Source organism: Sphingomonas sp. CFBP 8760 (assembly GCF_014841615.1).
In the GTDB taxonomy this organism is placed as follows: domain Bacteria; phylum Pseudomonadota; class Alphaproteobacteria; order Sphingomonadales; family Sphingomonadaceae; genus Sphingomonas.
The window spans coordinates 1-50,088 of record NZ_JACYUG010000022.1 but is presented as its reverse complement, the minus strand read 5'-3'; the positions used below and the strand labels follow the sequence as shown (position 1 = coordinate 50,088).

The window sequence follows — 50,088 nt, the reverse complement described above, 5'->3', positions numbered from 1 at the left end:
CCCAGCGAGCGCAGGCCGGCGCCGACGTCGTTCAGCGTCTCGGCGATGTCGAGCAGGTCCTTGGTTGAACGCGCCAGCCGGTCGAGCCGGGTCACCACCACCACGTCGTCCGCCCGGATCTGGTCGAGCAGCCGCGCCAGCTCTGGCCGGTCCCGGTGGGCGCCGGAACCCTTCTCCTCGAAGATGCGACGACAGCCGGCTTCGGTCAGCAGGCCGCGCTGCAGCCGCAGATCCTGGTCATCGGTCGATACGCGGGCATAGCCGGTCAGCATGTCGCGAATATGCATCGAAACGACGGACTTTAGCAACCGACTTGTGCGACGTGGGGAAGCGCGGAAATACGTTGCTTTGGCGGGTGTCGCGAAACTTAGAATATTTGCAACCTGAGTGATCGTGGCGTGGTCAGAAATCGAAAGCCACGGCAGCGACAACGCTTTCGCCGTGATGACCCTGACCGCTGCGGCATCAGTAACGGGCAGCGAGCCACACTAGCAAGCTGGTGGCTGGGCTAGCGTAAGCGTCGGCCTTAGCTGCTATACGTAGCGTCCTCCGATCGTATTCATGACCATTGCGATGGCTGTGCCTTATTATTCTGAAAGTTAGGTCTAAGAGCCAAACCGATAATTAATGACACGCCATATCATTGGCTTACCTTTCCGCTACCGATTGGAAGACCACGGTAGGATGGGGCCACCCGACCCATGCTGCTAATATCACATAGTAGGCCGGGCTAGCCCATTCCTCATCGGTGCAGTCGCTTGCATAGCGCAGCCTTCTTCTGTCATGCTAAAGACGATCAGTTTCAGTCCAGCCCATGTGATCCTCGTGGTCTTCGCAACCCCCGGTGAATCATAAGCTACTGAAGTCGCTCAACTTAATTTCATTGATGATATGTATTAGTTTAACGTCCAAAATAACTAATATTCTATAATAATTTGAGGTAAACTAGCTTGGTACAAACTCAGGCTTTTCTAAAGTCCAACACAACTCTAAGGATTCTGTTGAATTTTTGTACCACGACGCAATTTCTTTAGTCGTCATACCTCTAATTTCTATAAAAGAAGGAGATTTATTGCTAGATATAGCTTGAATAGTAATACTATATCTGGCAGTATCCATTGGATATATTGGTAAATCTGGCTGTTTAAATCCTGGAACGTATGGCTTGGGCAGCTTTATATCCAACATGGAAGAAAGTATTTTTCTAGCAATTGGGCATAAATCAGATGTTGTCCATCTGGTTATATTAGTTCCAGAATTTGTTTCTCTTAACCAGTGGCTAGACTCATTGCTATCCGATCTTATCTGGCCAATATCAACTTTGATTTGTATTTCTTGACTAAGTTTCAAATCATAATAGGAAGCTGACCACCCGCCCCATCCATTCAGGGAAGCAGCAGCAGCGGCAAAGCTTGCGATGTGAGCAATGGACATGTGTTCATGTAGAACACGCGGAGTGAGGGTATGCAATACGTCCATAGTGCGGACTATTGACAATATTAATGGATATTGGGGTTAGGCCTCATGGATCATAACCAGAAGATGACGGTGGCCACAAGGACGATGGTGGAGAAGAAGACTGTCGGGCATCGGTCGTAACGAGACGACAGCCTATTCTTCACCCGTGCAGTCGCGTTCATGACGCAGGCCACGCCTGTCATGCTTGCGGCGAGCGGTTTCGGTCCAGCTCATGTGGTTTGCTGAGGTCGTTGCAACCCACAGGAATCACAAGCAGCTGAAATCGTTCAACCTAATTATCGGCTGGGCCCTAAAGCACCATGCCTGAGGCCCCATAACAATAACGCAAATATACATCTACTATTAATAAGCAATACGTACTATACTTTTTATATTGATCAATCGCCGTATTTTTGATATAAAATGGAGCGGCTAACAGTATATATTTACTAACGTAACGTTATACAAGCATGAGTGCGATCATGCAAATGAGATAGTATTACTAATTAGCACATGCAAATAGCTTTATTAAGACCGCCATAGGTGCACCGATATGATGCAACTATGGCGGCATTTGCATTCTAGATCAGAACCTTGTTAGTGCTGAAATCTGAAAACGACGGCCGATCTGGTCAATGTAGTTTCCGTTGAACAGAGCAAGGTCGCCGGCGTAATTTTTGTCGGTCAGGTTGTTCACTACGAACTGTAACGTCGTCTTATCCGTCACATCGGCTCCCAGCACGAAGTCGAACACGCTACGCCGTGAATAAACGATGTCGTTCGAGACCTCGACGGTAGCAGGCTGTCCAGACGAGAAAATCCGGGTGCGGTCCGACCAGTTCCAAGTCACCTGCGTATAGAGCCCCCCCTTTTCATAGCGGCCCGCAAGCTGGCTGCGCCACTGCGGCCGGTCGAACGTTCCGGCAGTCTCCTGTGCATCGGAGAAGTCGCCAGCGGCGGAGGTGGTGTAACGGATCAGGTGGTACAGATTCCCGCGCAGCGTGAACTGACCAAGGTCAGAAGGTAGCGCGAACGAATACCGCCCGGACATATTGATTGCCCGGACCTGCGTCGATGCCAGATTGATGAAGCCTGACGCATAGCCGTTCTGAATTTGGAAATCAGTACCACGAGAAAAGAAGTTGCAGGTATTGACCCCAGTTTGCGCGCTGGTGTCACCGAAAGTGGGGCTGTCGTAGCAGAACTGTGCTGCCGTCGCGAGCGACGCCGTCGAGATGATGTTCGACAGGTTCAGGCTGATATAGTCGGCGTTGAATGTCAGACCAGGAATGAAGCGTGGCGTCAGCACGCCGCCAACGGTCCAGCTTTCACCCCTTTCCGGCTGGAGGGTAGGAGCGCCTGAGAAGCTCCCTTGTAGCCCCTGGCCCAGTGGCACGAATTGGGCGAGGAACTGTGTCGCGACATCTGCCGTCGTTACCGTCTGACTACCAAATTGCACCCCCCGGCGGATCACGTCCTGCACGCAGTTCGCACGTCGGTTGGCAGCTTGCAGGCCGAGATCGATATTAGCCGGCGAGCAATATTCGGTCGGTGTCGTGAATGAGGGCTGTCCGCCTAAGAAGAGTTCAACGACCGACGGGTTGCGGACCGAGCGGGTGTAGTTGCCGCGGAACGAGATGTCGCGGATCGGTGCCCAGTTCCCTGCCAAACTGTAGATGGTGTTTGCTTCGCCCCGCGCGCGCGGGTTGATCACAGCGCCAGCCAAGTTGCGGAAGGTTGCCGCCTCACCGTTCTGTCGCGAAATTCGGATCGCCGGGCGGAATTCAAGTCTGCCGAGAAATGGCAGGAAATCGGGTCCGGTGATCGGCACCGACGCCTCGCCGCCAACTTCATACGTCTCGGTGAAACCAGAGGTATTTGCCGAAGGCGCGGAACGGCCGCGGCCAAGCTGGTTGAGCAGATCGGTGGTGAAGGTCAACTTGTCCTTGCGATACTCGGCATTGCCGGAAATCGACAGGTCGCCAGCCGGCAGCGCAAACAGCGCGCCGCTGAAGAAGGCCTGTAAAAAGGTCTGCTCGGCAACGTTCTTGAAGACGTTGTCCTGCCGGACATAGGCCTTGGCTGCGTTCGACATCTGATTGTAGCCGAACGGGTTAAGCGGTTGGCAGCCGTTGATCATATCGGCCGTGATACGAGGCTGGACGATCACCTCTGTCGGCAGGCCATCTGCTCCAGGCTGCCGGGTCAGGTTCGCAGAGGTGCCAAGCGGGGTAAACCCAATATACTGTCCCGGAAATAGTCGGGCGCGGCAAACGATGTTGCCGTTTGCTACGCCACGGAGAGCTTGCCCTTCATCGACCGCGTCGAGCGCCAACTGATATTCGATGTCGTTGATCTGCGACGTGCGAACAAAGGACGTCGATCGCCCATAGGTGCCAGAAAATTCTGCCGTCCACGGCTTGTTGAACAGATTAAATTTGGAACGCGCGCCGCCCAGCAACCTGAACGTCTCGTCGGTGGAGGTGAAGGGGTTGTTGCCGAAGATATCCTGGTTCTGGCGGGTCAGGGTGAAGTAGCCGTTCCGTGTTGCCGTGTTGATCCCGGCGGCATTGAGGGCAGCGCGATCGCCGGCATCGAGGTATGGATTATTGACGTTGAGAACGAGCGCAGCGTTCTCCGCCGTGGTCGTGATGAAATTCTGGCTGGGGCTATTGCGCAACGATACGTTACGGGTCCGGGTGAAGAAATTCTCGGTGAAGACCGTCACGTTATCCGTGACGTCAAACTTGCCGATCAGGTTCGTTACGTAGCGATCCTGCTGGGTGCGCAAGACGGTGTTCTCGATCGATCGCGAGAAGCCGCCGTTCGACCCTGGCGACTGCGAAAACGAGCCCTGAGACGTAGGCGTGAGGCCCGATGCCGCGGTATAGGCGCGCACCTGTCCGTCAGCCGTAAATTCCAGCGGCACCGCTACGAAGGGTAGCACCTGATTCAACGGCACTTGCACCGTTTGACCGTTGGCACCGGATCGCACGGTCACGAGCGTGGTATCCGTGTTCGCGATGCGCGGCACGTTCGGAATGAATGTGCCGATAAACGCATTGACGTTAACGTTGGGATTTGCGGCGAAAAACTCGCGTGCCGTAGGTCGATTGGCCTGAAGGACGTTGATTGCCAGATTGTTGATCTGTGCCTGCGTCGCCCCCGCGGGAGCAGTAACGCCGAAGCCAGTCAGAACCGAGGCGGCGAAAGCCGATTGTGCCGCCGCATTGGCACCGACAAGGGTCGTCGGTGCGAATGTCGTGAACGGCAGTCCTGCAGCAGTTGTGGCACGGCCGTTCAGGCCGTTGCTCGATAGGCCCAACCCTGACAGCGTCGAACCTGGCGTTCCTTGGACAAGCTGTACGCCGGTCGTGAAGTTGGAGACGGCCGGCTGCCCGATGCCATTGTTAAGTAGAATGAAGCCATTGGCATCCGGGGTATAGCTTGTACGCGTTGGTGCCGACAGCGTGTTCAGGATCGTGCCGTTGAAACTTAGGGACTGATTGATGAACCCAAAGCCATAGTCCTGGCTAGGAATAAGATCGTCGGTGGTGCGTAGGAAGGCGCCGTTGTTGCTGCCTTGCACATTGACGATCGTACCATTTGGCGAAAACGAAGGGTTGCGCAGACCCCCGCTCGCAAAATTGGTAATCGCGGCGGGACGAAGCAGGCGGAAGTCTCGAGCATCTGCCTGTAAGCCGTCAACATGGGTGTATTCTGCTGACAGCGTCAGGTTGCCGCGGCCACCAGCGAAGTTTTTGCCCCACAGGAGGTTGACCTGCTGCTGACCAGCGTCACCCTGATCACTAATGCCAGCCAAGCCACGCACCTCGGCACCTTCGTAATCGCTCACCAGAATGTAATTGACGACGCCGGCAATCGCGTCCGAGCCGTAAGCAGCCGCGCCACCGACGGTGACGACGTCAACACGTTGAATCAGTGATGCAGGGATAACATTGACGTCGACTTGGCTACCGGTGGCATTGCCTTCGACAAATAGCGAGGCGGAATTTCCTGATACGAAGCGACGGCCATTGACCAGTGTGAGGGTCCGTTGGGTGCCAAGATCGAGCAAGTCGACGAAGTTACGACCAAGGCTGGCATTCTGACCACCGTTATTGCCGTTGAAGCTGGCGCCCGGTCCAACCAAAGGGTTGTCATTCAGGATTTCGATAGCATTGGTGAAGCCGCGTGCACGAATTTGCACTGAGTCAATCGAGACACCAGGCAAGACCCCGTCGGTTTCCGGGCGGCGAATGCGCGAGCCGGTTACCAAAATCGTGCCATCATCGGCATTCGATCCGTCGGAACTAACCGCGGCATTGTTCTGCGCGATAGTAGCCTCCTGCGACGCCGGTTCGTTCGTCACTGGAGGATTGCTGGCCGTTGGTGCTGCCTGACCGAACGCTGGAGCACACAGGACCATCGTGCTCGCAAGCGCCGTCGCATTAGCCCAGCGTAAAATTCGCATTTTTGTTCAACCCCTGTTCAGCGCAATGCCTTTGCGTCTGAGGGTATGCTGCATGAACGAAAAGTTATTATCAACCAGTGTCATAGAAACTTTTGCATCGCGATGCATGAAAGCCACATCTCCGTCGCCTGTTCGAACCCAAACCCCAGTACCTTGAAACATACGACCTGTTGCGTGTTGGGCCAGCCAGTGAGTCACTCCAGTAATACACTTAGAGCTGAGATACGTTTCCGCGTTAGGCGTTCGCGGGGCGTCGCAAGAAGTGGATTTAATCGCCTCCTAATTAGCATTCTTTCACGCTTGTTCCGTTCGATGGGCCTTGACCCGGTAGCTAAGACGGGCTTGCTTTGTTGTGATATTGGTGTGCGAGGATTAGACGATGCGCTGCTTTTTATCCCGCTGCGGCATCGCCGCACTGTTGGCGGGTACCATGCTGGCCCCCGCCACAGCGCAGCGGCGCGCGATTGTACCGGCCCCCGCCCCCGCAGCGATCACGGTTCCGCCCATCGGCTTCACAGAGCGGACACTGGCTAACGGACTGAAGGTGATCGCCATTCGCGACACCTCGACGCCTAACGTCACTACACAGGTCTGGTACGACGTTGGCTCCAAGCATGATCCGCAGGGACGTTCGGGCTTTGCGCATCTGTTTGAGCACATCCTGTCGCGCAAGACTGTGAATATGCCCTACAACGCGATCAACAAGCTGACCGAGGATGTCGGCGGATCGCGCAACGCCTCCACCTGGTTCGACCGCACCAACTATTATGAGATCGTCCCTGCCCAGTATCTGGAGACGATGCTGTGGACCCATGCCGAGCGGATGGCACGCCCGATGGTCGACGAGCAGGTGTTCGAAACCGAGCGCAACGTCGTGAAGGAGGAGTTCCGCCAGCGTGTGCTTGCCCCGCCTTATGGCCGGCTGCGGCTGGTGCTGGACGAGAACAGCTACGATACACTGCCAATGCGCCGATCCGGAATCGGTAGCCTGGAACAGCTTGATGCCGCGACGCTGGCTGATGCCCGCGCATTCCATGAGGCATTCTACGGACCCGATACCGCGACGTTGATCGTGTCGGGCAATTTTGATCCGGCGCGACTGGATGGGCTGGTCGACCGTTATTTTGGCGCGATCCCCCGACGTGGCAATCCGATCCCGCTGAAGGTCACGGCAACGGAGGCGCCCCGCACCACGCCGCGCATCGTCACCGCCTATGCGCCCAACGTGCCGCTGGCGATGGTCGCCTCGTCGTGGCGCATCCCCGGCGCTGCCCATTCCGATCTTGCCGCACTCGAGGTGCTCGATGCGGTGCTGTCGAACGGTGAGAATTCGCGGCTATACCGGGCGCTGGTCCGCGGCCGTCAGATCGCGGCATCGGTCGGCGTCCAGTTACAGGATGTCGAGGACGGTGGCTTCTTCGCGCCTAGCGTGACGCTGGCGAGCAGCCACACCGTTGCCGAAGCGGAACCTGCGCTCGCTGCGGAGATCGCGCGGATGCGTGACGAGCCGGTGACCGCCGCCGAACTGGCCGAAGCGAAGAACGAGATTCTTGCCGCGGCCCTGCGCGAGCGCGAGACGTTCGATGGCCGCGCCTTCGCGATCGGCGAGGCATTGGTCCGCACTGGCGATCCGCGAGCACTCGATCGTCGACTGGCGCTGGTCGGCAAGGTCACGGCGGCCGACGTGCAGCGAGTGGCTCGCCTGTATCTGAAACCGGAAGCACGGATCGACATCCGCTACCTCGACGAGAAGCAGCGGCCGGCGGGCGCGGCCAACGGCTGGACGAACCCGACACCGATGCCGACCTGGGCGTCCGTGCCCCCGGCAGCGCGCCCGCCGCTCGCGCTTGCACCGGAAGCCAGCCGACAGGCCCCGCCCCCGCCAGGCAGGGCATTGCCTGTCACGCCCCCCGCGATCGTTGAGAGCACACTGGCCAATAGCATGGGCATGGTTGCTGCGCGCACCGGATCGGTGCCGGTCGCGACGATGGCAATCGTCTTCAGGGGTGGCGCGGCGACCGATCCGCGTGACCGTGCCGGTCTGGCCGCCCTGCTGGCAGACATCGCGACGCAGGGAACCAGAAACCGTACCGCCGAACAGATCGCCGCGCAGGTGGAGGCGCTGGGTGCTAGGCTCGATGCACAGGCGGGCGCCGACGGCACCGTGGTGAGCATCACCGGTCCCGTCGCCACGTTGGCTGAGGCAGGTGCCGTGCTGGCAGACGTGGTGCGCAACGCGACCTTCCCCGCTGACGAGGTCGAGCGGCGCCGTGACCAGACATTGGACGGGCTTTCGGTTGCCCTGAAGAATCCGGGGGCGCTGGCTGCCATGGCGATACAGCCGGTCAGCTATGGCGCCGCTCCTTATGGCGCGGTGGCAACGTCGGTCAGCGTCGCCGCTATCACGCGTGACGAACTTGCGGCGGCTCACGCCCGCTGGTGGCGGCCGGATCTGGCGACACTGGTGGTGACCGGTGGGATCGATCCTGCCGTCGCTCGCCAGTTGGGCGATAAGCTGTTTGGCGACTGGCGCGTCACTGGCGCTGCCCCTGCCCTTCCCACCAGCCGCGCTGGCCAGCCTACCAGGCCCCGCCTGGTGGTGATCGACATGCCCGGTGCAGGGCAGGCTGCGGTGACAGCAGCAGTACGTGGCGTCGATCGTGCCGATCCGCATTGGTTCGACCTGCAGGTTGCCAATGCCGTGCTGGGTGCAGGCTCTAACGGCCGGCTGTTTCAGGAAGTCCGGGTCAAGCGTGCGCTATCTTACGGGGCATATAGCAGCGTGACGGCGCGCGCCGACGACGGTCTGCTCACCGCAACCACGCAAACCAAGAACGAAAGCGCGCCTGAGGTGGTGCAGATCTTTCTTGCCGAATTCGACCGTCTTGGTCGCGAGCCGCTCGATGCCGGCACAGTGGACAAGCGCAAGACGTTTCTGGCGGGTGGACTCAGCCGTTCGGCTGAAACCAGTCGTGGTCTTGGTTTGACGATTGCCAGCCTGATCCAACAGGGTCTGCCTGCTGGCGAGGCAGCCAGTCTTACCACCCGGATCAATGCGGTGACCCCAACAGGCGCGACCGCTGCGGCAAAGGGGACCGTGGCGGGCGCAAACGCCAACATCGTCGTGGTTGGTGACGCCAGACTGTTCATTGACCGCCTCCGCGCGATCCGGCCGGACCTAGAGCTTATCCAGGCCAACGCCATCGACCTGGGCAACCCAACTTTGCATACAACAAGCAGGAGTTCCGCTAGCTCATAGCGCCCATCCCCTTGTCGTAAAAGCGGTGACACTCGTGACATTCGTAACGTTCGAAAGTCAGGATATTTGCGACGCCATTGCAGCGGCAATTTGCTCGCGTGTACCCCGCAAACAAACGGCCACCGATGTCAATCGACGTTCATGTCCTATAGTTTAGTAGTTATACCTAAGCGAAGTCGACGATCAGCGGGGATGGGAGACCCATACGCACCCTGAGCTTTAGTTAGATTTTCCCCCGCCGCATATACTGCGATGTTAGAACCGATTCTCTTGGTGATTTTACCATCGACCGTGACTGTTGCCGGCACCCGTATCATCGTCAGTTCCGTCGACGGTAGGAAGCTGCTTTGATAACTGGCGCTCGTGAGATGCGCCAAGGCGGCGGCTGACCAATCGCCGACTGTGTAATCAACGCTCAAATTAGCCCGATGCCGGGGTGTGGCCCTTTCGGGAAAGAGCGCATAAAAGGTAACGTCACGATTTGCGGGGATGTTGTCATCGATCTTGGCCAAGCTGTAGTCTAGTAGCCAATTCAAGTTTCGTGATAATTTTCCTGATGCCGCCAATTCTACTCCGTAGCTTTCAAAAGATCCGACATTGGCAAATCTCGTGACGGCAATCGGCGCTGGTGTCAGCACCACTGTGACATCGACAGAACCACCCGGCGACGCGACAAGGTTTTCTGTACGAGTATAAAAAAGGGTGGCGTCAAAGTGAATGTCTGAGCCAAACCCATGTGAGTAACTCGTCTCTGCACTCCAGACGATGACTGGAGCCAGGCGTGGATCCCCGGTAAGATACACCGGGATCGGAACGTCGGGAGCCGGGACCATTACGCGAACGCCAAGGCTGATCAGTGATGGCAGCTGCAATCCACGTCCACCATTGATACGCAGTCTGTCATTATCACTGACCTGAGCGGTTACCGCGGCATTGAAGCTGATTGGTGTGATCGAGCGCTGATAGGCGGAGACCGGATCGATCTGCGGTGCTGCCGGCGTCCCGCTTTGATCCAGCCACAGGTGATCGAGCCGCAGGGCGCCGGTAATTGCAACGCGCTCGGTCGGATGCAGGTCGATCATACCACTGAGAGCTGCGACCTGATAACCGATGCGATCGGAAAACAGGCTGCCGGACCTCAAGTGGTTGTCGCGATACTCAGCGCCAAGCCGCAGGGTATTTGCCGCGCCAAGGCCGATAAGACCCGATCCCGACATGACGGTAATACGGTTGTTTGTGCGAAGATCGGCAACGCTGCTGTAGGGATCGGTTGCAGGCGTCGTGATGCCATAGTCCGCCTGCAGCCAGTTGGTGTAGATCCGACCGGTCAGGCTGCCCCAGTCGGTATCGCGGTTTACCAGCAGTCCAGCGGTCTGGTTGCGGAACCGTTGTTCGGTCAGGATCTGGCTGGGCAGGAACTCGAGTTGCCGATTGCCGGTCAGGCCGCCATCGAGCGTGATCGAGGTGGACGCGTCGGCCTGGATGGCCAGCGATGCTCTCACCTGATCGGCATAGACGTGCCGGGTCCGTGGCGGTTGGTAAAACGCACCGGGAATGGCGCGCTCGTCTTCGCGCTGATGCCCTCCGCTGATCTTCAGACCGATCGTCGAGCTGACCGGGACGGTGACCGATCCACCGACCCGGGCATAGCCGTGAGTACCGATTTCCGCCGTCCCGCTGACATGTCGCTCCGCGTCGGCGCCAGTAGTGATGATGTTGACGACGCCACTGGCGGCGTTGAAGCCGAACAGGGCGCTGGCGGGCCCACGAACCAGCTCGATCTGCTGGATCTCGTCGAGCTGGACGCCAAGCAGGTTCCAGTTCGTCATGCCGTAATGGTCGAGATAGACCTGTCGGCCATCAACAAGGACAAGCAGGCGGGCACTATAGGTCTGGACGCCACCGCGGACGGTCACATCGCTTTGTCCCGCTGTCCAGCGATTGACGTCGATCCCCGTATAAGCCTTCAAGAGGTCTGGCACGCTACGCGCGGGAGACCGGGCTATCTCGTCGTGGGTTATGATCGTGATGGCGGCGGGGGCTTCCGATGCACGCTGTGGCTTTCCGGTCACGCTAGTCGTGATCGGTTCGCCAAAGGCATCACTCAAGGTCGCATAGTCGACGATCTGTGCATCGAGATGGCCGGCTGGCATCATGGTGCCGGCCGCAGTGGCAGCCATAAGGCTGAAGAAGCGGCGCATGGGTCAGACCCCTTTCACGAGCATGAGGAAGGCCGATCCGAACCGGATACCGCTTCGATGCGCGGCCGCCTTGTTCACGATGATTTGGGTCTTGCTGGCTTCACTGATTCCCACGATGCATTTTCCAGCTATGACGCAGCCAGCGTCGGCAGTGATGGTCAGAATGGACTGCGCACTGGCGACTGCGGCGACCTCGTCCTGATGCGCGCGCAGGCCTGTCGTGACGAAAGCCGCCTTCGTGCCGGCGAGCTGGCCCAGGTTGGACACCGCCACCCGACGCGTGCGGAGCGTGGCACGGCCCAGCGTGAAACCGCCGGTTAACATGCGCTCCATGTCGTTAGCCTCCGCTTCCGATGCCGCGTTGCCGGGCTGATAAACGATCCCGATCGGGACGAGTCCTACAGGCGTCGGTTGAACGAATGAGATGACCCGCGCGGCGACTGGTACATTCAGAACGGCTGACGGCGCGGTAGCTGCTGGCCAGAGCATGCTGATGGCGAGAACGGGGCCCGCAAGGATAGACAGGTAATTCACATGTATCCCAATCATTTAGGCCGGTTGATAGCCATGGGATATGTGCGAATAGTTAATGAGGGGCGCTGGATTGAGGTGTTGTTTTCTAAAGCTCTTCGCCTTAAGCGCGATCCAATTTTGAGTTTCGGAAGCAGGTGCGTGTGACCTGTGATCCACATGTCACTGATGTACGAAGCGCTTGTGTTGTTACCGAAGTGATTACGTAAAGCTGCAGGTCTGCCGTCCACCGCCTTCTGCCGTTTCGTATCACAAAACTAGCGACATGCTAGACGTCCAGAGGTTAGGATTCTTGCGACAGAAGTATCGATGCCCGCTTAAGCGTATAATATAAAGGAGTGGTTTTGATTATTGACAAAATATATTAGCGATTGACGCTGTGCTGTTTGCTCAATCGGCGCACAACTGACACAAGCTTGGCCATTGCTGGATCGCGGATCGGCTCGGCGACGCGGATTTCGCGGCTACGTCCATCGATCGTGAGGCCGACCGTGTACGTGCGTGCATCCGGTTTCGCGGTGTCGTTCGCCGGCGTGCAGTCGAAAAAATCAGCTTGATCAGCGAGGCTTGTGAGTTCCTGACGCTCCGGGCTGTCAAGATCGCCAAAGGACACTGATTGCTCCTTCGCCAGCCCCGGGAAATGGGCAAGGCCGCCCTCGATCCGTACCCGGGCCTCGCCCGTTACCGTCTCGTTGCAAGCTTTGCCCATCTGCATCAGATCACTCCAACTGTGCTCCAGGCCTCGGTAACCGCGGTCGCCTCAGCGCTGCCTGAGCCGTACAAACGCCCCGCGACATCAATCGTGACGCGGGCGAAGCCGGCGAAGTCCGTATTGGCCCTCGTATTGGGGTCTAGCAGCGCGTTGTACCAGATTTGGCCGGCGCGGTCCCATGCGTTTCCGCCGATTGTGATTGCGGCAAAATGAAAGGCGCGATTGGGAATGCCGGAGTTGATGTGAACGCCGCCATTGTCCTGGTTGGTGCGGACGAAGTCGTCCATGTGTCCCGGCTGTGGATCCTTGCCAAGCACCGGATCATCATAAGCGGTGCCCGGCGCCTTCATCGAGCGGAGGGCAACGCCGTTGACCCTTGCCGTCAGGAGGCCGGCACCGATCAGCCAGTCGGCCTGGTCGGCGGTCTGTCCCAGCAGCTTCTGCTTCACGAGGCTGCCAAACACATCGGAAATGCTTTCGTTGAGCGCGCCCGACTGGTTGAAATAGGCGAGGCCCGCCTCCTTCTCGGTGACGCCGTGGGTCAACTCGTGGCCGATCACGTCGAGTGAGATCGTGAAGCGGTTGAACAGCTCGCCGTCGCCGTCACCGAACACCATCTGGGTCCCGTCCCAGAACGCATTGTCGTAATCCTGGTCGTAGTGAACCGTGGCATCAAGCGGGAGCCCAGCATCGTCGATCGAATTACGTTGATAGGCCTCCCAAAACAGCGCGAACGTCGCCCCGAGACCGTCATAAGCCTCGTCGACGGCGATATCGCCGCTGGGGCCATCGCCTTCGCGCCGCACCACCGTCGCCCCCGGTGCCTCAGGTTCGCCGCCTGCGTCGCGGATGGTCCTGAGTGGGCTCGGGGTCAGGATGTTACCCGCCGCGGCACGCCGCCGCGCGATCGCGCCGGTGACGGGGCCGGCGGTGCTGGCGCGGACGATGCGGATGGTTGGATCGATCAGCAGACTGCGAACCGCCATCGCCCGCATCTCGGGCGAGCCGTTTTCCGCGATCTGCGACAGGATGTAGGGCGGCAGGATGCAGTGAAGCGAGTGGCGATGGGTGGAGTTGCACATAGTCGTATCTCCTCAGGGGTTGGTTCAGCTGCGGGCGCGGCGAAGCACGAAGGGGACGAGCGCGACCCACATGATGGTGATGAAGGCGAGGAACTGGCTGGTCTGTTCAGGTCCGCCTGGGAGGTAGCCAAAGCCACCTAGCGAGGCTGTGTAGAGCTCGAACGAGATGACCGAGACGGCGATCGCCACCACATCTGCATCTCCCCCTCTCTCTTCCTGCGTCCCGAACCAGCGCAGCGCGACGATGAACAGGGTGATGATCCCGATCAGGATCAGCCGAATGACGATGTCGCCGGCAGCGATCCCGGTCGCCAGCGGGTACAGCGTCACCGCCTCGACGGGGAACAGCTTCACGAGACTGGCATAGTAAGGCTCAGGCGCCGGGTCAGGTCGCCGCCCTCCCCTGACCATGGGTGCTGAACGGCTACGCAGTCGCAGCGTGCCCCGCAAAGCGGGCCGCGCAGTTGCGTCACCCTGATCATCCATTGCCGCGATCGCGCGTTGCACGGCCCCGGCATAATGTGACACTGCGGCGTCGCCGGGGGTCAGCGCCATGCCAATGGCGGTCGCCTGTTCGCAGCGGTCCAGGACCGTCGCGAAAACCGGCAGGTCGCCTCCTTCCCCGCTGTGCAGCCCGGCGAAACCGTCGCGGGCGCTGCCGAGTGCGGTACGTAGCCCGAAGAAGGTGTCGAAGAAGCGCGGCAGATAGCGCGGGTTGGCGGTAAATTCCTGAAGCTGGTCGGTGAGAGCGTCGGCCGCATCCACGGCCTGGGTGAAGGTCGTCATCGGGTCCTCTTCAGGCAGGAGTGGCGAGCGAGGCGATCAGGCCCAGCGCTCGGGTGATACGGTCGATGTTGAGGCGAGCTGCGGCGCGGCGCTGCTGCGACGTCAGGCGACCGGCGAGTGCATCGCGCAGCCCTCCTTGAGCCTTAGCGGCAAGGTCGAGCGCGTCGGCGACCTGCGCGGCGCGTGCCGGTCCTTCCTTCGCGGCCTCGCGGGCGGCAAACACGCGGGTGGCCAACTGCTCGCGCTGATCGGCTGAGAGGCTCGCGCGGTTGCGGATGTAGGTGCGAAACAGGGCATTGCCGTAGAGGTCGTCGGCATTGCGCGCAGCCCCCCTGCCCCACGTCGTCACCTGAACCGACAGCGAGCCCAGCGCGCGATCGACGACGGCGCCGCGTTCGATGACCAGCGTTCGGACATCCTTGGTTTGCCCTGCCTCGCGGGCGAGGTCGCTGGCGAAGGCGATGAGCGCGATGAGGCTCTGGGCCTGTTCGCTGGCGACGGCCGCGTTGACGTTGGGCAGGTCGGTGCCGGCGACGAAGTTGCTGAAGCGCGCAAGCCGGTCGGCCTGGTCCGCGAAGGCCGTGATCTCGACTGAGACATCGGTTTTGGGTGCATCAAGGATAGCAGCCAGCGCATTGGCATAGTCGCTGATCGCGGCGAGGAGTGCGATGCGCGGCTCGAGTACGGCGCGCGGGCTGCTGCCAATATCGATCTCGAAGGCCGTGTAGCCAGCCGCCGGGGCTCCACCCGCAAGGCAGAGCGGTGCTGCCGGCGCGGTCGGTGCAATTGGCACCTGGATGCGCAACGGCGTCGCCGGCAAGCAGCTGGGGTCGCTTGCAACGAGCGCTGCTGCTGCCTCGCGGCGACGCTGTTCGATGGCATCGAAGTAACTGGCGGTCGCCGTCACGGCTGCGCGGCTTCGAGCTTGCATTGCCCCTGCCGCCTCCAGCCGGACCACGTTCGTGGCGCAGCCGGCAAGGAACACCGGGACAGTCATCAACATTAGAAGGGCATTGGCACTGCGGCGCATGGCGGTCTCCTTCAGACGTAGGGCATCATGCCCTTAAACTGCGATCTTCCCTCCCCTTTCTTCGCCTGGAAATGCGTCGTAGCCGCAGGCGGCCCTGCGGCCGGTTGCGGGGCCGCAGGGTGGTGACGATATTGACGATACTGGTGATAAGCGCCGCGATACCTACGAGCATCGGGCCATCGATCATGTCGGTCATGTTCCGACTCCCATGTTGATCCGATAGCCCATGTTCCATATATGTTCTTTGTAGGACAGCGCTATTTTTGCACGTCAGACAAGGATGTCTTCGGGCCCGAAAATGAGCCGTCGGACCACCTCGCCAGTCGCAGCTTCTTCGTTCGAAAATCCATCAAACTGGCGCAGTTCGCCGAAATTGAGATCGGTGAGGCCTTCTATACCCGCCACGGATCGCTGGTACGTCTTGAACGCCCCGAACAGCAACGATTGCTCAGTCAGGTCGACGTCATGGTCGATGAGGTAAGCAGAAGCGGAAGGTCGGCCGTCATCATGAACGAAGGCGACCACTTTCCAATAAGCGAGCGGGATCGCGACGCCGCGATAGACCGGGTCGTTCTGCCGGAAGACGGGGCCGGTGAACACGGTTGCTCGCTCACCGACGCGGCGCGTGTTGCTGAGGATATAGTCCTCGAGGCTGAGCCAGGTACGTTGGTTGAACGCGGAAAGCTGCGGCGCGCAATTGGTGAAGTGGAAGGTGTCGCGGTTGGCGACGCCAGCGGTTGGACCCCAGTTCGGATCCTCCCGGCGGACGAGGTGGCCACGGTCGAAGTCATTGTTAGCGTAGAGTTCGTCACCGGCCTGGGCCGTCTCCGGGATGCGGCCGTCGAACGCCCACGGATCACCGCCACGGGAGACCGAGACGCTCGCACTGCCATCGATGTTGACGCCGGTGAACAGCGCCAGGCGACGGCTCTTCGACATGACGATCGAAAAATGCTCGTAGTCGAGCCGTGCGTCGCTGTTACCCGGAACGGGTAGGACATCGGCTGCAATCGCAGAGGTGTCGGGCAACGGCACGACAAACGCGCCAAGGTGTTCGGCTCGGTATCCCTGCCGTCCTGCGAACGACGATGGCGGGGAGGTCCGGACGCTGGCTGTATCAAGCGCGAGCGAGCTTTCGCTCGTCGACGTGATTGGACGTAGATCATCGAGGCGGGGCCGATAGGACATGTCGATCATCATTGGTTCTCTCCGATGGCTTCACGTCGTGTCCGTTCGAGGCTTAGTTGTTCGACCGCGACCGCGCACTGATGTGTTTGGGTCAGTTTCATAGGAGCAAAAAGCGGCAGGCGTATTTCATCTCCAATTTGCGGCGGTACGGCCAGGCTGATGGCAGTGACGGCGGTTACCCCCTCGACCAATATGTCGTTATGCTCAGCTCACGTGATGCGCGATCCGGCAACGCTAGTTAGCCGACCGGTAGCTCTCGGCCAGATAAGTCATTCTGCCATTTGACGCCGATATCGAAGGAAGAGCCTCCCTGAATGGGAGGTAACAGACCCATTCAGTATTGCAACATGGCGGCAGCCGCATAAGCATCATCTGGCGGCTGCTGATCTGCTGCCATGGAGGTCAGGTGATGGTTCGCAAATTACTCTTCGGTGCAGCGTTTCTCGCTTCTGCAGCTGCGTCCATGGTGCCATCGGTCGCCAGCGCGCAACGTTATGGCGATCGCTATGAGCGCTCCTACCAGGGCGACGACCGGCGGTATGAACAGCGTCCCCGCTACGTTTCCCGCCGCGATGACCGACGCTACGATGATCGCCGCGGTTATGATGATCGTCGCGGATATGACGACCGTCGCAGTTACGGGGGTCAGGGCTATGACCGTCGTCCGCAGCGGTGCAGCCAGGGCACGACGGGCGCAATCATCGGCGCGCTTGCCGGCGGGCTGCTTGGTCGGACGATCGACAGCCGCGGTGACCGTGCACTGGGCACCATCCTTGGCGGTGGGGCTGGTGCCCTTGCCGGCAATGCCATCGAGAAATCCAACAATCCGGGCTATTGCCGCTAAGCCTGCAATTACTGCCGATCGTTGTTGAGCCCAGGTGCCTTCGGGCGCTTGGGTTCGCGGTTACATGCAGCAGGCTTGCCGACTTATAGCGGGGGGATGTCCTCATAGCGGCCACCCCCTGTCGCTAAAGCGGTGACATTCGTGACGTTCGAAAGTCAGGATATCTGCGATACGGCTAGTTCGGTAGTCTGTTCTCGCGCCTGATCCGTGGTCGGCGCCCTGCACAGCAAAGTCCCCTGCCGTACTGGTCAGGCCCCCCATTCAGGTCCGTCCTCATCCGGATAGAAAGCGTCGGGATCATGGCAGTTCGGGGTTCGCGGTGACGGCGCCAGACCACGTGATGCCATTGGGTGATCGGTGGGGGTCGGCAGCGTAGGATGGGCACCGTCAAACCGGACCCGGATGAACGCCGCGCCGCCGTTGATGCCCCGGAAGATCGCCACGGCGTCATCACCACGGCCCATTCTCGCGCGGACGTACGGCGCACGTTCGGCGCTGAGGTAGCCGATCTGGACGCCGCGCGGGCTGACGACCGCGATCACATTGCTGTCATGCTGGTTCCGGGGTTCCGGTATCAGCGCCACCGGCTCGCCGGGAAGCGTCATCATCGCCTCGGACCGACGGTTGCTGCCGTCTGCATTCGGGAAGTCGATGCCGACGACGGCCAGGGTCAGTTCCGGTATCATCCGCGGTGACGCTGGGCCCAGGTGACCGGCGTCAGTCTGGGCTGGGCACACGAGCAGGTGTCCCGCAGCCAGCCAAGCTCGACTGTTTCAGCTGCCGTGGCGATCTCGGTCCACCATGTCCGCTGGTCAGCATGCCAGCGATACCCCCTCGCCTTCAGCGCATCCTTCGCCTCGAACGGGGCATTGGTGGCCTCGATCCTGACGCTTGGCTGCTCTGCCTGGCGGATGAGCCTGGCTAGAGCGGTCTCGCCGTCCGACAGGACACGGCCAAGGAGATTGATCGTCGCCCAGACGTCGGCCGCGGCCCGGTGGCCGTGATGGAACAGGCCCTGCTGCATGAGGAGATGGCCAAGCTTGCGACCGTCAAAGCCCAGTTCGGGCCATGGCACCTCATTGCACGAACATGCCCAGGCATGGCCGGCGATGGCGGGCAGGCGCCGCTCGACGCGAACGGCATCGAAGGCGGCATTATGAGCAATGGCGACAGTGGTGCTGGCGATCAGGCTAACGGCCTCGTCGGTATCGATGCGTTTGCCGACGACATCCGCATCGGTGATGCCGGTCAGCCGGGTGATCTCGGCCGGGATCGGCATACCGGGGTCCTCGAACCATTGCCGGGGCTGGCCGACCTGGACGATCATGCCGCGTGCATCGAAGGCAATCCGCTGGATCGCCAGGTCGATGATCGGGTGATCCGCATCGAGGCCGATGGTCTCGACATCGATGACCGCGGCCGTGCGCACCTGCCCTTGCGGCTTTGCAACGGGATAGGCCTCGGGCGGGGGCAATGCCCGCAACACCCGGTAGTCGGGGTGTCCGTCGAGCAGGGCAGCTGCACGCCCGTGTGCGGAGATGTCATTGCCCATGGGCAGCAGTCATTACCTTGGCCGTGACCAACCGGTGCCATTGCCCTGCAAACGGGGCAATGGCACCGGTCGCGATGTAATCAGCCGTTCAGCGCATCCTTGACCGCCTTAGCGGGCACGAACGTCAGCTTGCGCGATGCGGCGATCTGGATGGCCTCGCCGGTCGATGGGTTACGACCCTCACGGGCCGGGCTGTCCTTGATCTTGAACTTGCCGAAACCCGTCAGCGAGACTTCCTCGCCCTTGGCCGTAGCAGCGACGATCGCGGCCATCAGGTCGTCAACCGCCTTGCGGGCATCGGCCTTCGACATGGCATGATTGGCAACGAGGGTTTCGGCGAGTTCGGCGTTGTTCATGAATGTCATCCTGGATTGATGCGCTCCCTTACCCGGCAAAACCTTGCAGGAGCAATCACACCCCTTCACCAAAGGCAGCCCTACCCGCTTGCCGATCAATGCCGGACCGGCCGTTTGCCTTGCTCACCATCCCACCATACAACCGGCATTTGCCACCCACACCAAGACCAGCCGGAAGCACCACCGTCATGCAGATCATCGTCCGCGACAACAATGTCGATCAGGCGCTCCGTGCCCTGAAGAAGAAGCTGCAGCGTGAGGGTGTCTACCGCGAGATGAAGCTGCGCCAGCACTATGAGAAGCCGTCGGAGAAGCGCGCCCGTGAGCGGGCAGCGGCGATCAGTCGTGCTCGCAAGGCTGATCGCAAGCGTGCCGAACGCGATCAATGACCAGTGGGGCCCAGCCAGGCACGAGGGTGATCGGCAGCCGGATCGATGAGACCGGCACATTGATCCGCGATGGCGGCGCCTTCTATCTGCGCCGTGACCTTGGCGGCCGTTATATGCTGGAGTTGCGTCGCACACCGGTCGATCTGATCGAAAAACGAGTTAGGCTGATCGGCACCCTGGTCGGCGTCGATCTCGTCAATGCCGATGGCGTAGCGCCTGCCTGAAAGCGGCGATGACGCCATCTGACGGGGACGGTTTACCTCGCGGCTGCTCTGTCAGCGTCCCTGACCGCTTTCTCATCGTCCCGCCTTGCCGCTGCTGCAGTTGACCGTTCAGACTGATCAGCCATCACATCCCAGCGCTCAGCCGCATGCAGAGCCCTGGCGCGAACGTTCGGTAGGGTCGTCTTCGCTGCCTCTTCACGCTGCTCGTGCGCTCGCTGCCGGTACAGGTCTGATTCCGTCGTCATGGCGTCGAGATAATCAGCTGAAAACGATAGTCCAGCAGCCATCCGGATCAGACGTAACGCAAACTCTTTTGCGGTGAAGGGTCGTTGTAGGTCAGTGCCGGCCCCTGCCCTGCCCTGCCCTGTGCCTGCGGGTGCCGAGCTGGTCACGACCGAGAAGCAGACGCGTGGGCGTGCGATGCTACCAGGGGTTCATGATTGAGCAGCTCGCACCGGCTGCTGCGGGTTTGCATGTAAGTGCATTATCACCTCCGCCGCCATTACCGGTCGTAGGCGGAAGCAGAACCATAGGCGGTAATGGTGGTGTCGCCGTTTTCAGAGCAGGCGGTCGGTAGCCCAAGCTGCCGTGCGGGCGGATGTTTCATATGGCGCCCTTCCGTTCCATCAAAAGCTTGGCACCATCAAGCTGTGGCATCAGACGCCTAGCGGACGCTGTACGGGATTTGCACCGAGAACGAGGACATGGCGGCCATGGTGCCGCGCGTGCGGAGCCTGACATGCGTCACCGCGCCCTGAGAAGCGGGGTCGCCGGCGACGGGTTGATGCGTCCAAGTCTGTCCCTTGTCGGCAGAGAAGTCGACATCGTCGACCGCATCGGACGGTGCGGTGTAGCGCAGGCGCATCGAGGACTCGGGCGACCCTTCGATCAGGGTGATGGCCGGGCCGGGTGGTGCGCCCTCGCCGTCGAGCGACAGTGCCGCCCCCGCCGGGGTTGGCACGACGATGTCAACCGGTCCCCCGTCGAGCGGCACGATGTCAGGGTTGGCGAAGGTGGCCGTGACGGTCCGTCGGCTGCCGGGCAGCGCCCGGGGATTGAACGAGGTGTTGACGGGGTCCCAGATCGTCGTCGAAGTCGTCGACAACGTCGCATCCCGGGGCGTTACGGTCAAGGTTATGTCGATCACCGAGGTGCCTGTGCCGGTGTCGGAACTGCCGAGTGCGCACAGGCCTATCAGTCCGAGCCCCCTGCAGATGCTCCAGCTCCAGCTGATCGATATCCGGTCCCTGTAGACCCCTACCGGGGGAAAGCCGTCACCTGTCGGCTTGACCCAGATGGGCAGATCCGCGTTGCTGTTACCAAGGAGACCGAGCAGGTTCAGCAGGTTGTTCTGCATATAGTCGATCGTCGCGCCTTGGCTCGCGGCGTAGACACCTGCCTCATCGGCCGATGCCCGGTAGGGGACGCTCCCCCCGCCGGCACGGATCAGCCTGAAGCCGTTGGCGCTGGTGAAGGTCGCTTTGACGTTATCGCTGCCGAGCAGCTTCAATACGGCAAAGCCGCATTGCAGCCCTGCGCGGCTTTTTACCGCGGGGACGGCGCCGCCCTTGACCGCGTTGGGCGAAAAGCTGCCGAGATCAGCCGCCACCGAGGATGAGACGGTGCAGGCGGTTGCCGGTGCAGCGCCGCAGAACAGCGCCGCACCGGCAACCGCCACTGTCGTTCTAGCGGCGACAGAACGGGCGATCACGGCCGGACGCCCGGCGATTGTCGAAGGGGTCCGCCCTCCTGCTTTGCCGGTAAGGTGTGGATCGGGCCACATAGGGTCGACCGGCGGTGCACCGGGCGGCCATCATGATCGCGCTCGACATAATGCATCGTCGCGACGACGGCATGGGGATGGCATCGCCCGTTCGACGCGCCAGCGCCATCTGCCGTGATTGACGGTGACCGTTGTGCCCCGGCGATCATCACCGAACCAGATAGGAGAACAGCAAGAAGCACGAGGTGGATTCCGGTAGATACGACCGCCACCGCCATCGCCGCAGTTTATTTAACCAAAGGTTGAACAACCACTGCGGCAATTTTTCCGATCTGGCCGATTTTCGGATCTCGACGTTCGAAAACTATGCTATTACAGCGCCTTATTTATTCTACTGCAAGCAAAATAGCTGGCATATTCCGAGGCGATGACCATCGATAATCACCGCTGCCATTAACCGTATCACCAAGCAGACGGCAATATCGGTCGAACCAACAAAACTCATAAATGTTTCGATTGACGTGGACTGTCGCTGATCGGTCACGTGTCTATGTAGAAGCGCCACGTTCGGCATCGTGATAGCCATGCCTTGTACAGAATAGAGGATGATGTGATCGATACACAGGTCAAATCATGGTATGACGCCTTCTCGTACGAACGGCAGCGCCAAACCGCCGTGGACCGGAGTGGGGCATTGGCGATGCAGGACCACGAGGAACTCGATTTCATCGTTGACCTGATTCACAACCATTACCGCACTCGGTATGCGGCCATTTCCATCATCGACGGCCAGTCTCAGGTCATCCTGGTGCAACGAGGCCTCGACACCGCCTCCATTCCGAGACGCGCCGCCTTTTGCGCAGTGACGATCCAGCATGCCGGGCAGCCATTGATCGTGCCCGATACCCGGATTGCTCCGCGGTTCCGCGACCTCGACAGCGTAACCGCCGATCCCTTCATCCGCTTCTATGCCGGAATGCCGATTACCGACGCCGCGGGGATATCGCTGGGTGCAATCTGCGTGGCAGATACCGAGCCCTTCACCACGACCTTCGACCCACGATTGCTGGTCATGATGGCACGGGAAACCGAACGAGTACTCGCGTCTGACAAGCCTGATCGTTAGGCTCCGTTCGTCAGAGACAGGCAAGATCGCTTTCCAATTGCGATCCCGGTTTAGATGCCAGTCCCGGCGACAGTTGCCTTGCAGCGGGCTGACCTGAACCTCGTAACATCCAGGCGGCGGGACCAGCATTCCCTATCGGACGTGGTGGAGACGAAATTACCAGCTCTATAAACGACCGGGAAAGCACCGAACAAAGCGACCTATGGTGCTGTAAGAGCCACATGACCGACGGAAACCCTTTTATATCCGCCGAAGGCGCACGGATATGGCTTTAACAGTTCGTCTGATCGCTGCAGTCTGAGTGCTGTTGGACGCATGCTCGATTACGCGGAGTGCCTGAACCGCTGGAGACGCCTGCGGTGCCGGCGATAATGTCGCTACCCCCGATACAGGCCAGCAGCGCGGCGATCGATCGCGTGATCGTTATTAGCCTATCAGAAATGCAGCTTCCGACTAATCCTGAAGCAGTACGCTTTGAGTATACTTCTGGCAGACTGGCGCCCGACCGGTCCGTTTTTCGTGAAAAGACATTTCAAAAAAGACTGGACATCAACAGACCATTTATAAAGGACTGAAGCATGTTCGTTCGTGCCTATTTACGGGCATCGACCGCTGAACAGGACGCCACCCGCGCCCGCGCGGCCCTGGAGGCGTTCGCCGCTGCACATGGGTTCCGTATCGCAGCGCGCTATGTCGAACACGAAAGTGGTACTCGCCTTGCCAGGCCGGAGCTGTTCCGGCTGCTGGACGACTGCGGTCCGGGGGACGTGTTGTTGGTCGAGCAGGTCGATCGGCTATCCCGGCTCAGCGCGGCCGACTGGAGCAAGTTGCGATCGGAAATCGAGGCGCGCCAGGTCCGGATCGTGTCACTCGACCTGCCGACGTCCTGGAACCTGATTGCCACCCCCGACGACTTCACGGCCCGGATGTTCGCGGCGGTGAACGCGATGATGCTCGATGTCCTCGCCGCGGTCGCGCGCAAGGATTACGACGATCGTCGACGTCGGCAGGCCGAAGGTGTCGGCCGTGCCCGAGCCGCAGGTCTCTACAAAGGTCGCGTCGAGAACACCGCGCGTAATGCGTCGATCGCTCGGTCGTTACGAGATGGCCATAGCTGGCGTGAGATCATGACCGGAACTGGCTGCAGCCGGACGCTGCTCGCCAAGATCGCTCGCCGCCTGAAAGACGAACGAATGGCAGACGCCAAGGGCGTTGATCCGAGTGCTGTCGACGGGACCGTCTAAGCGACGGAATTCACTTTCAATCAGGCCTTCGATGTTTCCCGCTTCTCCGTCTCGACCAGTCAGTTTCGGGAAAGAGCAATCAGGAACACATTTCGAGAAAATAGGTGCTCGAAGTTTCCCTGCCCGGCACGGACATGGGCGCGACGAGGCGCACTGGTACGCCGCTCTGCAGCGCGGCGACGGCCTGATGCAACTGCAAGCCGGTCGATGTCTTAGGCTGTCCTACCGGCCGCTGAGCGTCGCTTACGACCAATGACGATCCAGAACCTCCTGAAGCGCTTTCTCGGCGTCCTCGCGAGACGCTCCGCCTTTGCTCAACAGCGTGAGGCGGACGCCCTTCCTATCAGCACCCTCGATCCGCAACACCGGCTTGCCGCCTTCGCTGGCGACGGTCTCCACCGAGCCTGACCTCTTGGGGGATCCTGACCTCTTGGGGGGGTCAGTAGCGATGCTAAGCGCCTTGATCACCTCGAGTACCGGCATCGGGGTTCCGGCCTCGTCCTGCGCCGCCCTGAGGCGCTGTGCCTCGCGAAACGCTCGCGTTCGCCGATCGTCCGGTTTCAGCAACGCCTTCAGCGCTATCGCATTGCGAATCCCGAGCTCCTGTGGCTGCTTGAATGCCACCATCAGCTCATCGGGAAGCCGCGCGAGATCAAGGTAGCGCGTCAGCCAGCTTTCGCTGACCTTCAGCCGCTCGGCCATTGTCTTCTGTCGGCCATCATAATAGGTGCCGAGCGCGCGCAGATAGTCCTTTGCCCGCTCCAGATCGGTGAGATCGTCGCGCGCCCGGTTTTCGATGTCGGCAAGGCGAAACGCCTCCTCGTCGCCGATTTCACGCACGTCGATCAGGAACTTGAATTCGGGATAGTTGTGCGAGCGAAGCCAACTGATCGTCCAATGCCGACGCGCGCCGCAGATCACCTCGAAATCATAGTCCGGATCGCCACTGACGCGCCGCACGATTGCCGGCATCTCCTGGCGCCCTTGCGCCTTCATGCTCTCGATCAGATCCTCGCAGCGTTGCTCGCTGAGCAAGCTGTACTCGCGATTATGCCCGACCCACATTCGGCATCGTGCCGGGTCGACAAGTTCGTGGGTGCGGCTCACGACCGTGCCAGAGGTCAGTTCAGCCAGGCGGTTCGATCGACCGGTCAGCACATTCGTCGCTATACTGGGTCGACGGGGCGCTGCCTCGCTGGTGAGATCGATCCCCGCTGTGAGATCGGCGGCGAAGCCGCTGTTCTTTCTGCTCATGAGAGCCTCCCTTCCCCCCAAATTGCACGCGTGCAATTCCTGTCCTGATGGCAAATTGCACGCGTGCAATTATCCCGCATCATGCCAACGCCTCTTGGCGGAGTCGCTTCTGGTGGCTTGGCCACATCAACCGGATATCCACCTCGATTTCCGAATTCACACCATCCAGATATGCCAGGCAGCGGTTGCGCACCGCCGAACTCGTCGCGGGCCCGTCAAGCTCATAGACGGTCATGAGACGCGCAGTCGCGTTGTCGATCTCGGCTGAATCCTTGAGCGGCGTTCGGACCATCGCATGCCCGAACAGCGTCCGCATCAGGTTCAGCAGTTCCTTCTGCATCGATTTGTTCTCGTCGACCTTCGACGCCACGAAGCGTAAAAACCGTAGTTCCGGTGCTAATCCGCGCTCGGCCAGCTGCTCGATTGTCTCGTCCAACATCGACAGAAACGCCGCTGTCGACGAGAAATCCATGACGGTCGGCGGAACAGGAACAACCAGCGAATTTGCGGCCCGGAGAACGGAGAGCGAAATCGCGCCGAGGGCAGGCGGCGGATCCATCACGATTACGTCAAAGCGGTCGGAGATGCTCTCAATGCCTTCGCGAAGCCGATCGAGCAGGGCCCCGCTGCCTCGTGCCATACGCGCCGCAAGCTCGTATTCGGACTGGAACAGCCGCAAGTTCGCCGGGATCAGCTCCAGCCCATCGAAATGGGTCTTCCTCAGCGCGTAATCGAGTGAAGACCGCTCACTCTCACGAAGGAATGGGTACAGCGTATCGTCCTCGGTCAGATCGAGGTCCGGCACATAGCCGAACAACGTCGTGGCGGACGCCTGGCTGTCGCAATCGATCAACGCGACCCGGTATCCACGAATCGCGAGATATTGGGCGAGGTGGACCGCGAGCGTCGATTTTCCCACCCCGCCCTTGAAGTTCTGGACGGCGACGACGCAGCAGGGATCTTCCGGACTGCGATAGGGTCGCGTTCCGAAAACGCCACGCATATCGTTGAGCTGGGCTAGCGTGTAGCGCTCTCTGCGATTGTTGTCGGTTCTGGCAGGTTCGGGAAGCCGCCCATCCTTCTCGGCGTCGCGAATCGCCGCGGCAGTTCGGCCGACAAGTTCGGCGGCTTTGCTAATCGTAAAAGTGGGCTCCCGCCGGTCATCGGCACGTGCGCTGCGGGCGGAATCGCGCAGTCTCTCCAACACGGTGGACGTTCGGTTCGCCAGCGTCGCAACCGACACGAGGCGATCGGCATCCTCTAGCTCAAGACTGTTCGACACGGGCCCACCTTTCGAAATCGCAGCTACGCTACACTCACTTGCGCTTTTCGGTCAATAAACTCGCGGATTTCGAAAGTGCGGCGCTTAGTTTGGCGGCTGCGGTGACCGAGTTCTGCCTATCCTGACTCGGTGGGGGATCACCGGAATTGCACGCGTGCAATTCGCTTTAGGCGCGGCCCCGCCGGGTCACCCAGCTTTCGCAAAAACCCTTCCATGCAGCCGCCAATTTGGCCCCCCGCAATTTGGTCAGCCGCTCGCCCATATGATCGCGAAAGCCCGACGCGATAAGGTCAACGTCCCAGCCGCCGCCGTAAGACCGGCCGATCGAAAAAAGATCGTCATAACCGAACCGGATCGAGCCTGACGGGAACGTCTGTGTCTCGCCAGTCGGCTTGTCCGCTGGCTTTGCCGGAGCCGCCAAAGCGTCCTGCCCGACCGTCACCGTCTCGATTGTCCCATCCCGACGCTGCTTGCGGCCGGTTGAATGACGATCGAGCTCCCCGATGGTTTCGATGACCTCGGGAGCGCCTTTTGGCTCGAACCGGAATTCGATCTCCGCGACCGTGCGACCCTGCCGAATCTCCCGCCAATCCACGCGAAAATGGGCAAGTTGGTCGATCTCGGCCTTGGCCTTCTCCAGCACTTTGCGCCGCAACTGCGCGAAGTCCGTGTAGACATCCGGAGGAATACCCAATGCAGCTCGAAGCGCCGCCATATCGCCCTTCCAGGTCGCCTGCCGCCGATGCAGACGCAAAGCGCCCAATTCGTAAAGGCGCAGCGCGTAGTTCGACCGAAACCCCAGCACAGCCTGCCGATTGAGCACCGCATAGGTCTCAGATGCCTGAATCAGCTTGCGCGCGTCGGCGGTGAACTCCCACTCGATCCAACCCGCCTGCCCGCCATCTTCCTCCGTCTCCTCTTTCGACCGTGAGATCAGCGAGAAGAGTGTCGTCGCCTTTTTCCCCCGCCACGACCTGTCATCGACGGCGAACAGCGTGCGGTGAAGCTCCTGGAGCATTTCCGTAATGCGCTCGTTTCCCTTATGGCCGCGGCGAATATCCGCCTTGCGCATCCGGTGGGGACGGTCTTCCCAGGCATCGCCACCAGCCGTCAGGATCATTAGCGCCAACAACCGCGAGGCCGTCAGGCTGAGCGACTCGCCTTTTACGAATTTCACCTCGATAATCGAGCCTGGCTTGGCGAATTCGTCGCCACCTTTCAGCCGCAGCGCCGCGGCGACGCGCATTGACCGACCAGGCAATGCTTCCTCGATCGTTTCCTGATGTGCCACCGTTAGTTGGCCAGCGTCGTTTTCCATGCCATGCTGCGATCGAAGTTAAATCGTGGGAACATGATTGTTGCCTGACCTGACCTCCTCCGTCAAGTCAGGTCAGGTCAGGTCAGGTCAGGTCAGGATCATCAGCGTGGCGGATACCCCCAATCGGTCAGGACAATAGAATCGCTGCGCTGCGCAAAACTCAGCGATTTGCGCCGGGTCGTACCGGCCCATAGATTGGTCTGCGGGAACGGGTATTTCCGATGGTCCGCACCCCAATATCTATCAACAAACTGACCGTACGGCGTCGATTATCGGCCGGCCCCCAATCGGTCAGGAATGCCCCGGCTGGTCAGGTCAGTTCCCCCGTCCGGACAGGCTTCGGCCCCCGATCGGTCAGCCATCCCCCCCCAAGCGGTCAGGCAAACGCGCGCAACCCACTGAGATGCAATCATTTTTCGGTCGCGAATCTGAATCACTTAGAATCACGAATCCTTCCGCTGCGAGCAGCGGCATTTTTCTAGATTGATTCTTGAAGGATGTAGCGACCGAAACGAGCCCGGTCGGACAAATGCCGCATGACAACCCAAGACCCCAGAGAGAGCAAGAAGAGAGGGGGCAGACGTCCCGTCTCAATCCATGCCGCCATCCTCGCCGTCCAACACCTGAGCCAGCAACCCCACCGGATCGACGCCGAGCGCGCGCGTGACCGCGACATATTCATCGACCGCCAGCATTCGTTCGCCGGTCTCGTAACGCGATACATAGGCCTGCTGCCAGCCGAGCCGCTTTGCCAGATCGACCTGACGCAGCTTTGCATCATGCCGTGCCTCGGTCAGGGCAGCTACAATGCGGGCGTGAAGCTCGGGCAGGGCGGGGGATACCGGCATGGCAGGGCACTAGCGCGGGTTGATACAAATGCGGAAAGCGTATATTTCTCAGTCATCGTCACAAGGAGGCCGGACCTCATGGGACTGTTCAATCGCATCGCATCGTTCTTCGATGACTGGCACACGTCCGCCACCGCATCGCCGATGAATGACATACCGACGATCAACCCCGCCACAGGGCTGCCGATCACTGGTGGGGTCGACATCGCCGGCAACCCGTTCGGCACCGACCTGTCGAACCACGGTCATGATAGCTGGCATCACGATCCGCATCGTTCGGGATCGACGTTCGACGATCATTACACCACTTGGCATTATCCGTTCCCGACCGGAATGGGAGGCGGGCATGACCCCTGGCGCGACTGATGCGGTGCCGTGGTTCGACCGGCTGATCGCGCGCTGGGAAGTCAGCCGACTGGCGGTGGTGCCGTTCAGCATCTCGCTGTTCGCCGCTCCGATCAGCTGGCTGATCCTGTCGCTGACGCTGTTCGACGGCAGGCGTTCCGAGATCGTTGCAGCGGTACTTTTGATCATTTTGCTGGTACCGGTCGGGCTCGATCAGGCGCGCGGCTGGTGGCTTTGTCGTCATCCCCATGCCTCAGCGCGCTGGCTGCGCGGTGTCCGTGCCGCGGTCGGTGAAGCGGTGTTCGAGGAAGCCCTGACGCACCTTACCATCCTGCACGGTGATGACCCCGGCTACCGCATTGAACGCACCCATCTGGCCAATGCTGTGCAGGTGGTGTGGGACGTAAGGCGGAAGGGACGGCAGCGGGCCGAAGGCGTCGGTCTCGACGATGCCGCGAGGCAGGCGTGACGGTGTCGCAATCGCACCGTTTCGGCGACCTCGTTGGTATCAGGGTGTCCGGCGGGAGCAGTGAATTTCCTGACCTTGCGATCAAGCAGACCGTCTCGTTTGGTTCGCTTGATCCGCACCGGGTCGTGACGATGCTTCGCGCAGCCGATGCTGCTGCGTTCTTCACGCGAGAGGAGCTTCGCAGCGGGTCTACAGAGCCGGATGTCCGGACCTGGCATGTGTGCGGCTATGCCATGGGGGCAGAGCGCGCCTGCTGGCCTTTATGGGGACCGGTCCCGGACCCTGCGCTCGCAGTGTTGATCAGGCTGGCCCGCGACTGCCTTTCTGCGCGCCACACGATGGGGATTGAGGACGTGTCTCACACGCTTCGCGATGCGGTCGCGGCCTCGCGGGCACCACTCAAAAGTGCCACGTTCAACTACGAGGTCGAGCTAGTCGCCGATCGGCAAAACAAGCAATCCGGGGACGGGATCGTCTGCGGCGTTTCGGGATGGTTCAGCCCCCACGGTGTGCGATACCACCAGGATGTCCGGTCGGTGTCGCAGATCGCGCCGGCGGACTGGTCGGCGCTGCTCGATCACGCCGACGCGATCGACTTCTTCGATCGGCCCGAACCGGCGCCGGCGGGGCCTTCCGATCGCATCTTCCATCCAACCATCACTGCCGGAAACCGTCACCGCGAGCTCGCGGTCAATGACCCGTTCGAGACGCCCGGGCTTGCCCGCCTGATCGCGCTGACCCGGCGCGCCGTGCGCGACCGTCAGGTGCTGTCGCCGGAGATGTTGGACGACGTACAGTTCGCCGCATTGGCGACGGCATGGCTGGACGCGCAAGCGGCCGATCCCGACGACGATTCGGGCCGCTGACGAACAGGATAAATGCATGACCGACGATCGCCGCGACCGGATGCCTGAGACGCCGTTACGGCAGGCTCCGGAGCCGCTTCGCGGCTCCCCGGCCAACATCCTCGACGCCCTCGACATGGCGGGTGTCGGCGAGATCGATATCGCGTTCGAACGACCGTTCGGCCATCCGCGTCCCGCCCCGTTCGACTGATCGATCGACAGATCAGATACTACGAGCATCGCGTCCTGCCTGGATCATTTGGACAGATACGGTCTGCTGGCCGGCTGTCACGCCGGCCCAAGGCTCCGCGGGATGCCAAAAACGATGTCGAGGTCACCAAATCGACCAGTGACGCCATCAGAATGAGCAAGGGGTAGGGGAGCACACCCGATGCACCCTGACGGGTGCGGAAAAGCGCCGTAAAACAACGGCTACGTGCATGTGGTCCATGTGCCGCTCTGTGCATGGACCGCGTGGACCAGCCAAGGCACAGAGTAAATATCACAGTTATTGCGCCAATTTTGGCAGCATTGCTCTGCCCAAAAGGTTGCATGCTGGGATCACGCAATGCACAGTCGCCCGAAAGAAAAAAGGGCATCACATGGCGCGAGTACCGATCACGGTTTACCTGCAGCCGGAGCAGCTGGCAGGCATCGAACGCCGCGCCGCGCAGGTCGGCAAACACAGATGGTTCGGGGAATCTGCACAGCGGGGATAAGTGGATTGCCGATCTGACAGCGGCCATGCTGGCCGCGAGCAGGAGGCAAGATGAGCAAGCGACCCCGCCGGAACCACAGCCCGGCGTTCAAGGCCAAGGTGGCATTGGCTGCCGTGAAAGGCGAGAAGACGCTGGCCGAGCTGGCGCAGCAGTATGACGTGCACCCGAACCTCATCAATCAATGGCGTGCGCGGCTGCTGGAAGGCGCGGCGGACGTGTTCGGCGCGGAGCCGGCAGCGGTCGAGCCGCCGGTCGACGTGACGGTGTTGCACGCGAAGATCGGCGAACTGACGCTGGCGAACGATTTTTTGGCCGGTGCGCTCGGGAAGGCAGGTCTGTTGCCGAGCGCAAAACGATGATCGACCGGAAGCATGCGCTGCCGCTGATCGCCCAGGCGCGGCAGCTCGGTATCAGCCGCGGCAGCATCTACTACCTGCCGCGGCCGGTGTCGGACAGCGATCTGGCGATCATGCGCCGGATCGACGAGCTGCACCTGCTCTACCCGTTCGCGGGCAGCCGGATGCTGCGCGATCTGCTCCGGCAGGAAGGCGTCGAGGCGGGCCGGCTGCATGTCGCAACGCTGATGAAGCGGATGCGGATCGAGGCGATCTACCGCCGGCCGAACACGTCGAAGCCGGCGCTGGGGCACAAGGTCTATCCCTACCTGCTGCGCAAACTGGTGGTGACGCGGCCGAACCAGGTCTGGGCCACGGATATCACGTACATCCCGATGGCACGCGGCTTCGTCTACCTCGTCGCCATCGTCGACTGGTTCACCCGGCGCGTGCTGGCGTGGCGGGTGTCGATCTCGCTCGATGCCGGGTTCTGCATCGAGGCGCTGGAGGAAGCGCTGGACCGCTACGGCAAGCCGGCGATCTTCAACAGCGACCAGGGTTCGCAGTTCACAAGCACGGCGTTTACCACCATTCTCCACCGCGAGCAGATCGCCATCAGCATGGACGGGAAAGGCTGCTGGCGCGACAACGTGTTCGTTGAGCGCCTCTGGCGCTCGGTGAAATACGAAGAGGTCTACCTCAACGCCTATGCCTCGGTCCCCGAGGCCCGTGCCGGCGTCGGTCACTATCTGGCGTTCTACAACGCGGTCCGGCCGCACTCCGCGCTTGGCGGCCGTACGCCCGACCAGATATACTTCGCACAACCGCTTCTCGCAGCGGCATGATCAACCAGCGGCAGTCCACTTATCCAAGCCGCGAGCCTGTGCAGACAAACCGAACCATCTGTAACAACGCAGCGCTTGGGTGGCGGATACGCTGGTGCGGGCGCTCGACGACGAACTGCTGCCGCTCGACGAGATCCTGCTCGACCAGCTGACCAAGCTACGCGCAGGGCTGGAGACGATGGTCGAGGCGCAGGCCGGACGTGGTCCCGAGGCCAAGGCCAGGCTCGCCAACATGCGGCAGCGCGGGCGCGATTTGGCGGCGCGGATGCAGGCCGAGGCGCGCGAGCGGTTGCGGCGATGAGCGAGCCCAGGCGCCTGCGCATCGACGTCTCGAACGAAGCTCACGCGCAGCTTGAAACAGAGGCACGCCGACAGGGTATCACGGTACGTGATCTGATCGACCAGATCGTCCGCGACTTGACGGAGCATCGCGGTCAGGCAGATGCCGCGGTTCGCCATCAGCGCGGTGCGCAGCCGACCCTGTCGGACGAGCCGGAACCAGGCTCGCCGGAGGACAGCGCCAGGCGCATCGACGCACTTATCAAGCGGGTGACGGACGATGTACCGAAAGCGATCGAGACGGTGCAGCGAAGCAGCGGAACCGGGCATCTGCGCGACATGCTCGGCAAGCAGGATGCGGCGCAGACCCAGCGGCTCGCCGCGATGCAAACCGCCCAGCAAACCGCGCAGAATGCGCAGACGCTGTTGCTCGAGAACGGCAACAGGGAACTGGCCAAAAAGATCGATGCCCTGAAAGATGAGATGGTCCTTTTACGCGACTGGCTCAAAGGGCGGCGCTGGGCTTTTGCGGCGGGTGTGTTGAGCACGTTAACAGGTCTCGTGGCGTTAGCCTTTGTGCTGGCTGGCACCCCACCGGCGCGTTGGCTGGCGATCCGGCTGGTGGGTGAGACGACTACCGTCGGTGCCGCCTACGCACTCGCCGGCGACGACCGGGCGACAGGTGGGCTCATGGCCCAGACCAAGGCGCTGCTCGACGACCCGCAATTCCGCTCCGACTACACGCGTTGCACGACGCATACGCGGGAGGTGAAGCGCCGGTTCAGCTGCCGGATGTCGATGCCGCCGTACGTGCCGGGGAAGCTATGACCGTCCGCCCCGCCGGTCTGGCCGGAGGCGGGAACGCGGCGGCCTATTACGCCGCCGACAACTACTATACGGGCGAGCAGGAAGGGCCCTCCGCCTGGGGCGGGGAGGGGGCGGCCGAACTCGGACTTGCTGGCCACGTCGACGGTGATACTTTCAACGCCGTGCTGGACGGCTGGCTGCCGGGGGGCGTGATCATCGCACCCGGTGGCGACGGCACGCGCAATCCCGGCTTCGACCTAACCTTCAACGCGCCAAAATTGGTATCGCTGGTGGCGCTGATCGGCGGTGACGCGCGCGTCGTCGAAGCGCATGCCAGAGCGGTATCGGCGACGATGGCATGGGCGGAGGCACGGTTCGGACAGGCGCGCTCGGGCAAGGGTGGCGAGACCCTGCAGCCGGCACGGATGGTCTATGCGCTGTTCCAGCACGACCTCAGCCGCAAGCTCGATCCGCATCTCCACACCCACGCCGTGGTGGTCAATGCAGCCTTGCGCGCCGACGGGTCATGGGTGGCCCTCAACAACCGCCCCTTGTGGAAGCAGTCGGCGCTGATCGGTGCTGCCTATCATGCCGAGTTGCGGCTCGAACTGGGCAAGCTCGGCTATCAGACCGAGATCAACGGCAAGCACGGCCAGTTCGACATCCTCGGCATCCCTCGCGACGTGATCGAGGCGTTCAGCGTCCGGCGCGAGGAAATCCTGCAGAAGGCGGCCGAACTCGGGCTGACCTCGCCGCGGGCGATGGAGCAGATCGCGACCCGCTCTCGCGACGCCAAGCAGGCGGGCGACGCGCAGGCGGCGCGCGCGCTGTGGGCACAGAAAGCAGTGGTGCACGGCCCGACGATCCACGGCGTGACGCAGGCCGCGCACGATATGGTGCGACCGCGTTCAGCGCTGGCGGCGGTACGCGACTGGGGGGCCGCTTTGGTGGAGCGGGTCACGCGTGGGTTCGGGCCCAGCCCCGAGCCGCTGCTGCGCGGTCTGGACGATGCCCGCCGTGGCGGCGATCTCGCCAGTGCCTATGCGGTCGCGGCGGGCGTCCGTCACCTCGGTGAGCGCGCCGGCAGTTTCGAGGGTCGCGACGTTCTCGCCGCCAGCCTCGCCATGGCGGAGAAGGGGGCGACCGTACGCGGCATAGAGACGCGGATCGATGCCCTGCGGCAGGCCGGCGTCCTGATCGCGGGGCCGCGTGGCGGTGTCCATGCCGACCGGCTGACGACGCGGGATATGCTGGCGACCGAGAAGACGATCCTGTCCGCGGTGCGTGCCGGTATCGGTACAGCCGCACCACCGATGGCGACGGGCAAGGCCGATGCGGCGCTGTCGCGTGTGGCGGAGGCACGTGGCGTGACGCTGGCGGGCGAGCAGCGTCGGGCGGGGTTGGCGATGCTGGCCGGCACCGACCGCATCCAGCTGATCCAGGGCGATGCCGGTAGCGGCAAATCGTTCCTGTTCGAGACGGTCAGCCGGGCGGGCGCGGAAGACGGGGTGGGGCTCCTGGTACTGGTGCCGCAGAACAAGCTGATGGAAGAGATGGCCGGGCGCGGGCTCGAGATGCGTTCGCTCGCATCGGTGTTGCAGGCGCACGGTCGCAGCGATGGTCGCGCCCGTGCGAGCGAGGCGCTGTCCACACTGATGGCGGGCAAGATCGTCGTGCTGGAGGAGGCCTCGATGGTGTCGTCGCGTCAGCTTGCCGGGCTGATCGATGTGGTGCGGGCAGGCGGGGCGGCGAAACTGGTCATGGTCGGCGACGTGAGGCAGATCGCCTCGCCCGGGGCGGGGCGACCGTTCGCGTTGCTGCAGGAGGCCGGCATGCCGACGGTGCGCCTCGCCGAAAACCGCCGCCAGCAGACCGATACGCTGCGCGAGGCTGCCTTGCTGGCTCGCGAGGGCCGCATCGGCGACACCGTGGCGTTGCTGGGCGACCGGGTATGCGAGAGCATCGATCCGGCCGCGGCCGCGGTTGCGGAATATCTCGCTCTGCCGCCTGGGGAGCGTGAACGCACCGCGCTGCTGACCTCCGGGCATGTGCTGCGCGAGGCAGTGCTCGGCGCGGTGCGGGACGGACTGATGGCCGAAGGTCTGCTCGGCCCAGATGCCGTCACGCTCAGGGTCTGGGACAATCTCAACCTGACCCGCGAGGAACTGCGCCAGTCGCGGCACTGGGCCGAGGGCATGCGGCTTGACATCTACCGGCATCAGGCCGGACTGGTACCGGGCGCGTACACGGTCGGCGCGACCGAGCGGGGGACCGGGATCGTCCGGCTCGATCGTGACGGGGATACCCGACGTTTCGATCCGCGCAGCCTGCACCATGCCGGGCAGGGGGCCGCGCTAGCGGTGCCAGGCGTAATCGAGGTACGCGAGGGTGACCGGCTGGTCTTCACCGGTACCGACAAGGCGCGCGGGATGACCAACGGCACCGCAGTCAGGCTCGACCGGATCGAGGGCGGCACGCTGCATCTGTCAGGTCGCGACCGCGACCATGTGATCGCGCCGGACGATCCGATGCGCGAGCGGCTCGGGCACGGCGCGGTGCTCAACATGCACCGGGCGCAGGGGATCACCGTCGACCGGGCGATCACGGTCATGGACAGCCACGACCGCCTGCTCAACAGTCAGAGCCTGTACTATGTCCTTCAGACCCGGGCACGCGAAGACATGACGTTGCACACCGACGACCGGGTGGCTTTGGTCGCGGCGATCGAGGGCCACCGTGGCGATGTGCCGCACGCGCTCGATCTGGCACCCGAACTGTCGCCGTCTGGCGGGGAACGTTTTGATCCGACAACGGGTGAACTGGCCCCGGCAGGAATTGTGGCAGAAAGTGCCGAGAGCAGGGACGTGCGCCTGCTGGATGCGATGAGCGCCGCCTTGCAGGCGATCGGAAAGGAAGAGATCGTTGCGGTGCCGGTCCTGCTCGTGCCCGAACCGGTCGCGATCGTGCAGGTCGAACCAATCGCACCGAGCCGTAAGGAGCTCGAGATCGAGATATCTCGCGACTTTGACATGGACATGTAGTTCTAGCTACCTCCTCCCGATCGGGGCAAGCGCGCCCATGATCGCCGACCTTGGCCTGCCCGCTTCGGCTGATGCCTGGATTGAGGAGCGTGCGGCCAGCGGCTCGAAAAGGTGGCCAGCAAGCAGAGCGGCGAGAAGACCGCGGCGAGCGACGTCACTACGCCGAGCACGGTGGCGGTCGCTCCCGTCGGCGAGGCGCGGATCCAGCTGCCTGACCCGCGTGTGAGTGAGATGGCGGCGATCCGGGACTATGCCCATGCCTTCATCGCGGTGGAGACCGCGCACCAGCAGCGCGAATGGCCGGACCGTGACGACGTCCGCGCCATGCGTGCCGGGGCTGACCGGCTGACCAACTGCGGCTGAACGGCGCCGAGGATGTCAGGACGGTGCTCGATCGCAGTCCTGAGCTTGGCCGTAACACCGCAGGTGGTCGGACCCAGCCGGCGTGGCGGGCCTGGATCGATGAAGGGCAGGCGCGGGCGGCAGCGGCGCCGGCTATGCCGCGCGCTTCGTTGCCGACTGGCGGGCCGCCTCGGCTGAGCTTGCCACCGCCAGCGGCGATGACGCCGGCTTCCAGCTGCACCGAAAGCGACCAAAGAAGCTCGCGGGCGAGGCGGGGGGATAAGCGCGTAATTCGGGGTCGCAACGCGGTGGGGGCTGCCCCGGGGCGGGGGGGCCGCTGCCGCCTGGATCGAGCGCCTGACAGCCGCCCTGAGCGCCGCCTGCGGCAACCTCAGCCACGGCCAGGCCAAGCGCAACGGCCTGGCGATCGTCGGCATTGATCCGGGGGTGGCGCGGCCACCCCCGGGTGTATCTCATTCGGCGGTGCCGAGCGTCTCCTTGGCGGCATCGAGCGCGGCCTTGCCGCCACGCTTCGCCTTGGCGGGAGCGGGTGCCGGCGCAGCGTCAGCCTGCTGTGACGGCTTACGCCCCAAGCCGATCGTCTTGGCCATCGCGCGGCGTGCCTCGCTGTAGGACTCGGCGACGATTGGATAGTCGGCCTTCAGGTTATAGCGGGCGCGGTATTCCTCGGGCGTCAGGCCATGACCGGTGAGGTGACGGCGCAGCGTCCGGTAGGGCTTGCCGTCGATCATGCTGATGATGTGATCCTTGCTCGCCAGCGACTTCCGCACGGTCACCGCCGGGGTATATTCCACCGCTGCGTCTTCGGTCGGCGTCTCGACCGTCGTGCCGCCCAGCTTCTCGACCGCAGCGTACATCGACTGCAGGAACGCCGGCACATCGTCCGCGGAGGTGCGCGTGTTGGGGTTGCCCAGCCATGCGATGGTGAGTTCGGTGGCAAGCTCGACGGTGTTGGTTTCGGTGGTCATGATGATCCTGATACGTGGAGTAGATTTTATGCATCCGGCAAAGACCGTATGGCTCACCGGCATCTATGCAGGTCATGATTCATGTCAACCGCTGACGCCATTCATCAGTACAATTTATCTTCCGGTTATTAGGCGATGGCTGTCCAGATATCGAATCTTAAATTATCCGGTTGAGATTGACGGTTGTCTTACGGTGACGGCATAGCGGTTAACGCATGAAACCACGGCTCACTACTGAATCGGTTAGCCAGCATAAGGTGACAGCTGGTCGGGATGCGTCGGTCTGGCGACCGTCTCCGCTGACGCTTTGGTTCCTAGCAATCGTCGTGTTCGATGCCGTGATGCTGATATTGGCCACTGGCGTCGTCAGCACCGGCAACGACGCCGCAGGCAATGGCATGGTCGATGGTTTTCGGCAGGGCTTTGCCGAACTCACCGCTTGTACCTTGGCCCTGCTGACGCTTCTGTTTCTTGCTATCCGGCACCGCGGCCTACGCATTGCCCTGATAGCGTTGCTCGTACCCCTGACGGTGTTTTCCCTGCTACTGACGCAGTGAGGTCCGGCTGGGCCGGCAAGACACAGGGTGGGGCGATGATATGGGCACGCGTCGTCACTAGGATCAGCGTGTCAGATCTCTACCGTCAGCACTGATCGTGCCCGGCGGGTTAACACGACATCGGTAGGCAGCAGCGCCAGTGTCTGTGCCGCCAGTATGATGCTGCCGACATTCGCATCGAAGGTGATAGGGCTGTCTCGAAACACGAAGCCTATGTTCACCGTCGCGCCCAGCGTGCGGACATCGACCTGTGCGATATCGGCCCAGCGACAGGCTCGTAAGTCCAGGACCCGGTAGGAGATGCCATCTGGCGTGATGACCAGGCGGGGGTTGAGGTTGTTGCTGGCCAACCCGATCCACGGCAGACCGCGCAAGCCGCTGAAGGAGGCAAGTAGCGGAATGACCTTCCCGCCGGCACCATCATCGAGGATCGGTTGCGGGGTCGTCGATGGCTTACCGGACCGCAGCCGGCGCAACACCAGCCAGGGCAAACCCACCGTGACAAGCAAGCCGGCGAGAAACAGCAGCGTCTCGACCACGAACTTCTGGATCGGCCCGCTCATTGGGTAACCATTCAGACCTCAACGCTTCGGGCAATCCGGTAGCCCCAGAAGAAGGGCTGCCCTCGCACGGCGTCAGAACCCCTCAGTTTTTGACCCTGCATCGCCCTCATTGTTGGTAAATAGCTGCTTGTCCCCTATCGGGTTTGCAGAGGGGCCCTAGCATCATGGCTGAAGCCAAGTGAAAGCGTCGAACTCGCGCTTGAAGTAGACGCGGGCCGCCCGTTCGTAGACCCGCTGGCCGCCTGCCCCGTTCGTCAGCACGACCAGACCGTCACCCGTGTTCAGATCGAGCATAAAGAGATTGGCGACGCCATCGTTGGCGCCCCAGTGCCATGCGAACCGGCCAGTCCCAGCCATCTCCAATCCCCAGCCGAGCCCCCATTTGAGGTTGCCCTCCACCGCGATCGTCGGGGTGTTCATGGCGGGGTAGCGCCGGGCAAAACGGAGGAACCGCGCATAATCTTCCGCCGTCGTCCACAGCCCGGCTGCCATGTTGGGCATCATAAAGATCGGCAGCGCGGGTTTGCCCAATCGCTTCGCCATGGCGATGCGATCGTCCTGGGTCCAGGCTTCGACGGGACTCGCCGGTCCAGCCTGCTGCGCCCGTCGAAACGCCTCTGGCCCCCTGTCTGGCATCACATCGCCGCCAGCGTCGTGAGGCCAGGCTACGGCAGGATTATTCATCGCTCGCCAGCCATACGTACTGCTGCTCATGCCTGCCGGGGCCAGCACGCGTGATCGCACCGTCTCGGCCGCCGTGCGCCCCGTAACGGCCTCTGCAAGGCGTCCCAGCAGAACGAACCCCTCGCCGGAATAACGGAAGGCCGCACCAGGTTTGAACCGGCTGACGAGGGCGCTGCCCGCGTCGGTCCGCCAGTTGGGCAGCCCGCTGGAGTGGGAAAGCAGATGGCGTGGCGTCACCGTTCGGGTGGCCGGGTCGCTGGTGAAGTCGACATGACGGGCGATCGGCTCGTCGAGATCGATCAGCCGCTCGCGAGCCAGATCGTGGATCGCCGACGCCAGCACCGGCTTGGAAAGCGAGGCGGCTTCGAACAAGGTGTCCGTCGTCGCCCGCGTCTCACCGGCCTTTGCGTATCCGGTCACCCCCGTGGTCAGCCCGGCGCGGCCAAGCATCGCCCAACTTGCACCGGGAACGGATGCCAACGCCATCCACGTGTCGATCGGGAAAGAGGAGGGGACCGATGCCCGCGCACCAGCCGTCGCGGCAAAAGCCCAGGCGCCGCCGATCGCTCCCTGAAGCATCGTCCTGCGGGAAGGTGTCATGGGGAATATCCTCGATGCGTCAGGGCAGGCGATGCCGATGTTGATGTGCAGGCTACCGACCGGTGGCGATCATGAGCGGCATCACCGAGTATCGTCAAAATTGCGCGACCCACCGTTCGAGTGCTGCGGTATCGCGCATGTCACCGGTGTATAGCAGAACAGGCCTGGCCGGGACGTTCGAGCCGCGATGGCGGCCACGATAGACCTTCATCGGCACGACCGCGCGGGCGAAACCGCTGGGCAGCGCGACCTGACGCACGTCCATGTAGAGCGAGTCCGCGCTCGTTTCCTGACCGACATGTACTCCGCCCAGGCTCGTCCAGAGATCAACGGCGTCGAGACAGGCGGACCCGCAACCCCAGTCCGTCAGCACATAGACCCTGCCTTTCAGCTTCGGGGCCGGTTCCCCCGCCGCCACGGATGCGTCGTCCGTATCAGCTTCGCGCCACAGGGCATCCCCACGGGATTGAGCCGCGGTCATGCCCGCCGCCACCCGGTCGGCCCAGCGCTTCGATTCCTGTGACACGTCGGGTGCATCGCGCCATGCGGTGCGATAGCCCTCCAGCGTCGCAATGTTGCCGGACGATGCCCGCCAGTCGACGCCCTGCGAGTTGGACGGCAGGGCGTCGATCGCGGCGCGGCCCCATAGGATCGCGGCGACCTGCTGCGACCAGTCGGACGAACCCCCGCCGTTGCCGCGTAGGTCGAGGACGATGCGCGGTGCGGCTGCGATGGCTCCGATGTCCCTGCGCATCGCGGCAATGATCGGCGGCAGTGCTTTGGCATCGGTGCTGCCCGGATCGCCGTTGAAGCCGGGCATCGCATACCAGCGGGTGCCGTCGGCCAGTATCCGGGCGCCGAAATCAGGGTGCGCGCGCGGTGCCGTGGCCGCGAAACGCGCATCGAAATCGGCATCGGGCAGGTCGCGCCATGCCAGTTGCACATCGCGCCGCTTGCCATCGACGACGAAGCGACAGCGCACAGGCCGGGCGATGTACGGATTGCCCGCGTCCAGGAACAACCGGCCACCGTTGGTCGCCCGCTGGCTGACCAATTCCCATCGCCCCCGGAATGCGCCGACATTGCGCGCCGCCAGCGGTGCGGCCGCTATGCCGTCGCAACTGTTCAGCCGGGCGCCGAGTGGTAGCGGCGCGTCGTCGGCTCGTGTCATCACGACCTGCCGGCCTGCGCCGTCGAAGCCGGTCAGGAACCCTGGCCAGCGGATCGGCAATGCGACCGGCTGTGTCACGTCGAGCGCGACATGCCCGTCGTTGAAACTCGCCACATAGCCGCGCATCGCCCAGAGATAACCGGGATAGCCCCGCGTCGAGGAGGCGCGTCGCAGCGCCAGCGCCAGTCCGGCATCGTTGCGTGCGGCGAACCCTGGATCGAGCCGATTGACGGGCCCCGGATGATTGGCGGCGATCTGATCGTGATACGCCTGCGCATCGGCCCGTAGCGTCGCCGCCCAATCACGTGGCACGTCCGTGGCCCCGATCAGCAGGACGGCGGCACCCGTCAAGGCCATCATGTATCGGCGCATTGTTCCATTCTCCGTCCGGGAAACTCATAAGGCGAATGTCGCCGGCCGCTATCCACGCAACCGGGCCGGCAGGCGGATCAGCATCCGGTCGGACGCGAATCCAGCATCGCTGGCACCGATACGATCGTGATATCGGTCATCATGCGCAGATACGCTTCGATAAACGCCTTGTGCGCGGCGCCGACGATCAGCAGCGCCTTGCCACTAGGTATCGGGGCCGTGACCTCGCGCACCACTGTCGCCATGCGCAGGTTCTGCGCTTCCCAGGCCGCCACGCGCTGCCGACCCAGGGCGCCCAATTTTGGGCTTTGCTGAAGTGATAGCCACTGCGCCTGTGCATCCGCCTTGCCGAATGCCGGCGAGTTGAGCGTACGGAATACCGGCATGACACGGTCGGGTGCGGCGAGGGCCAGCGCCTTGCTGCCGAAAGGCAGCAGGGAAGGTGTCGCCTTGTCGAGCTGCGCGATGATCTCGGGGGATGCCCTGACCGCTGCGCCGAACGCCGCGTTGTCCGGCAGCACCACATCGCTGAGGTGATCGCCGGCGCCGTACACGCGTGGGAGTCCCAGCCGCACCGCAAGGGCGACGGCCATCGAGACGATCTCGCCGCGTCCGATGCCGAACCGTTCGACCTTGGTCTTCATCGTCTCGGTGATGCCATCACGGGCGAGCCGTTCGGCGGGATCGAGTTGCAGCCATTGCGTCGCGGCCGAGAACGGTTCGCCCGCCGCCAGAAACAACGCGGCGAGGCGACGGCGATCCGCGGCGGTCGGAGTCGATCCCGTCATCAGTGCGTTCGCCTGTGCCATCGCATCTGGACCGGTGATCCCCAACGCCGCCTGCGCGTCCCCGGCGATCGCCAGCGTCGGCCCCGCCCATTTGCCGGCATCGCCGCGCACCGCCTTGTAGGCATCGATCCCCGCAAGTTGCTCGCCCGACATCGCTTCGGTCAGGATGACGTCGGGGGCATAGGTGCGCAGGCGACACATCACCGGCTCCAGCCATGCCGGATCGAACGCCTTGGGCGCATTGTCGAGGTGGGAAACGCCAAGCACCATGACCTGCGTCGCCGGAGCGATCAGTCCCGACCTGCCCCGCGCTGGATCGAATGCCTGCCGGGCCGATATGGGCTGGGCGAGTGTCATGACGGCTGCGGCGCATGCGACGATCGATCGGATACGACGGGTCATGCCGGTTTGCCCTGTCGTACGCTATGCTGCGTCAACTGTGCCACAGCGGCGGCAAGGATGTCGGCGCCGCCTTCGACCGGAACGTCGGGCTCCAGCAGCCAGCGTGGCCGGTCCTGCACGTCGTACACCGGCTCGGCGGAATATTGCAGCGTCAGGCCGGTGCGATCGAGCCGCAGCGGGAACACTGCAGCGCCGACCCGCATCATCGGCGTGCCAACGATTACCGCCCGCCCGATCCCCCGCATGCCCATCGGAAAGCCCTCCGCCATGCTCGCGCTCCAGCGGGTGGTCAGTACGACGACCGGCTGGCCATAGGTAAAGGGGCCGCGTGGTTCGACCATTTCGGTCCACGGCGCGCTGAACCCGACACCATCGCGTCGGCGCATGCGTGCATATGGTTTGGGCTCGGTGATGAAGCGTCCCATGATCGGCCGCGCAACCGCCGTATCACCGCCCCCGTTTTCGCGGACGTCGATGACGAGCCCCGTCGTATCCTTGAATCCAAGCAGCGCGGCATCGACGGTGGCAACGACCGCGTCGTCGGCGAAGCTGCGGATGACGATCAACCCGATGTTGCCGGCAAGCAGGCGGCTTTCGACGTTTGGCACCTCTCTCGGCTTCTTCACGGGGATGAGCAGTTGACGATCACGCCCGTCACGCGACCGCAATGTCAGGGTACGCGGCTGACCCCGTTGGCCGGAGGTCGCGATGTTATAGGCGTAGGAAGTCGCGGCAGGATCGGGACGGGACAGGCAACGCGGCGCGACACCGGCTGCGATCGTCCTGATCGGACGCGTATCGACCGCCAGCACCGCATCACCAACCCGGACACCAACATCGGCTGCCGCCGAACTTTCGCGCACGCTGGTGACGACCGCCGAACCATCGCGGTCAGGCTCCACCCACAGGTCGAAATAAGGACCGCGCAGAGCGTTGGCGGGCGGGTCGCTCATATGAGTATGAGCGTCGTACAGTTCGCCCAGCACATCGCTGACGATCGAGGCGAACGCATCGCGGGAGTCCGCGGCAAGGGCGCGTGGGCGATACCATCGGTGTACCGCGTTCCAGTCGGTCGTCTTCTCGGCGAAGAAGCAATAACGCTCCCCCAAGGTCCGCCAGAGTTCGTCGAAATCCTCGGCGAGGGTGACGTCGTGTGGCGGCTCTTGCGCCCAAACCGATGCACACGGTATTCCGGCAACGCCGAGCATGCCGACACCGGTTGCCATCAGCGATCGTCGGGTCAGAGGGGGCTGCATATGGTTATACTTCCATCGGGCATGAGGCGGAGCAGTCTGTTGGCGGCAGGACGGTGGTGGCCGATAGGGATGTCGGTCAGTTGGCCATGCCCGCGCCGAGCAGCTTGAGGTGGGCTTTCGCATGATCGTTGCTTTCGTCCAGATGCAGCGACCGACGATAGGCGGCGATCGCCTCGGCAGGCTCGTGGCGTGCCTCATGTGCTTCAGCCAGGCTGTCCCATGTGTTTGCGCCGTCGGGATGAAGGCAGGTATTGAGCAGGAATATCCGTAGCGCGTCGTCCTGCATCCCTGCACTGAGTAGGCGACCGCCCCAGTCGTTCAGTTCGTCTTCGCTCACGACAAAGCCGGCATCTGCGCGTTGAAGCCCGGCATATGTCGCCTCAGGCGCCACGGCTGGCGCTGCCGCCAGTGCTACGCGGAGCTTGTTGGCGGCGGGAGACAGACCGCCACCGTTCACCAGGCGAAGCTCTGGATAGAAGCTGCCCGCTATTTCCGCGATGAATTCCTCGGGATTGGCACCGGCGAGGTTGGTCAGCACGACAATCGCCAGATCGTCCTTGGGATAGACGAAAAAGGCTGAGCGACGCCCACCGATACCTGTGGCAACCGGATGCCGCGTATCGGGGCGCAGCGGCCAGCCCATACCCCACTGGGTGGGCTTGCCATCGGCATAGCGGCCGGGCGTCCACATCGTCGCGAGCGAGGCACGGTCCAGCAAAGTACCGTTCTGCAATCCGATCAGCCACCAGGCGACGTCGGTGGCCGAACCGTTCAGGCCGCCGGCTGTGCGCATGAAGGGGGCGAACTCGTCAAAGGCATGTTCAAGCGCAGCACCCCTCGTCGAGCCGTCGATCGCGCCATTGGCGTAGCGGTAGATTCTGACCCGTCCGGGGATGACGTCGCGAGTGTCGCCAAAGGCGAAATGCGATGCGCCGACCGGATCGAATTCATGCGTCTTCATGTAGCGCGTGAAAGGTGTGCCGGAGAGCTTGTCGATGATCTTGCCCAGCAGCACGTAATTGGTCTGATTGTACCGGAAGCGGGTACCCGGAGCGGCCTCCACCGGGCGTGCCTTGACGGTCATCCATGCAGAAGTCTCGTCACCGTCACCGATCAGGCTACCGGTGCCCTGGCCTTTCGGCTGCTCGAGAACGTCCGGCAGCCCGGATAGATGGGTGAGCAACTGTCGGATGGATACCGTCCCCCATTGCGCAGGCCAGTCGTCGATATAGGTCGACGCCGGGGCGTCCAGCGACAGCTTGCCGGCCTGCACCAGTTGCATGATCGCGACGCCGGTGAAGGACTTGGTTGACGAATTCAGGGTGAAGAGGCTGTTCCGGGTCACCGGGATGCCGGTCTCCGCATCCGCCGTGCCATAGGCGCCATCGAAAACGATATGGCCGTGCCGCACGATCGCGATTTGCAGGCCCGGGATGCGCCGGCGTTTCATCTCGTCGCGAACGATCGCTTCGACAGCTGTCCTCTGCGCGATGGGCAATGCGGTAGTAACTGACGATGATAGGCTATCGGCGGTAACGCTTGCGGACGGAGCGGGGTGTGCCGGGGCCACCATGGCAATGCCGGTGCAGGCAAGGACCACCCCCCAGCATGCGTTAAATCGAGCAGCCACGATCGTTACCCCAATCACCGATAGCCTATCGACCACATCTGTAGTCGTATCGTCAAGGATGCATTGGCGCAGCCGGTTCCCGGTAATCCGGGGCAGTAAAATCGTGGGATGCGCCTCTGCGTCGAAACCGCGGGTTTGACACTGTTCCCGTAGCTTACAGGGCAGCCTGCAGAGCCAGCATTCGAACTGTGCCCATGGGCAGGAACAGCCGCAAGCCGTTGGATGCCAGCGGCGCAAAGCCATAGCTGGTGTAGAGGGCGAGGCGCTTGGCGACCTTATCGGGATCACCGCAGTCGAGCACGTCGAGCATGACTACAGCGATGCCCAGTACGTCGGCTGCGCCAGCCAGACGCGTCAGGCAATCGATCAGTAGATCGCCACCATAGCCACGTCCCTGGAACCGGCTGTCGACACCAATCATCGAGATATAGGCTGCTGGGATGGTGCCATGAGCCGAGCGGTTACGAGCGAACCGTTCGGGCAGTTCGGTATAATCGATGGCATGCGCGTTGACGGCGTAAAAGCCGATCAGTTTACCCTCGGGGTCAGCCATCACGAAGGTGCGGACGTTGTCAGCCCTGGCAAGCTTGTTCGCTGTTCGGCGGAAGAAATTGTCTACCTGCGTGATGCCACACGAAAAGGCCGCTCGATCATGCTTGGCAGGATCGAGCGGCTCTATAACGGCAAGTTTGGAAGCCTCGGGTGTGGTCACCGGCTGATGATCGTCTCACGATGGCGGGCAAAGGCTGCCTGAAGTCTGTCGGTAGGTGGTGCTGGCGCATCGAGCGCGGCGAAGAAGGCCTGATGGTCGACCGGCTGCAACCCGGTGCGCTCATGCGCCGCGATCGTCTCCATCGCCGATCGATAGGCTGCGTTCATCGTGAAGACGGAATCATCCACGCCCGACAGGGCGGCGGCCTGCTGGATGGCTCGCTTGATGCGGGGCTTGGTACGGAAATTCATCCGTTCGCTGCTGCGCTCCTCAATGGCGCCGACCTGATCCTCAAAGCTATGCATGGCGCACCTCGTTCGACATTCATAATGATGTACGCCGTATCGGCGTACATTTCAACAATCTCTTATGCATGATCTCCGGGTCGGGGATCGCTTGATCCATATTGGTCGGCGCCGCGTTGTGCTGCGGCACCGTGGTTCAAGGATTATCGATGGCAGATACAACAACGGCCGATCTCACCTGCGACGTGGTCGTCATCGGCGCGGGCACTGCGGGATTGGCCGCTGAACGGGTCGCCCGCTCGGAAGGTGCCCGTACGCTGCTCATCGATGATCGGTTTGCTGGCACCACCTGCGCAACCGTCGGCTGTATGCCGTCCAAACTGCTCATTACCGCTGGCATGGCCGCCCAATCGATCCGGCGGGCAGAGGTCTTCGGGATCGACGCCACCCCCCGCATCGATGGTAAGCGGGTCATGCAGCGGGTCCGCTGTGAACGGGATCGGTTCGTTGCCGCCACCAGGCAGGGATTCGACGATTTGCCTGAAGGTGTGGCGATCAAGGCGTGCGCCCGCTTCACGGGACCGAACACACTTGTGCTGGATGACGGTAGAATAGTGTCTGCCCGCACCGTGGTGATCGCCACGGGCTCGAAGCCGATCATCCCGGAACCCTTCCGCAAATTTGGCGATGTCATCGACACGAACGACACCATCTTCGAACTGGACGAGCTACCACGTTCGCTCGCCGTCATTGGCGCTGGGGCGCTCGGGCTCGAGCTGGCACAGGCTTTCGCCAGTCTAGGGGTCGAGGTCGTTGTGTTCGAACATGGCGACCATGTCGGCGGTGTTCACGATCCCGTGGTGGAAGCGGAGCTGAAGCGCATCCTGCGCCGCTGCATGACCCTTCATCTCGGTGTCGACGCTTCCCCTTCAGCCGAAGATGGCGGGGTCGTCATCAACTGGGATGGCGGAAGCCAGCGCTTCGACCGGGTGTTGGTATCAACAGGGCGCGAACCCAAGCTCGATGGCCTTGGTCTTGATCAAACCGGCCTCGCGTTGAACGATCGCGGCGTACCGATCTACGACAAGTCCACGATGCAATGCGGCGATGCGCCGATCTTCATAGCGGGCGACGCGGATGCGGACCGATCCGTCCTGCACGAAGCGGCCAACGAAGGAGCGATCGCCGGTCGCAATGCCGCCTGTTTCCCGAATGTCGAGGCAGTGGAGCGCGATCTACCCTTCACCATCACCTTCACCGATCCGCCGGTCGCCATCTTAGGCGAACCCGCCGGCGAGGACAGCGTGATCGGCTGTGCGCCCTACGACGATCAGGGACGTGCCAAGGTGATGGCGCAGGCCGAGGGCATGGTGCGGATATACGCCAGCAGGCCCGATGGGCGGCTGACAGGTGCAGCGATGATCGGTCCCGGTATGGATCACATCGCCCACCTGCTCGCGCTGGCGATCATGCGGGGCGAAACCGCGACCGGGCTGTTGGCGTTGGCCTTCTACCACCCCACGCTTGAAGAAGGGCTGAAGCCCGGTCTCCGTGAGATTTGTCACGAGGTACACGCGCCACTGTCCCAACGCGACCAAGGCATACCGCCCGGTGCGTGATCTACACTTCGACCCACTTGGAACCTTGCCCATGCTGACCCTTCATCACCTTGCCTTCTCCCGCTCGCAGCGCGTGCTGTGGCTGATCGAGGAGCTCGATCTGCCGGTCGAACTCGTCCGCTATGATCGTACGCCCGAATTCCGGGCGCCGCCCGAACTCAAGGCAGTCCATCCTCTCGGCAAATCGCCGGCGCTTCAGGATGGCGACCTGACGTTGGCAGAGTCCGCGACGATCCTGCGCTATCTGGACGAACGCTATGGCCAGAACCGTTTCTCGCCCGCGTCCGGCACCGCCGAGCATGTCGTGCATGAGGAGTGGCTCGATTTCGTCGAGAGCACCGCGGCGGGGCCGGTGCTGACGGTGCTGCTATCAGAGCGCGCCGGCGAAGAAGCGGCCGCCGATCGCGCCCGACCCATGGTCGACAATGTGCTCGGCTATATCGCGGACGGGCTGGGCAAAAAGCCCTTCCTGATGGGTGATCGGCCGATGCTTGCCGATATCCAGATGACCTATTTTCTTGCCATGGTGCGCATGGCCAAGGCGTTGGACAATTACCCGACGCTTGCTGCCTATCTGGATCGACTTGAGGCTCAGCCCGGCTTTCAACGCGCACAGGATCGTGGCGGACCGATGATGCCTGACGGTGGCCTATAAGGCATGCTTGCCAGCCTCCTGCTTGTCGGTGCGCCGACAGATTCCCGTTACCGCAGTTTCGCATAGAGCGACCGGTTATCATCAAGCATGCTGAGCGGGGTGGGGCCGATCCAGTCGGCACCACGCTCGGGATAGGGGCCGTAGAACAGGTCGCCGATCGCGCGGCGGTAATGCGCGTTCATCCAGCGTCGGCGCCGATGCTCGGGGCCATCGTAGATCATGTGGCAACGCTGGCAGAGCGCGGCGAGCTGGTGGAGCGCGCTATCACTGGGATCGTGGTTAAGGTGGGCGCAGGCCAGCACCACCGGCGTCCAGGCGCCGTCAGTCAGGATGTCGCCGGTAGGCCGCTTCACCCGCCGGCCCTGGCCGTTGCGCCAGTACAGCCGGCCCCGATCCCACCAGCGGCCGTCGCCGAGGTGGAAGACGCGTTCCCCGTGCGGGCGGCCGCAATGCTCGCAGCGCCCGCCGGCGCGGACGAAGCGGACGTGATGCGACAACTGCGGCCAGTCGATCGGGTAGAGGAAGACATGCTCGGCCCGGATCGGCATCAGCGGCGCGATCCCGGCATGATGCACCGCGAGCGCACCGCGGTCATGGCCTGAGCGACGCCGCGGTCAGCGCCCGGTAAAGCGTGGCATGGTGGCAATCGAGCAGCTTGGCCGCCTCGCGGACCGAGGTGCCCTCGCCGACCAGCCGCACACCCAGTGCGATCTGGTCGGCGGTGAGCTTGGGCGGCCGCCCGAACCGCACGCCCCGCGCCCTGGCCGCCACCCGGCCGCTGCTGGTGCGCTGGTGGATCAGCGCGCGCTCGAACTCGGCGATGCCGGCGAACACGGTCAGCACCATCCGCCCCGCCGGCGAGGTCGTATCCGCCCATGGCTCGCCCAGCGAGCGCAGGCCGGCGCCGACGTCGTTCAGCGTCTCGGCGATGTCGAGC

The 50,088-nt window shown here is 62.4% G+C and carries 48 protein-coding genes; 18 read left to right on the top strand and 30 right to left on the bottom strand.

The genetic code is table 11. From position 1 onward, the window contains the following. From IFT82_RS18135 to IFT82_RS18125, 3 genes are all read right to left on the bottom strand, one after another. The coding region (locus tag IFT82_RS18135) for a recombinase family protein (protein ID WP_192129513.1) at positions 1 to 272 on the bottom strand (272 nt) is incomplete at its 3' end. Positions 273 to 945: 673 nt separating this feature from the next. Further along, positions 946 to 1,434 carry a hypothetical protein gene (locus IFT82_RS18130; protein ID WP_192129511.1) on the bottom strand — a complete coding sequence of 163 codons (489 nt, stop codon included), beginning with the start codon at positions 1,432 to 1,434 and terminating at the stop codon, positions 946 to 948. Between the two features lie 610 nt (positions 1,435 to 2,044). Next, positions 2,045 to 5,830, bottom strand: coding sequence for a TonB-dependent receptor domain-containing protein (locus IFT82_RS18125; RefSeq protein WP_192129509.1), 3,786 nt, complete (start codon positions 5,828 to 5,830; stop codon positions 2,045 to 2,047). 481 nt (positions 5,831 to 6,311) lie between these two features. Between IFT82_RS18125 and IFT82_RS18120 the strand changes: the two genes are divergently transcribed. After that, a complete protein-coding gene (locus tag IFT82_RS18120) occupies positions 6,312 to 9,191 on the top strand; it encodes a M16 family metallopeptidase (protein WP_192129508.1) in 2,880 nt (959 codons plus the stop codon). Positions 9,192 to 9,337: 146 nt separating this feature from the next. Here the strand turns inward: IFT82_RS18120 and IFT82_RS18115 are convergent, their stop codons facing one another. From IFT82_RS18115 to IFT82_RS18080, 8 genes are all read right to left on the bottom strand, one after another. After that, positions 9,338 to 11,392: a TonB-dependent receptor plug domain-containing protein gene (locus tag IFT82_RS18115; protein WP_192129505.1), complete on the bottom strand. Its 2,055-nt coding sequence runs from the start codon at positions 11,390 to 11,392 to the stop codon at positions 9,338 to 9,340. Between the two features lie 3 nt (positions 11,393 to 11,395). Then, a complete protein-coding gene (locus tag IFT82_RS18110; RefSeq protein ID WP_192129503.1) occupies positions 11,396 to 11,926 on the bottom strand; it encodes a YfiR/HmsC family protein in 531 nt (176 codons plus the stop codon). Positions 11,927 to 12,287: 361 nt separating this feature from the next. Continuing rightward, on the bottom strand, positions 12,288 to 12,638 hold the full coding sequence (locus IFT82_RS18105; protein WP_192129495.1) for a protealysin inhibitor emfourin: 351 nt from the start codon (positions 12,636 to 12,638) through the stop codon (positions 12,288 to 12,290). After that, positions 12,638 to 13,717, bottom strand: coding sequence for a M4 family metallopeptidase (locus tag IFT82_RS18100; RefSeq protein WP_192129493.1), 1,080 nt, complete (start codon positions 13,715 to 13,717; stop codon positions 12,638 to 12,640). Before IFT82_RS18100 ends, IFT82_RS18105 begins: the two co-directional genes overlap by 1 nt. Before the next feature lie 24 nt (positions 13,718 to 13,741). Beyond that, the gene (locus IFT82_RS18095) at positions 13,742 to 14,503 is read right to left on the bottom strand and encodes a hypothetical protein (protein WP_192129491.1); all 762 of its coding nucleotides are present in this window, start codon (positions 14,501 to 14,503) and stop codon (positions 13,742 to 13,744) included. Positions 14,504 to 14,513: 10 nt separating this feature from the next. Then, positions 14,514 to 15,533, bottom strand: coding sequence for a hypothetical protein (locus IFT82_RS18090; protein ID WP_192129489.1), 1,020 nt, complete (start codon positions 15,531 to 15,533; stop codon positions 14,514 to 14,516). A gap of 25 nt (positions 15,534 to 15,558) precedes the next feature. Continuing rightward, a complete protein-coding gene (locus tag IFT82_RS18085) occupies positions 15,559 to 15,729 on the bottom strand; it encodes a hypothetical protein (protein ID WP_192129487.1) in 171 nt (56 codons plus the stop codon). A 74-nt stretch (positions 15,730 to 15,803) separates the two neighbouring features. Then, positions 15,804 to 16,733 (bottom strand): DNA/RNA non-specific endonuclease, encoded by a 930-nt coding sequence (locus tag IFT82_RS18080; protein WP_244646939.1) that lies wholly within the window; start codon positions 16,731 to 16,733, stop codon positions 15,804 to 15,806. Between the two features lie 397 nt (positions 16,734 to 17,130). Between IFT82_RS18080 and IFT82_RS18075 the strand changes: the two genes are divergently transcribed. After that, positions 17,131 to 17,565, top strand: a complete 435-nt coding sequence (locus IFT82_RS18075; protein ID WP_192129517.1) for a glycine zipper 2TM domain-containing protein — start codon at positions 17,131 to 17,133, stop codon at positions 17,563 to 17,565. Positions 17,566 to 17,813: 248 nt separating this feature from the next. On the opposite strand, the gene IFT82_RS18070 is transcribed toward IFT82_RS18075, so the two are convergent. From IFT82_RS18070 to IFT82_RS18060, 3 genes are all read right to left on the bottom strand, one after another. Next, complete coding sequence (locus IFT82_RS18070) at positions 17,814 to 18,251, bottom strand: HIRAN domain-containing protein (protein WP_192129486.1); 438 nt, start codon at positions 18,249 to 18,251, stop codon at positions 17,814 to 17,816. Continuing rightward, positions 18,248 to 19,117, bottom strand: coding sequence for a 3'-5' exonuclease (locus tag IFT82_RS18065; protein WP_192129484.1), 870 nt, complete (start codon positions 19,115 to 19,117; stop codon positions 18,248 to 18,250). Before IFT82_RS18065 ends, IFT82_RS18070 begins: the two co-directional genes overlap by 4 nt. A gap of 80 nt (positions 19,118 to 19,197) precedes the next feature. Then, positions 19,198 to 19,473 (bottom strand): HU family DNA-binding protein, encoded by a 276-nt coding sequence (locus IFT82_RS18060; RefSeq protein WP_192129482.1) that lies wholly within the window; start codon positions 19,471 to 19,473, stop codon positions 19,198 to 19,200. A 188-nt stretch (positions 19,474 to 19,661) separates the two neighbouring features. Between IFT82_RS18060 and rpsU the strand changes: the two genes are divergently transcribed. Both rpsU and IFT82_RS18050 read left to right on the top strand, forming a co-directional pair. Next, positions 19,662 to 19,862: a 30S ribosomal protein S21 gene (gene rpsU, locus IFT82_RS18055; protein ID WP_192129480.1), complete on the top strand. Its 201-nt coding sequence runs from the start codon at positions 19,662 to 19,664 to the stop codon at positions 19,860 to 19,862. A gap of 26 nt (positions 19,863 to 19,888) precedes the next feature. Continuing rightward, positions 19,889 to 20,086, top strand: coding sequence for a DUF5818 domain-containing protein (locus IFT82_RS18050; RefSeq protein WP_342355150.1), 198 nt, complete (start codon positions 19,889 to 19,891; stop codon positions 20,084 to 20,086). A 664-nt stretch (positions 20,087 to 20,750) separates the two neighbouring features. Here the strand turns inward: IFT82_RS18050 and IFT82_RS18045 are convergent. Continuing rightward, complete coding sequence (locus tag IFT82_RS18045; protein WP_192129476.1) at positions 20,751 to 21,797, bottom strand: protein CsuE; 1,047 nt, start codon at positions 21,795 to 21,797, stop codon at positions 20,751 to 20,753. A gap of 622 nt (positions 21,798 to 22,419) precedes the next feature. Between IFT82_RS18045 and IFT82_RS18040 the strand changes: the two genes are divergently transcribed. Together IFT82_RS18040 and IFT82_RS18035 are read left to right on the top strand one after the other, a co-directional pair. Then, the gene (locus tag IFT82_RS18040; RefSeq protein ID WP_192129474.1) at positions 22,420 to 22,935 is read left to right on the top strand and encodes a GAF domain-containing protein; all 516 of its coding nucleotides are present in this window, start codon (positions 22,420 to 22,422) and stop codon (positions 22,933 to 22,935) included. A 578-nt stretch (positions 22,936 to 23,513) separates the two neighbouring features. Then, positions 23,514 to 24,179, top strand: a complete 666-nt coding sequence (locus IFT82_RS18035; protein WP_192129472.1) for a recombinase family protein — start codon at positions 23,514 to 23,516, stop codon at positions 24,177 to 24,179. 243 nt (positions 24,180 to 24,422) lie between these two features. Here IFT82_RS18035 and IFT82_RS18030 read toward each other — a convergent pair whose 3' ends face one another. The 4 genes from IFT82_RS18030 to IFT82_RS18015 all read right to left on the bottom strand — a co-directional run bounded on the left by IFT82_RS18030 (position 24,423) and on the right by IFT82_RS18015 (position 28,881). Beyond that, positions 24,423 to 25,433 (bottom strand): ParB/RepB/Spo0J family partition protein, encoded by a 1,011-nt coding sequence (locus IFT82_RS18030; protein ID WP_192129470.1) that lies wholly within the window; start codon positions 25,431 to 25,433, stop codon positions 24,423 to 24,425. A gap of 79 nt (positions 25,434 to 25,512) precedes the next feature. Beyond that, on the bottom strand, positions 25,513 to 26,715 hold the full coding sequence (locus IFT82_RS18025; RefSeq protein WP_192129468.1) for an AAA family ATPase: 1,203 nt from the start codon (positions 26,713 to 26,715) through the stop codon (positions 25,513 to 25,515). Positions 26,716 to 26,881: 166 nt separating this feature from the next. Then, the gene (locus tag IFT82_RS18020) at positions 26,882 to 28,033 is read right to left on the bottom strand and encodes a replication initiation protein (protein WP_192129466.1); all 1,152 of its coding nucleotides are present in this window, start codon (positions 28,031 to 28,033) and stop codon (positions 26,882 to 26,884) included. A gap of 590 nt (positions 28,034 to 28,623) precedes the next feature. After that, positions 28,624 to 28,881 (bottom strand): helix-turn-helix domain-containing protein, encoded by a 258-nt coding sequence (locus IFT82_RS18015; RefSeq protein WP_192129464.1) that lies wholly within the window; start codon positions 28,879 to 28,881, stop codon positions 28,624 to 28,626. Between the two features lie 78 nt (positions 28,882 to 28,959). Between IFT82_RS18015 and IFT82_RS18010 the strand changes: the two genes are divergently transcribed. The 9 genes from IFT82_RS18010 to IFT82_RS17970 all read left to right on the top strand — a co-directional run bounded on the left by IFT82_RS18010 (position 28,960) and on the right by IFT82_RS17970 (position 36,929). After that, entirely contained in the window at positions 28,960 to 29,247 is a 288-nt protein-coding gene (locus IFT82_RS18010) for a hypothetical protein (protein WP_192129462.1), read from the top strand. A 4-nt stretch (positions 29,248 to 29,251) separates the two neighbouring features. After that, positions 29,252 to 29,695, top strand: a complete 444-nt coding sequence (locus tag IFT82_RS18005; protein WP_207105829.1) for a hypothetical protein — start codon at positions 29,252 to 29,254, stop codon at positions 29,693 to 29,695. Then, a complete protein-coding gene (locus IFT82_RS18000) occupies positions 29,692 to 30,561 on the top strand; it encodes a hypothetical protein (protein ID WP_192129458.1) in 870 nt (289 codons plus the stop codon). Before IFT82_RS18005 ends, IFT82_RS18000 begins: the two co-directional genes overlap by 4 nt. A gap of 16 nt (positions 30,562 to 30,577) precedes the next feature. After that, on the top strand, positions 30,578 to 30,751 hold the full coding sequence (locus IFT82_RS17995) for a hypothetical protein (protein ID WP_192129457.1): 174 nt from the start codon (positions 30,578 to 30,580) through the stop codon (positions 30,749 to 30,751). Positions 30,752 to 31,309: 558 nt separating this feature from the next. Then, a protein-coding gene (locus tag IFT82_RS17990) for an IS3 family transposase (protein ID WP_192129455.1) occupies positions 31,310 to 32,439 on the top strand; the annotation gives its coding sequence in 2 pieces (ribosomal slippage) (positions 31,310 to 31,571 and positions 31,571 to 32,439; 1,131 coding nt in all). A 79-nt stretch (positions 32,440 to 32,518) separates the two neighbouring features. After that, positions 32,519 to 32,740: a hypothetical protein gene (locus tag IFT82_RS17985; RefSeq protein WP_192129454.1), complete on the top strand. Its 222-nt coding sequence runs from the start codon at positions 32,519 to 32,521 to the stop codon at positions 32,738 to 32,740. Further along, entirely contained in the window at positions 32,737 to 33,546 is an 810-nt protein-coding gene (locus IFT82_RS17980) for a hypothetical protein (RefSeq protein WP_192129452.1), read from the top strand. The genes IFT82_RS17985 and IFT82_RS17980 overlap by 4 nt, the downstream gene beginning before the upstream one ends. After that, positions 33,543 to 36,566 (top strand): MobF family relaxase, encoded by a 3,024-nt coding sequence (gene mobF, locus IFT82_RS17975; protein WP_192129450.1) that lies wholly within the window; start codon positions 33,543 to 33,545, stop codon positions 36,564 to 36,566. The genes IFT82_RS17980 and mobF overlap by 4 nt, the downstream gene beginning before the upstream one ends. Positions 36,567 to 36,677: 111 nt before the next feature. Then, complete coding sequence (locus IFT82_RS17970) at positions 36,678 to 36,929, top strand: hypothetical protein (RefSeq protein WP_192129443.1); 252 nt, start codon at positions 36,678 to 36,680, stop codon at positions 36,927 to 36,929. A gap of 452 nt (positions 36,930 to 37,381) precedes the next feature. On the opposite strand, the gene IFT82_RS17965 is transcribed toward IFT82_RS17970, so the two are convergent. Continuing rightward, a complete protein-coding gene (locus tag IFT82_RS17965) occupies positions 37,382 to 37,897 on the bottom strand; it encodes a MucR family transcriptional regulator (protein WP_192129441.1) in 516 nt (171 codons plus the stop codon). A 215-nt stretch (positions 37,898 to 38,112) separates the two neighbouring features. On the opposite strand from IFT82_RS17965, the gene IFT82_RS17960 reads away from it, so the two are divergent. Beyond that, entirely contained in the window at positions 38,113 to 38,454 is a 342-nt protein-coding gene (locus tag IFT82_RS17960) for a hypothetical protein (protein ID WP_192129439.1), read from the top strand. A gap of 71 nt (positions 38,455 to 38,525) precedes the next feature. Here the strand turns inward: IFT82_RS17960 and IFT82_RS17955 are convergent, their stop codons facing one another. The 8 genes from IFT82_RS17955 to IFT82_RS17920 all read right to left on the bottom strand — a co-directional run bounded on the left by IFT82_RS17955 (position 38,526) and on the right by IFT82_RS17920 (position 46,937). Then, on the bottom strand, positions 38,526 to 39,017 hold the full coding sequence (locus tag IFT82_RS17955) for a hypothetical protein (protein ID WP_192129437.1): 492 nt from the start codon (positions 39,015 to 39,017) through the stop codon (positions 38,526 to 38,528). A 162-nt stretch (positions 39,018 to 39,179) separates the two neighbouring features. Further along, on the bottom strand, positions 39,180 to 40,280 hold the full coding sequence (locus IFT82_RS17950; protein WP_192129435.1) for a serine hydrolase domain-containing protein: 1,101 nt from the start codon (positions 40,278 to 40,280) through the stop codon (positions 39,180 to 39,182). Between the two features lie 115 nt (positions 40,281 to 40,395). Next, on the bottom strand, positions 40,396 to 41,832 hold the full coding sequence (locus tag IFT82_RS17945) for a S41 family peptidase (protein ID WP_244646937.1): 1,437 nt from the start codon (positions 41,830 to 41,832) through the stop codon (positions 40,396 to 40,398). Between the two features lie 89 nt (positions 41,833 to 41,921). After that, positions 41,922 to 42,989 carry a DUF5694 domain-containing protein gene (locus IFT82_RS17940; RefSeq protein ID WP_207105828.1) on the bottom strand — a complete coding sequence of 356 codons (1,068 nt, stop codon included), beginning with the start codon at positions 42,987 to 42,989 and terminating at the stop codon, positions 41,922 to 41,924. 41 nt (positions 42,990 to 43,030) lie between these two features. Further along, positions 43,031 to 44,260: a S41 family peptidase gene (locus IFT82_RS17935; RefSeq protein WP_244646936.1), complete on the bottom strand. Its 1,230-nt coding sequence runs from the start codon at positions 44,258 to 44,260 to the stop codon at positions 43,031 to 43,033. Between the two features lie 106 nt (positions 44,261 to 44,366). Next, a complete protein-coding gene (locus IFT82_RS17930; RefSeq protein WP_192129429.1) occupies positions 44,367 to 45,788 on the bottom strand; it encodes a serine hydrolase in 1,422 nt (473 codons plus the stop codon). Positions 45,789 to 46,074: 286 nt separating this feature from the next. Next, a complete protein-coding gene (locus tag IFT82_RS17925; RefSeq protein WP_192129427.1) occupies positions 46,075 to 46,632 on the bottom strand; it encodes a GNAT family N-acetyltransferase in 558 nt (185 codons plus the stop codon). Continuing rightward, positions 46,629 to 46,937, bottom strand: coding sequence for a type II toxin-antitoxin system TacA family antitoxin (locus IFT82_RS17920; protein WP_192129426.1), 309 nt, complete (start codon positions 46,935 to 46,937; stop codon positions 46,629 to 46,631). The genes IFT82_RS17925 and IFT82_RS17920 overlap by 4 nt, the downstream gene beginning before the upstream one ends. 149 nt (positions 46,938 to 47,086) lie before the next feature. Between IFT82_RS17920 and IFT82_RS17915 the strand changes: the two genes are divergently transcribed. Further along, on the top strand, positions 47,087 to 48,496 hold the full coding sequence (locus tag IFT82_RS17915; protein WP_192129425.1) for a dihydrolipoyl dehydrogenase: 1,410 nt from the start codon (positions 47,087 to 47,089) through the stop codon (positions 48,494 to 48,496). Between the two features lie 31 nt (positions 48,497 to 48,527). Beyond that, positions 48,528 to 49,151 carry a glutathione S-transferase family protein gene (locus IFT82_RS17910; RefSeq protein WP_192129424.1) on the top strand — a complete coding sequence of 208 codons (624 nt, stop codon included), beginning with the start codon at positions 48,528 to 48,530 and terminating at the stop codon, positions 49,149 to 49,151. 47 nt (positions 49,152 to 49,198) lie between these two features. Here the strand turns inward: IFT82_RS17910 and IFT82_RS17905 are convergent, their stop codons facing one another. Further along, positions 49,199 to 49,699, bottom strand: a complete 501-nt coding sequence (locus tag IFT82_RS17905; protein ID WP_244646934.1) for a hypothetical protein — start codon at positions 49,697 to 49,699, stop codon at positions 49,199 to 49,201. Between the two features lie 43 nt (positions 49,700 to 49,742). Continuing rightward, positions 49,743 to 50,088: recombinase family protein (locus IFT82_RS17900; RefSeq protein ID WP_192129423.1), on the bottom strand; the 346-nt coding region annotated here is incomplete at its 5' end.

Excerpts from the sequence above, each read along its gene's own strand:
- IFT82_RS17945 (WP_244646937.1), bottom strand. The coding sequence starts at position 41,832 with ATGATGGCCTTGACGGGTGCCGCCGTCCTGCTGATCGGGGCCACGGAC.
- IFT82_RS18075 (WP_192129517.1), top strand. The coding sequence starts at position 17,131 with ATGGTTCGCAAATTACTCTTCGGTGCAGCGTTTCTCGCTTCTGCAGCT.
- IFT82_RS18080 (WP_244646939.1), bottom strand. The coding sequence starts at position 16,733 with ATGATGATCGACATGTCCTATCGGCCCCGCCTCGATGATCTACGTCCA.
- IFT82_RS17910 (WP_192129424.1), top strand. The coding sequence starts at position 48,528 with ATGCTGACCCTTCATCACCTTGCCTTCTCCCGCTCGCAGCGCGTGCTG.
- IFT82_RS18035 (WP_192129472.1), top strand. The coding sequence starts at position 23,514 with ATGTTCGTTCGTGCCTATTTACGGGCATCGACCGCTGAACAGGACGCC.
- IFT82_RS17935 (WP_244646936.1), bottom strand. The coding sequence starts at position 44,260 with ATGGCAACCGGTGTCGGCATGCTCGGCGTTGCCGGAATACCGTGTGCA.
- IFT82_RS18030 (WP_192129470.1), bottom strand. The coding sequence starts at position 25,433 with ATGAGCAGAAAGAACAGCGGCTTCGCCGCCGATCTCACAGCGGGGATC.
- IFT82_RS18065 (WP_192129484.1), bottom strand. The coding sequence starts at position 19,117 with ATGGGCAATGACATCTCCGCACACGGGCGTGCAGCTGCCCTGCTCGAC.
- mobF (WP_192129450.1), top strand. The coding sequence starts at position 33,543 with ATGACCGTCCGCCCCGCCGGTCTGGCCGGAGGCGGGAACGCGGCGGCC.
- IFT82_RS18105 (WP_192129495.1), bottom strand. The coding sequence starts at position 12,638 with ATGCAGATGGGCAAAGCTTGCAACGAGACGGTAACGGGCGAGGCCCGG.
- IFT82_RS18020 (WP_192129466.1), bottom strand. The coding sequence starts at position 28,033 with ATGGAAAACGACGCTGGCCAACTAACGGTGGCACATCAGGAAACGATC.
- IFT82_RS18070 (WP_192129486.1), bottom strand. The coding sequence starts at position 18,251 with ATGATACCGGAACTGACCCTGGCCGTCGTCGGCATCGACTTCCCGAAT.
- IFT82_RS18010 (WP_192129462.1), top strand. The coding sequence starts at position 28,960 with ATGGGACTGTTCAATCGCATCGCATCGTTCTTCGATGACTGGCACACG.
- IFT82_RS17915 (WP_192129425.1), top strand. The coding sequence starts at position 47,087 with ATGGCAGATACAACAACGGCCGATCTCACCTGCGACGTGGTCGTCATC.
- IFT82_RS17940 (WP_207105828.1), bottom strand. The coding sequence starts at position 42,989 with ATGACACTCGCCCAGCCCATATCGGCCCGGCAGGCATTCGATCCAGCG.
- IFT82_RS17950 (WP_192129435.1), bottom strand. The coding sequence starts at position 40,280 with ATGCTTCAGGGAGCGATCGGCGGCGCCTGGGCTTTTGCCGCGACGGCT.
- IFT82_RS18095 (WP_192129491.1), bottom strand. The coding sequence starts at position 14,503 with ATGACGACCTTCACCCAGGCCGTGGATGCGGCCGACGCTCTCACCGAC.
- IFT82_RS17980 (WP_192129452.1), top strand. The coding sequence starts at position 32,737 with ATGAGCGAGCCCAGGCGCCTGCGCATCGACGTCTCGAACGAAGCTCAC.
- IFT82_RS18120 (WP_192129508.1), top strand. The coding sequence starts at position 6,312 with ATGCGCTGCTTTTTATCCCGCTGCGGCATCGCCGCACTGTTGGCGGGT.
- IFT82_RS18090 (WP_192129489.1), bottom strand. The coding sequence starts at position 15,533 with ATGCGCCGCAGTGCCAATGCCCTTCTAATGTTGATGACTGTCCCGGTG.
- rpsU (WP_192129480.1), top strand. The coding sequence starts at position 19,662 with ATGCAGATCATCGTCCGCGACAACAATGTCGATCAGGCGCTCCGTGCC.
- IFT82_RS18130 (WP_192129511.1), bottom strand. The coding sequence starts at position 1,434 with ATGTCCATTGCTCACATCGCAAGCTTTGCCGCTGCTGCTGCTTCCCTG.
- IFT82_RS17905 (WP_244646934.1), bottom strand. The coding sequence starts at position 49,699 with ATGCCGATCCGGGCCGAGCATGTCTTCCTCTACCCGATCGACTGGCCG.
- IFT82_RS17995 (WP_192129457.1), top strand. The coding sequence starts at position 30,578 with ATGACCGACGATCGCCGCGACCGGATGCCTGAGACGCCGTTACGGCAG.
- IFT82_RS17955 (WP_192129437.1), bottom strand. The coding sequence starts at position 39,017 with ATGAGCGGGCCGATCCAGAAGTTCGTGGTCGAGACGCTGCTGTTTCTC.
- IFT82_RS18100 (WP_192129493.1), bottom strand. The coding sequence starts at position 13,717 with ATGTGCAACTCCACCCATCGCCACTCGCTTCACTGCATCCTGCCGCCC.
- IFT82_RS17960 (WP_192129439.1), top strand. The coding sequence starts at position 38,113 with ATGAAACCACGGCTCACTACTGAATCGGTTAGCCAGCATAAGGTGACA.
- IFT82_RS17920 (WP_192129426.1), bottom strand. The coding sequence starts at position 46,937 with ATGCATAGCTTTGAGGATCAGGTCGGCGCCATTGAGGAGCGCAGCAGC.
- IFT82_RS17965 (WP_192129441.1), bottom strand. The coding sequence starts at position 37,897 with ATGACCACCGAAACCAACACCGTCGAGCTTGCCACCGAACTCACCATC.
- IFT82_RS18060 (WP_192129482.1), bottom strand. The coding sequence starts at position 19,473 with ATGAACAACGCCGAACTCGCCGAAACCCTCGTTGCCAATCATGCCATG.
- IFT82_RS18085 (WP_192129487.1), bottom strand. The coding sequence starts at position 15,729 with ATGACCGACATGATCGATGGCCCGATGCTCGTAGGTATCGCGGCGCTT.
- IFT82_RS18015 (WP_192129464.1), bottom strand. The coding sequence starts at position 28,881 with ATGCCGGTATCCCCCGCCCTGCCCGAGCTTCACGCCCGCATTGTAGCT.
- IFT82_RS18115 (WP_192129505.1), bottom strand. The coding sequence starts at position 11,392 with ATGCGCCGCTTCTTCAGCCTTATGGCTGCCACTGCGGCCGGCACCATG.